The following is a 56174-nucleotide window of genomic DNA, read 5'->3' as shown; positions in this document are numbered from 1 at the left end:
TAGAAATGCCCGGGCCTTCATAAATGCCGCGGCCGTTGGAGGCCTTACCAATGGCGTGAATAGCCTGCTGATAAGAAACCATATAGGCCTGGGCGTCGGCGGCGGTAAGCGCCGCTTCGCCGAGCATATCGTAGGAGTAGCGGAAGCCTTTCTCTTCCAGCTTGCGGGCGTTGGCCAGCGCTTCGGCAATGGTTTCGCCGGTGACGAACTGCTCGCCCATCAGGCGCATCGCCATGTCCACGCCTTTGCGCACCAGCGGTTCACCGCTTTTACCGATAATCCGGTTCAGCGAGCGCGACAGGCTGGTTTCGTTGTGGGTGGAGACCAGCTTGCCGGTAAACAGCAGCCCCCAGGTGGCGGCGTTAACAAATAATGACGGGCTGCGGCCAATATGCGACTGCCAGTTGCCGTTGCTGATTTTATCGCGAATTAAGGCATCGCGGGTTGCCTTGTCAGGAATACGCAGCAGCGCTTCCGCCAGGCACATCAGCGCTACCCCTTCCTGAGAGGAGAGGGAGAACTCTTGCAGCAGGCTTTGTACCATTCCGGCGCGACCGCTGGCGGTTTTCTGATTGCGTAGCTTTTCCGCTAGCTTCCAGGCGAGCTGATGCGCCTGCTCGGCGATCGGCTGCGGCAGGCGTGCCTGCTCCAGCAGCATGGGGACGGCGTCGGTTTCGCTGCGGCGCCAGGCGGCGGTGATCGCGGCGCGGGTGACCGACTGGGGCAGGATCTGCTCGGCGAACTCAAGGAACGGCTGAGGGTTGTCGTCGGCCGGCTGTGGCGTTTCGTCGCTTTCGTTAGCGGCACCGGACAGCAGCGCGGGCAGCTCCGGCAGGAGCTCGTCATTTTCCAGCTTTTCCAGATAATTGAAAATTGCCTGCTTGATTAGCCAGTGAGGGGTACGGTCGATTCGGGTCGCCGCACTCTTAATTCGCTCACGCGTTGCGTCATCCAGCTTAACCCCCATGGTGGTGGTGCCCATGCCATCTACTCCTGTTGCTCGGTTGTCATATTTTTTGCGTAACAGGAATATCACCCATGTTGCAACTTTGTGCAACCGTGTTAAATGTGACGTCTGTTGCAGGCTTAAAAATGAATTAATTGTTAAAGATAAAACTTATGATAAAGGCGCTGAGCAATACGTCATGGTGCGAGTTTTTATGCGCTACTTAACAGTTATTTCGGGTGCAACCTGAAAAAGCGTGAGGGAGTGCAACCTATAGAAAAATGCTATCTCCAGCCTGATGCATTCGATGTAAATGCAGTGTTAAATCGTTTGTGAAAAAATTCCGCTTCCGTCAGGATACGGTCGCTTCAAATGATTGCCCCGTTCCGGCAATGATAAAAAACGGCAAATTGGGATGTTGCCGACGCATATTTCTGGAGAGTTGAATGACTATTAGCACCCCGATGCTGGTGACTTTTCTTGTCTATATTTTTGGCATGATCCTCATTGGCTTTATTGCATGGCGCAACACCAAAAACTTTGATGACTATATTCTTGGCGGCCGCAGTCTTGGGCCATTCGTGACCGCGCTGTCCGCCGGTGCCTCTGATATGAGCGGCTGGCTGCTGATGGGCCTGCCGGGGGCGATTTTTATCGCCGGGATCTCTGAAAGCTGGATCGCTATCGGCCTGACCCTGGGCGCGTGGATCAACTGGAAGCTGGTTGCCGGGCGTCTGCGCGTGCATACCGAAGTCAATAATAATGCCTTAACCCTGCCGGACTATTTCACCGGCCGCTTTGAAGACAAGAGCCGCGTGCTGCGCATTATCTCTGCGCTGGTGATCCTGCTGTTCTTCACCATTTATTGCGCATCCGGAATTGTGGCCGGTGCGCGACTGTTTGAAAGCACCTTCGGCATGAGCTATGAAACCGCGCTGTGGGCGGGGGCGGCGGCGACCATCCTGTATACCTTCATCGGTGGTTTCCTGGCGGTGAGCTGGACCGACACCGTGCAGGCCAGCCTGATGATTTTCGCGCTGATCCTGACGCCGGTTATCGTTATTTTCGCCGTTGGCGGCCTTGGCGATTCGCTGGAAGTGATTAAGCAGAAGAGCATTGAGAACGTCGATATGCTCAAAGGGCTGAACTTTGTTGCCATTGTGTCGCTGATGGGCTGGGGGCTGGGTTACTTCGGCCAGCCGCACATTCTGGCGCGCTTTATGGCCGCGGATTCCCACCACAGCATTGTGCATGCGCGTCGTATCAGCATGACGTGGATGATCCTCTGCCTGGCCGGTGCGGTGGCGGTAGGCTTCTTCGGTATTGCCTACTTCCAGAACAACCCGGCGCTGGCCGGACCGGTTGGCCAGAACGCCGAACGCGTGTTTATCGAGCTGGCGCAGATTCTGTTTAACCCGTGGATTGCCGGTATTCTGCTGTCAGCGATTCTGGCTGCGGTGATGTCGACCCTGAGCTGCCAGCTGCTGGTGTGTTCAAGCGCGATTACCGAAGATCTGTACAAAGCGTTTCTGCGTAAAAACGCCAGTCAGAAAGAGCTGGTGTGGGTAGGGCGCCTGATGGTGCTGGTGGTGGCGCTGGTGGCCATTGCGCTGGCCGCTAACCCCGAAAACCGCGTACTGGGACTGGTGAGCTATGCGTGGGCTGGCTTCGGCGCTGCGTTTGGCCCGGTGGTCCTGTTCTCGGTGATGTGGTCACGTATGACCCGCAACGGCGCGCTGGCCGGGATGATCATCGGTGCCGTTACCGTTATCGTCTGGAAACAGTTCGGCTGGCTGGGGCTGTACGAAATTATTCCTGGCTTTATCTTCGGTAGCGTCGGCATTGTGCTGTTCAGCCTGCTGGATAAGGCGCCGTCGAAGACGATGCAGGCGCGTTTTGCTGAAGCAGACGCCCATTACCACTCTGCGCCGCCGTCACGTTTACAGGAACAGGAACAGCGGTAGGCTGGATAAGGCGTTTACGCCGCCATCCGGCAATATGAGCCGAACAGCCTGATGGCGCTACGCTTATCAGGCCTACGTAAACCCGCGGTTTCGCGGGTTTTTTACGACCATTGCTCTAGCGTGCCAGTGATAATCAACGCAACTATATCGTTGCTATTCTTTTACATCTCGTCATTATTTCCCACATATTTCACTTGTGTTTCTTTTTGGCTTAATGATAATCACTATCACTCACATTTACCTGTCTTTGCATAAGTTGACGGCGTTTCACATTTAAGGGTGTTTGCATGTTTGTTCCTTTTCTCATCATGTTGCGCGAAGGGCTGGAAGCAGCGCTGATTGTCAGCCTGATTGCCAGCTATCTGAAGCGAACCCAGCGCGGTCGCTGGATTGGGGTAATGTGGATTGGCGTTTTCCTGGCCGCCGCGCTGTGCCTGGGCTTGGGGATCTTTATTAACGAGACGACCGGTGAGTTCCCGCAAAAAGAGCAGGAACTGTTTGAAGGGCTGGTGGCGGTCATCGCCGTGGTTATCCTGACCTGGATGGTGTTCTGGATGCGTAAAGTCTCCCGCAACGTCAAACAGCAGCTGGAGCAGGCGGTAGACAATGCCCTGCAAAAGGGGAATAACCACGGCTGGGCGCTGATCATGATGGTCTTTTTCGCCGTGGCGCGCGAAGGGCTGGAGTCGGTCTTCTTCCTGCTGGCGGCTTTCCAGCAGGATCTCGGTATCTGGCCGCCGCTGGGTGCGATGCTCGGCCTGGCCACCGCGGTAGTGCTGGGCTTTCTGCTCTACTGGGGCGGTATTCGCCTGAACCTTGGCGTATTTTTCCGCTGGACGAGCCTGTTTATTCTGCTGGTTGCGGCTGGGCTGGCTGCGGGGGCGATTCGCGCCTTCCACGAAGCGGGCCTGTGGAACGCCTTCCAGGATGTCGCCTTCGATCTCAGCGGCACGCTGACTACGCATTCGCTTTTCGGCACCCTGCTGGAAGGTATCTTTGGCTATCAGGAAGCGCCGAGCATCAGCGAAGTGGCGGTCTATTTCCTGTATTTGATTCCGGCACTGGTGCTGTTCTTCTGGCCGCCGCGTGCAACAACGTCAACATCCCGTATCGCCCCTTGAAAGCGATAACGGTGATGGCATCACACTCTACTTATTGAAAGGGATGGACCATGACCAAGAACTTCCGCCGCAGCGCGTTGCAGACGGGGATTGCCGCGCTCTTCTCGACGGCGTTTATGGCACACGCTGCCGATATTCCGCAGGTTAAAGTGACGGTAAACGACAAACAGTGTGAACCGATGTCGATTACCGTGGACGCGGGTAAAACCCAGTTTATCATTCAGAACCACAGCCAGAAGGCGCTGGAATGGGAGATCCTGAAAGGGGTGATGGTGGTGGAAGAGCGCGAGAATATCGCGCCAGGCTTTACCCAGAAGATGACCGCCAACCTGCAACCGGGTGAGTACGAGATGACCTGCGGCCTGTTGACCAACCCGAAAGGCAAGCTGATCGTGAAGGGCGAAGCGGGCAAAGACGTGGCGAAAGCCGACGCGCTGCGCGATCTGGGCGCGGCGATTACCGCGTATAAAGCCTACGTGACGGCCGAAACCGCCGAACTGGTCAAAGGCACTAAAGCCTTTACCGACGCGGTAAAAGCGGGCGATATCGAAAAAGCGAAATCCCTGTATGCGCCGACGCGTCAGCACTACGAGCGTATTGAACCGATTGCCGAGTTGTTCTCTGACCTCGACGGCAGCATTGACGCGCGTGAAGACGACTACGAGCAAAAAGCGGCCGACCCGAAATTTACCGGCTTCCACCGTCTGGAAAAAGCGCTGTTTGGCGACAACAGCGTTAAGGGCATGGAGCACTACGCGACCCAGCTTAACGGCGACGTGCTGGAGCTGCAAAAACGTATCGACGAGCTGGCTTTCCCGCCGTCAAAAGTGGTGGGCGGTGCAGCTGGCCTGATTGAAGAAGTGGCCGCGAGCAAAATCAGCGGGGAAGAGGACCGCTACAGCCATACCGATCTGTGGGACTTCCAGGCGAATATCGACGGCGCACACAAAATTGTCGACCTGCTGCGTCCGCAGCTGCAAAAAGAGAACGTCGCACTGCTGGCGAAAGTTGACGCCAACTTCAAGAAAGTGGACGGCATTCTCGCGAAATATCGCACGAAAGACGGTTTTGAAACTTATGACAAGTTGACCGATGCGGACCGTAATGCGCTGAAGGGGCCGATCACCACGCTGGCGGAAGATTTGTCTCAACTGCGCGGGATTCTGGGGCTGGATTAAGTAAGATGGCAAAGCAACACGCCGACGACCTGAATGAACCTTCACGTCGCCGTTTATTAAAAGGGATCGGCGCGCTGGGCGGCGCGCTGGCAATTTCAGGCGGTTGCCCGGTGGCGCACGCGGCGAAAGCCAGTGATGCGCCGGTGGCCAATAGCCGGATGGAAACCCAGCCGTTTTACGGCGAGCATCAGGCAGGCGTTTTGACGCCGCAGCAGGCTGCAATGATGCTGGTGGCGTTTGATGTGCTGGCGGCAGACAAATCAGACCTTGAGCGTCTGTTTCGTTTGCTGACGGACCGCATTGCTTTCCTCACCAAAGGTGGCCCGGCGCCGGATACGCCAAACCCGCGACTGCCGCCGATGGATTCGGGCATTCTCGGCGCGTTTATCGCGCCGGATAATCTGACCATCACGGTGTCGGTCGGACACTCGCTGTTTGATAGCCGCTTTGGCCTTGCCGATAAAGCGCCGAAGAAGCTGCAAAAAATGGTTCGTTTCCCGAATGATTCGCTGGATGCGGCGCTGTGCCACGGCGATCTGCTATTGCAGATTTGCGCCAACACGCAGGATACAGTGATCCATGCGCTGCGCGACATTATCAAGCACTCGCCCGATTTGCTGAGCGTGCGCTGGAAGCGGGAAGGGTTTATCTCTGACCATGCCGCGCGCAGTAAAGGCAAAGAGACACCCATCAACCTGCTCGGTTTTAAAGACGGCACCGCCAACCCGGACGGCAGCGATAAACCGCTGATGGACGAGGTGGTGTGGGTAACGGGCGATCAGGGTGAACCCGCGTGGGCGAAGGGCGGTACTTATCAGGCTGTGCGCATTATTCAGTTCCACGTTGAGTCCTGGGATCGTACGCCGCTTAAAGAGCAGCAGACGATTTTCGGGCGTGATAAGCACAGCGGCGCGCCGCTGGGGATGAAGAACGAGCACGATACGCCTGACTACACCCGTGACCCGAACGGTGACGTGATTGCGCTGGACAGCCACATTCGTCTGGCCAACCCGCGCACTAAAGAGACGCAGTCGGGCCTGATGATGCGGCGGGGTTACAGCTACTCGCTGGGGGTGTCTAACTCGGGTCAACTCGATATGGGCCTGCTGTTTGTCTGCTATCAGCATGACCTTGAAAAAGGGTTCCTGACGGTGCAGAAACGCCTGAACGGTGAAGCACTAGAGGAGTACGTGAAGCCGATTGGCGGCGGGTATTTCTTTGTGCTGCCGGGCGTGGCATCGGATAAGCGTTATTTGGGCAGCACGCTGTTGCAGGCTTGAGTGCAGTCCCGGCGGTGCTTTGCTTGGCCGGGCTACATTGTACGGTGCACGCTTGTAGGCCGGATAAGGCGTTCACGCCGCCATCCGGCTGCCTATTTGTCGCCCGGGCGAGCGCAAGCGACCCCGGGATTTCTCCCAAACTTCAGAATATCGCCAAAAATCAGTCCTTTTTTTTCATTTCCCCCCTGATTGATATAAAACTGTCACATAAGTGTCAGATGCTATCTCTGAACGCTATCGTTATGTTTATGTAAAAATTATGTTGCATCTTTTGTTGATTTGGATGTAATAATAAATAAAGCGGTAGTTTCCGTTTCACTATGGAGATCGCGAATGGTAGCGTCCTTGACCGGACTCAACAAACCAACAGCCCGTACCATCCAGCGCGGAGGCCCTCTCTCCGGCAGCGATTTCGTCACCTCAATTTTTCATCCAATGTGCATTCATCTCGTTGTTCCCGACGTATTGTGCGGTGCGCGTAGCCGTGCGTTTTCGTCATTTCGACAGGCAGTTGCTATGGCTTACAAGGAAGCCAAACCTCAGACGTTCGTGCGCATAATCGCGCTGTATTTAGCGCGTGTGATGTAAACCAACAACTCAAGGTGCTATCCATGGGAAGACAGAAAGCAGTGATCAAAGCTCATCGCGAAGCAAAACGTGTGCTGAGGCGGGATTCACGCAGCCACAAACAACGTGAAGACGAATCGGTCACCTCGCTTGTGCAAATGGGTGGAGTGGAAGCGATTGGCATGGCGCGGGACAGCCGCGACCATTCACCCATCGTGGCCCGCAATGACGCTCAGGCACGTTACCTGAATGCTATCGAGAGTAAGCAACTGATTTTCGCCACCGGCGAGGCAGGCTGCGGCAAGACCTGGATTAGCGCGGCCAAAGCGGCCGAGGCGCTGATACATAAGGATGTGAATAAAATCATCGTCACGCGCCCGGTCTTGCAGGCCGATGAAGATCTCGGCTTCCTGCCCGGCGACATCTCAGAGAAATTCGCGCCGTATTTCCGCCCCGTTTACGACGTGCTGGTAAAACGGCTGGGGGCTTCCTTTATGCAATATTGCCTGCGCCCGGAAATTGGTAAGGTAGAGATTGCGCCATTCGCCTATATGCGCGGACGTACATTTGAAAATGCGGTGGTGATTCTTGATGAGGCTCAGAACGTTACCGCAGCGCAAATGAAGATGTTTTTAACCCGCCTCGGGGAGAACGTCACGGTTATCGTCAACGGGGATATCACCCAATGTGACCTGCCGCGCGGCGTTCAGTCCGGTCTTAGTGACGCGCTGGATCGTTTTGAAGAAGATGAAATGATAGGCATTGTCCGCTTTACCAAAGATGACTGCGTGCGTTCGGCGCTGTGCCAGCGCACGCTGAAAGCCTACTATTAATCGCAGTTACGTCTGCAAAGCCCGGGAAACCGGGCTTTGTTGTTTTTGGTTGTTGCAAATCCAACAGTGGCAGCAGCAGCGTGTTGCATTTCACACTCCTTATCGCGCGATAACGGCAATAACGTACTGAAAAATATAAATAATAATGTATGGCACAAAGTTTGCTATCAATGCATATAACCTAAAAAGTTAAAGACGCAATAATTCATTCCATTTAATGATATGTATAAATATCAACCGGATGTTGCGTCTGAACGTGCTGATAACATTCAAGTGAGACCATGCTATGCCCGTAAATCACGCTGTTCCCGACTATACGCAACATGCGCCGAACGCCCATCGTATCGCCAGTGATGAAGAGGCGCTGAGCATCGCCCACGAGATCGCTGCTTTTTTACAGGCCGGCGCCTCCGAGCGAGACCTGAGCGGCGTAGTGCCGTCCGACGTCGTCAATACCTACTCCAACAGCGGGCTATGGGGGATAACCGTACCGCGCCGTTTTGGCGGGGCCGAAGTTTCCGCGGCGACGCTGGCGTCGGTGATTGCCATTATCTCGGCGGCAGATCCGGCGCTGGGGCAAATCCCGCAAAACCACTACTGCCTGCTGGAAGATATTCGTCTGCAGGGCAGCGAAGAACAGCAGCGCTACTTCTTCGATCTCGTGCTGCAGGGCTATCGATTTGCCAATGCGCTGTCGGAAACCGGCGGTAAAACGGTACAGGATATTCAGACCCGGCTGACCCAGACTGACGATGGCCTGCGCATTGACGGACGCAAAGGCTACTGCACGGGTTCACTGTATGCTCACTGGCTTGGCGTACTGGCGTTGGATGAGGATGGGCTGGCACAGCTGGCCTTCGTGCCGCGCAACACGCTGGGCGTGACGGTTGTCAACGACTGGGCCTGCCTGGGCCAGCGCACCACCTCCAGCGGTACGGTGCTGGTGGAGAACCTGCGGGTTGAGCCGTTCAATATCATTCCCTGCTGGAAATCTTACGCGACGCCCACTCTCGCCGGGCCGTTTGCCCAGCTCACGACGGCGGCTATTGATGCGGGGATCGCCCGCGCCGCGTTGAACGATACCGTCAGTTTTGTGAATCAGTTCGCTCGCCCGTGGATCGACGCAGGGGTGGAGCGGGCCGGAGACGATCCGCTGACGGTGTATCAGATTGGCGCGCTGGATAGCCGACTCGCCGCCGCTGAGGCGCTGCTTGAACAGGCGGGTAGAGTGCTCGACCGCTATAAACACACGCTGACCGAAGAGACCGTGGCGCTAGCGTCTATAGCGGTTGCTCGCGCCAAAATATTTACCACCGAAGCCGCGCTGGAGGCCTCGACGCGGCTGTTTGAGCTGGGCGGTACTCGCTCAACCCATCCGCGCTACAACTTCGATCGCCACTGGCGCAACGGGCGGGTTCACACGCTGCACGATCCGGTGCGCTGGAAGTATCACCTGCTGGGTAACTGGGTGTTGAACGGCAAAGCGCCCGCGCGCCACGACTGGAACTGAGGAGGCTCGATGCTCGCTTTTCTGGCCGAAATTGATTGGGGTGACGTGGCGCAGGCGGGGGCAGATACCCTGACGATGCTGGCCTGGGCACTGGGCTTTACCGTACTGATCGGCCTGCCGCTGGGCGTGGTGCTCTACCTCACCGGGCAGCCGCGGCTGTTGCATGCCCCGATGCTGTATCGCGTGCTCTCGCTACTGGTTAACGTACTGCGATCGCTGCCGTTCATCATTTTGCTGATCGTCATGATCCCGTTGACCACGCTGATTACCGGCACCTCGCTGGGCGTGGAAGGTACCATTCCGCCGCTGGTCGCGGGCTGTGCGCCGTTCTTTGCACGATTGGTAGAGACGTCGTTGCGCGAAGTGGACCACGGGCTGGTGGAAGCCAGCTGGGCGATGGGCGGCAGCACCTGGCAGCTAATCTGGTACACGCTGCTGCCGGAGGCGCGATCGGGGCTGATTGCCGCCGTTACCGTCACGGCGATTGTGCTGGTGGATTACACCTCAATGGCCGGCGTTATCGGCGGCGGCGGGCTGGGAGATTTAGCCATACGCTTTGGCTACCAACGTTTTCAGACCGACGTGATGGCGGTGACGGTGGTGCTGCTGATTGCGCTGGTACAGGTTTTACAAATGAGCGGCGACCGCCTGGTGCGCCGTATGAGTCGTCAATAAATCGCTTAACAGGTATCAACAATGAAAAAAACCGTGATTGCCGGGCTGCTGGCGCTGTTCTCTTATTCGGCGATGGCCAATGAAACCCTGTTGGTAGGCGCCACGCCCGTTCCGCATGCTGAAATACTGGCGTTTGTGAAACCGGTGCTGGCGAAGGAAGGGGTAGATCTGAAAATCAAAGTCTTCAACGATTTTATTCAGCCTAATCAGCAGCTGGCGGAGAAAAATCTCGATGCCAACTACTATCAGTATCGCCCGTTCCTCGATGATTATAACAAAAACCGTCATACCAACCTGGTGCCGGTGGTGGGTGTCCACATCGAGCCGTTTGGCGCCTACTCGACGAAATATAAAAATCTGCACGACCTGCCGGACGGCGCAACGATCGCGATTCCTAACGATCCGGTCAATACCGGGCGCTCGCTGGTGCTGCTCAGCGAAGCGGGGCTGATTACGTTGAAAAACCCACAGGACCCGCAGTCGACGGAGAAAGATATCACCGCCAATCCACACCATTTCAAAATTCGCCCGCTGGAAGGGGCGATGCTGGCGCGGGCGCTGAATCAGGTGGATCTGGCGTTTGTCTTTGCTAACTATGCGCTGGAAGCGGGAATTGATACGGATAAAGCGTTGATCGTTGAAAAAGGCAAAAGCCTGTACGTCGAATATCTTGTGGCGCGCCCCGACAACATTAACGATCCCGGCATTCAAAAGCTGGCGAAAGCGCTTAATTCCGACGCGGTGCGCCAGTTTATTTTGACCCGTTATCAGGGAAAGATTGCCCCCGGTTTTTAGGAGACAGCGTATGACACAGCACCAGAATACGCCGCACATCCGCCTGCGCGGCATCAGTAAAGCCTACCCGAACGGCGTTCAGGCGCTGGAAGACATCAGTCTCGATATTCACGCGGGTGAAATATTCGGCATTATCGGGCGCAGCGGTGCGGGGAAATCGACGCTGCTGCGGCTGTTTAACCGCCTGGAGCGCGCCGATCGCGGCGAAATAGGTATTCACGACGTCCCCATTGATGGCGGCGGCAGCGGGCCGCTGCGCGATTTACGCCGCCGGGTGGCGATGATTTTCCAGCACTTCAATCTGCATTCCACCAGGACGGTGGCGGAGAATATTGAACTGCCGCTGCGAATGGCCGGTATTCCGGCCATCGAACGCCGCCGCCGCGTTGAGGAGATGCTTCGGTTGGTGGGGCTGGAGTCACTCCGCGCGAGCTATCCCTCGCAATTGTCCGGTGGGCAAAAACAGCGAACCGGGATTGCCAGGGCGCTGGTCACGCAGCCAGAAATTTTGCTTTGCGATGAGGCGACTTCGGCGCTCGATCCGGAAAATACGCTAGCCGTGCTGAGCCTGCTCAAAGAGATTAATCAGCGTCTGGGGCTGACCATTATTCTGATTACCCACGAGATGGACGTGATTCGTACGCTGTGCGATCGGGTGGCGGTGCTGGAGAAAGGACGGATTATTGAGCACGGTGAAGTCTGGCAGGTGTTTGGCGACCCGCAGCATGAGGTGACGCGCGGAATGCTCGGGACGCTGCATCACGGGCGCGAGGAGAATCGTGAAATCATGGTCGAAGGACAGCAGCTGATCACGCTACATTTTAATGGTGTGAACGGGCGGGAACCTGATTTGCAGCAGATTGCGAAGGCGCTCGGTGGTCACCCGCAGCTGGTGTACAGCAGCTGTGAACCGATTCAGGGGCGGATCGTTGGGCAACTGCGGGTGCGTGTCGATACGCCGCTGACGGCGGAGTCTTTGCAGCGGGTGACTCAGGTCGCGGATAAGGTGGCGGTCAGGTAGACCGAGCGGCCCCCGGCGGCGCTGCGCTTGGCCGGGCTACGTGATTGTGCCGGGTCCGGGGTTCTCACCCCGCCAGGCTGTGCAACAGGCGAAAAAAAAGCCCGTACTTGCGTACGAGCTCTTCTTCGAATATGGCGGTGAGGCGGGGATTGACTCGCTTCGCTCGCCCTGCGGGCAGCCCGTTCGCGGTCTGCCCAACTGGCTGCGCCGCTACTCGGCCCATCCCTGGGCCTCGCCCCTCCGGGGCCAGCGCATGCGCTGTTCAAAATTGCTCCCGGCAATTTTGTGTCGAACCCGGGTCCGGGGTTCTCACCCCGCCTGGCTGTGCAACAGGCGAAAAAAAAGCCCGTACTTGCGTACGAGCTCTTCTTTAAATATGGCGGTGAGGCGGGGATTCGAACCCCGGATACGTTGCCGTATACACACTTTCCAGGCGTGCTCCTTCAGCCACTCGGACACCTCACCATATTGTTTTGCTGCTCACCTTAGGTGGTCAACGGGGCGCTACTATAGGGAGTTGACCTAAAACGGTCAAGCATAATTTCGGCTTTCTTTATCGTTCGGTTAAGCATTGAGCATTCCCCCACCGTAAACGGCGGGGGAGGGGACTGACGCTGTGGATCGAGCCGCTCAATGCGTAATCACGCACTGCGCCTTTGTGTCGCGGGAGCGCCATGTTTTTAACTTCTGTCGTTTTACATTTGACCAAAACGGCCAGCGTTAAAATCGCGAACGGCTTCGGCAATTTCGGTTTGACTGTTCATCACGAAGGGGCCATAGCCCACAATCGGTTCATTAATTGGTTCTCCGGCCAGCACCAGAACCCTGGCATCGCTGCTGGCGTGCAAATGCACCTGCTCGTCCTGATGACTCATGACAACCAGCTGCGCTTCCTGGACGGCACTTTCACCGTTGACCGTTACGCTACCCTCCAGCACCACCAGTGCGGTGCTCCAGCCGTCGGGCTGCTCAAACATGACCTCTTTGTCCTGATTAATCTGGATATCCCAGACGTTAAGCGGCGAGAAGGTGTGGGCCGGGCCCCTGGTGTCGCGGTAGCGCCCGGCGATCGCGCGTAGCGTTCCGCTGTCATCCGGCAGCGCCACGACAGGAATCGATGCGGCTTCTATGCTCTGATATCCCGGCGCGGTCATCTTGTCTTTTGCCGGCAGATTGACCCACAGCTGGATCATTTTCAGCTCGCCGCCACGCTGGGCAAACGCTGCCGAGTGAAATTCCTGATGCAGAATGCCCGAGCCGGCGGTCATCCACTGCACGTCGCCGGGTCCAATAACGCCGCCTTTACCGGTAGAGTCACGATGCTCGACTTCTCCCGCGTAGACGAGAGTGACCGTCTCAAAACCGCGGTGCGGATGCTCACCCACGCCGCGTTTAGCACCGTCAGCGGGGAAGTGTTGCGGCCCGGCGTAATCAAGCAGTAAAAACGGGCTCAGGCTTTCGCCGTGCGACTGATAAGAAAATAACGAACGAACCGGAAAACCGTCGCCCACCCAGTGCGGACGTGGTGCGGTATAAACACCCGTAATTTTTTTCATGGTTTTCTCCTCAGGAGCGAGTCTGGATGTCAATAAGCTTATATTCGAGGGTAAATATCCGGTAGATAGCAAAAGTGACCTACACTGTTGCAAAAATAGAACGATGGAGTGGGTATGCAGGATCTCAATGATTTCGCGTGGTTTGTGCATGTGGTCGATCACGGTGGCTTTGCGGCGGCAGGCAGAGCGCTGGATATTCCCAAGTCAAAACTCAGCCGACGCATTGCCCAGTTGGAAGCGCAGCTCGGCGTGCGGCTGATTCACCGTACCACACGCCAGTTTACGGTCACCGACGTGGGGCAAACCTTTTATCAGCACTGCAAGGCGATGATGATTGAAGCGGAGGCGGCACAGGAGGCGATTGCGGTGTTACAGGCGGAGCCGCGTGGCAGCGTCAGGTTGACATGCCCGGTGACGTTACTGCATGTCCACATCGGCCCGATGCTGGCGCGCTTTATGCGGCGATACCCGGGCGTTCAGCTTCATCTGGAAGCAACCAATCGACGGGTTGACCTGATAGCAGAAGGCGTTGACGTCGCCATCCGCGTGCGGCCAAGGCCATTTGACGACAGTGACTTAGTGATGCGCGTGCTGGCCGATCGCGGGCATTGCCTCGTCGCCAGCCCGTCCCTGGTTGCGGAGCACGGCCTGCCGCGCTCGCCGGACGATCTGAGCCGCTGGCCAGGCTTAAGCATGGCGATGGGCAAACAGGTTCACTCATGGTCGCTTAGCGGACCGAACGGCGCGAAGGTGGACGTACATTTCACCCCGCGGCTGATCGCTAGCGATATGCTGGCGCTGCGTGAAGCCGCCGTCGCGGGAGTGGGCGTGGTACAGCTACCGCTCCTGATGGTGCGGGAACAGCTGGCGAAAGGCGCGCTGGTGCGCGTGCTGGAGGACTGGGAGCCGAAGCGGGAAGTCATTCACGCGGTATACCCCTCGCGTCGCGGTCAACTGCCCGCAGTGCGAGCGCTGGTGGATTTTCTCCGCGAGGAGTATGCGCAGATGATTGAAGAGTGACGTTTCCGGGCAGGTAATCAGGCGAGGTGGAAAGCCAGAGAATAGCCCTGTTCATGCCAGTGCTGTAGCAATTCCTGCTGTCGGCGGGTGGGGGTAACCCCCGTCCAGACGAACAGCTGCTGGCCGGGAAACAGTTCAGGGCGCGGTGATTCCAGCGGCTCGGCGAGCACTGCAATATGCCAGCCCCGTTGAGAAAGCCGCCAGGCCTCAAGCCACAAACGCGTACGATCGTCGGTGTCCCAGCCCATCAGCAGCGCATCTTTGCCGGCTTTGCGGCGTGATTCGGACAGGCAGGAGGTGACAAACTCAATCAGCACGCCGTCGAGCAGGCTGCACATGATGCGGGCAGTGTTTTGGTCGAGGCTGAGACGTTGACGAACGGGAACAAAAACATGGTCGATCAGTGCATCACAGGGATGTTCACGACCTAATGCGCTGATTTTGGCGCGCAGCCGCGCCGGGCGAGCGGAGCGGAGTGCTGCCATCATCTCTTCCTGCAAGGCACTCCAGTCATCGTGCGTCGTGGTCTGACTTTCTTCAAGCAGCGCTTTGACTTTACCCACGGGCACGCCGCTTTTGATCCAGCGCTTTATCTCTTCGATACGCTGAATATCTTCTTCATCAAACTGTCGGTGGCCGCCTTCGCTACGCTGGGGCTTTAATAAGCCGTGGCGTCGCTGCCATGCGCGCAAGGTGACGGGATTGATACCGCATCGTTCGGCAACATCGCCTATGCTGTAAAAGCTCATACAATCCCTCATGCTATAACCAAACGTCCTGTATAAAAATAACGAATTCACCGCCATCTGTACAATTTATAATTTATTGTACAGTGCCGTTTGTACAGGTGTCATCGTGGATGATTACCTGCCGAGAAGAAGTAAGCGTAGAGGTGATTAAGATGGTAATTTATTGATTTTTAATGACAAAAAAGAATGGTGCGCGCCTTCGGCCGGAACCTCAGGCGAAATAATTAATTACAGTTCGGTTTTTTTCTCTGGCCAGGTGATGGCCGGGATCCCATAGTGGCACGGCGCCGCAAATAAATGCCCCTGGAATTCGGTAATCCCAGCAGATTCAAGCCACATCCACTCTTCCGCCTTTTCGACGCCTACCGCAGACACGGCAATTTCAAGTGACGAACAACATTTGATGATGGCCTGAATAATGGCCTGACGTGGGCCACTTTTGTGAACATCCTGAATAAGGTCGCGGTTGATTTTAATTCTGTCGGGCTGGAACTGCGCCAGCAGCTGCAAGCCCGCGAATCCCGCGCCAAAATGATCGATAGCGACGCTTATCCCAGAACCCTTCAGCGTACGCACGGCCTGAGTGAAAGCATCAAATTGCGAAATGGCTTCACTTTCAGTGAATTCGACGATGATTTGCTCGGGAATGAGGCCATTGTCGGCAATCGCCTGCAGCAAAATGTTGACCGCATCCGGCACGTTAACCAGCGTCATCGGCAGCAGGTTAATCGACAGCGTCAGATCGCCAATACCGAGCGCAACGGCAAGCGCGAAGGCCGTTTTCTTACTGTGCAGGTCAGCCAGATAAAGGTCGTCGCCGTTGAGTGAGTCAAAGAAAACCGCGGGAGAACCGCCGGAGGGCGCACGGACCAGCGCTTCAAGCGAGACAACCTCCTGAGCAAGCGGGTCAATAATGGGCTGAAATGCAAAGCCGCATTGCGCTTCGCAGCGGATGACGGAAGCGTCGAGGATGTGGTCGCGTTCAGTGGTGATAAACGCCCAGCTATCGGCGGGCGGGATCTCGAAATAATTTTCCTTTTCTACCGACTCGACAAACGTGCGAAAGAATTGCAACGCACGATCGTTATAGGTGAGCTGGTAGCGGGAAGTGCCTTTATTAAGAATGAGTTGCAGTACTTCTGTCCTGTCGTGTTCACGGAGATCGAAAAGCTCCATACCGACTTTGCCAAAGCGACGTGAAGGACCGTAATCGCAAAGTAGCTCGACGATGTTGTAGTGGCGGCGATCCTGGCAAATTGCGCGGTAGATGGGTTTTACCGTTTCTTCCGGACCCTCGAGGAGCTGAAAGAAATGCGTACCGTTGAACAGTAGGATGCCCGTGACGTCGGCATGACCATTTTTAAGATTCGCAGCGGCGACCATACTTTCGAGCGCTTTCACCGGCACGTCATCACAGAGATGGCTGCGGTAGATGATGGTAGTAAGCATGATTTTCCGGCGTAGGAGAGAAGGACCTTAACCCTAACAGATAGCAGCGTAATTAACACATTAAATTAACAAAAGTTTTACCACTCATGATTATCACGCTTACGTTATGCCAGAAGGAGAGGGGGGTAGCGTTTTTTCTCTTTCAAAATTAGTACAATGACAATGGTTAAAAAATGAAAATTAGCACAGTAAGTAATTGAAAGTATTGCATTAGCATTTTTAGCTAAATTTTAAAACATATGTTTGTACAGATATTGTGTACAATTTTTATGACTTTGAGTGACGAAGCGTTTACTTTTTTACTGATTCGTACAGGAGCATCTCATGCAGCAGAATGGTTACATTTTTGATACGGCTGGTGCCATCGCACAGTATTTCAATAAGGCCAGCCTGCCTACACAGCAGGAGACACTAGGAGAGATTGTGGTCGAAATTTTGCACGATGGGCGAAACCTTAATCGTAAATCATTGTGCACGAAATTACTGAGTCGCCTTGAACAGGCGTCCTGCGCTGAGGAAAAAGGTCATTACAATGCGTTAATCGGTTTACTTTTCGAACGCTGAGCGCAGGTCACGCCAGAGGCGAGCAGCAGCATGCTGCGACTTCGTTTCTGGCTCAAGGGGTATAAGAGAGCGGTAATGTACAAAAATGACATTGAGAAACTCACGGATGAACTTATCGGGCAGGCAGTGCTGTTATTGCTTAAACGCAACGTTCCAGTGAACTCAATGGCGCTGCTCACTCAGCTTCGTGCGATGCAGGCGACTGAAACTGAACGGTCCCGACGTGATGTTTTCCCGTCGCTGATTGCCCGCATTGAAGCGGCGACGGGTAAGCAAACCAAATTAACGCAGGGCGAGCATAGGGAAAATGCCCGATGGAGATCGCGCGACGGCTCGAGACAACGAAAAAGGAAAGTTCACTAAAACCTTTACTTATCAACAGTGGTGAAAAGAATGAACACAGCAATGATTCAACAACCCGATATTTACAGCGCTTTATCCGATCATTCTCTGTCCGATTATTTTCGTCATGCTGGCGATGTGCTTGCTGAGGAAGCGGCTGTATTAGGTTCAGCCATCCGACATATTCTGATGAACGGTGAGCATATTAATAATAAGAATATTATTTTATCACTTGTACAACGGCTGGAGGTCACCGCTGACGTGGTACAGGCAGATGTTATAAGAAAGACGCTGGAGATTGTGGTTGGTCATACCATGGATGATATTTGATCGCGATGTCAGCGGGTTAATTCATCCGTACTCTAACCCAATACGCTATGGCGGTCGGTAGACGCTGACCAGCCTGGTAATTGCCGTTTGATTTTCAGTGGAAAATGAACAATGTGCTGCGACGACTATGTACGGACGGGGCATGCCGACCTTTGGCTTTCCGACAACTATCTCCGCTGTGGCCTGGAGAATATTCTGACAAAGGTGTCCTTTGGCGATAACGCAATCCGCTATGTATTTTTAACTGAACATGAATATGCCGAAGTTATTAATCATAATTATAACCTGAGAAAAAGCAGGATAATTCTGCTGACCGATGGTTCGCGTTTTGAATTTCTCGATGACCTGTCGGTGTATCAGTTTCCGATGAAATCAAGCGTTGAAGAACTGCATGAATTTATTCTGTCGGTTGTGAATCAAAAAGGGCGACGGGCTGCCCGTAAAAACAGGGTGTTGCTGACGCCACGGGAACGACGGCTGATTGATTTAATTAAGCAGGGTAAACGCATGGCGGATATGGGCGATCACCTGGATCTGCATATCAAAACGATCTATCAGACGCGCCGGGCGCTGATAAAAAAGATGGGATGCAGCGGCGCGGTGGATCTGCTGAAAAAACTGCGCAGCGAAGTCTTTAACAACTGGCTGATGGAGAGCCATTAGTCATTCAGGGACGGACTTCTCACCCCACCATGCCATGCAACAGGCGAAAAAAAGCCCGTACTTGCGTACGAGCTCTTCTTTAAATATGGCGGTGAGGCGGGGATTGACTCGCTTCGCTCGCCCTGCGGGCAGCCCGTTCACTGTGTTCACGGTCTGTCCAACTGGCTGCGCCGCTACTCGGCCCATCCCTGGGCCTCGCCCCTCCGGGGCCAGCGCATGCGCTGTTCAAAATTGCTCCCGGCAATTTTGTGTCGAACCCGGGTCCGGGGTTCTCACCCCGCCTGGCTGTGCAACAGGCGAAAAAAAAGCCCGTACTTGCGTACGAGCTCTTCTTTAAATATGGCGGTGAGGCGGGGATTCGAACCCCGGATACGTTGCCGTATACACACTTTCCAGGCGTGCTCCTTCAGCCACTCGGACACCTCACCATATTGTCTTCCCAGCGTCGCTGGGACGAGCGCTAATGTAGGGAAAAGGCTCTCCAGCGTCAATAAACTTTTTCGAAAAATCGCGCGTTTAGACAAACTTCAATCAAATTGCTTCTTAAACATTCATAAATCGTCTTTTTTGCGATCGCCGCCGCATTTCCCGGGACAGCCTGGCGAAATTTGTTATTCTGTAAAATCACAAAAATAATCAAAAACCGCGTCCGATCGCACAAATACGGGCGCCCTGAGCTGGAGTCACTATGGAGATCATCTTTTATCACCCGACGTTTGATACCCCTTATTGGATTGCCGAACTGAGCAAAAAGCTGCCCGGTGCCAATATTCGTGCCTGGGTGCGCGGGGACAATGCGCCGGCTGACTATGCGCTGGTGTGGCATCCGCCGGTTGAGATGTTACAGGGCAGAACGCTGAAGGCGGTTTTTGCGCTGGGGGCGGGCGTTGACTCGATTCTCAGCAAGCTAAAGGCACATCCGGAGATGTTGCCATTGTCGATCCCCCTGTTCCGCCTTGAAGATACCGGCATGGGTATTCAGATGCAGGAATATGCGGTCAGCCAGGTGTTGCACTGGTTCCGTCGTTTTGATGATTATCAGGCGCAGCAGCGAGAATCTCTCTGGCAGCCGCTGGAGGACTATACCCACGATGCATTCACCGTTGGCATTATGGGCGCGGGGGTTCTTGGCTCAAAGGTCGCGGAAAGCCTGCTGGCGTGGGGTTTCCCGGTACGGGTCTGGAGCCGCAGCCGCAAAGCGTGGCCGCAGGTCACCAGTTTTGCCGGCGAAGGCGAACTGAGTGCGTTCCTCAGCGGTACCCGCGTCCTGATCAACCTGCTGCCGAATACCGCGGAAACCGCTGGCATTATTAAGGCACCGCTGCTTGCGCAGCTTCAGGACAATAGCTACGTGCTTAATCTGGCGCGCGGCGTTCACGTGGTTGAAGACGATCTGTTGGCGGCGCTGGACAGCGGTAAACTCAAAGCGGCGATGCTTGACGTGTTCAGCCGTGAACCGTTGCCGGCTGAAAGTCCGCTGTGGCGTCATCCGCGCGTCACCATGACGCCGCACGTGGCGGCCGTCACCCGTCCGCAGGAAGCCATCGCCTATATTGCCCGCACCATCACGCAGCTGGAGCGCGGTGAAACGCCAGGCGGGCAGGTCGACCGAGTTCGCGGCTATTGAGCCAGGCGTTATAAACGCACGCCATTCCTGCTATCCTTGGTTTATCACGAGAGAGGAGAAAGTGATGTATCCTGTTGACTTACATATGCATACTGTTGCGAGCACGCACGCTTACAGTACCTTGCATGACTATATTGCCGAGGCGAAACGTAAAGGGATTCAGCTCTTCGCCATCACCGATCATGGCCCGGACATGGCCGATGCGCCCCACTATTGGCACTTCGTGAATATGCGTATCTGGCCGCGCGTTGTCGATGGTGTGGGTATCCTGCGCGGTATTGAATCCAATATTAAAAATATTGCGGGTGAGATTGATTGCACCGGGCCGATGCTGACGTCGCTGGACTTTATTATCGCCGGGTTCCATGAGCCGGTTTTCGCGCCGCAGGACAAAGAGACCCATACTCAGGCGATGATCGCGGCGATGGCGAGCGGTAATGTGCATATGATTTCACACCCGGGAAACCCTAAATTCCCGGTGGATATTCCCGCCATCGCGGCGGCGGCGGCGAAATATCATGTGGCGCTGGAAATCAACAACTCATCGTTTGTCAGCTCGCGCGTCGGCAGTGAACATAACTGTCGGGCTATTGCCGCAGCGGTTCGTGATGCGGGGGGCTGGCTGGCCCTGGGCTCGGACTCGCACACCGCGTTCACGCTTGGTGAGTTTACCGAATGCCAGAAGATCCTTGATGCGGTTGATTTCCCGCAGGATCGGATCCTGAACGTCACGCCGCGACGTTTTCTGAATTTCCTTGAGTCGCGCGGGATGCCGCCGATTCCTGAATTTGCTGAATTTTAACGACTAACTGGAATAATTGAATGAACGAGTTTTCTATCCTCTGCCGCGCGCTGGGTTCTCTGTACTACCGTCAGCCGCAGGATCCGCTGCTGGTGCCGCTGTTTACCCTGATTCGGGAAGGCAAGCTGGCGGCAAGCTGGCCGCTGGAGCAGGATGAACTGCTGGCTCGTCTGCAAAAAAGCTGCGATATCCAGCAGATTGCTGCCGACTATAACGCGCTGTTTGTGGGTGAAGAGTGCCGCGTGCCGCCGGTGCGCAGCGCCTGGGTAGAAGGGGCGAGCGAAGCGGAAGTGCGTGCGTTCCTCAGCGGTCAAGGTATGCCGCTGGGGGAGAGCCCGGCGGATCAGATGGGGACGCTGCTGCTGGCGGCTTCATGGCTGGAAGACAACGTTGAAGATGATAATGAGGCGCTGGAAACCCTGTTTGCCGACTATCTGTTACCGTGGTTTGAAACGTTCCTCGGGAAGGTCGAAGCTCATGCCACGACCGCCTTCTGGCGTACGATGGCACCGCTGACCCGCGAAGCGATTGCGGCCATGTGGGATGAGCTGCAGGAAGAAGCTAAAGAGTGATTTAAGTCACGCTTTTGATGAAAATGAAATGTATATGATGAGCATAATGTGCTCGTGATCTCATCATAACGGCGGGCATCTGCTAAGATGCTCGCCATGAACGTTATCTTAGCTATCGCAATCACAACAGGCATTCTCTCCGGTATCTGGGGATGGGTGGCCGTGTCTCTCGGACTCTTGAGCTGGGCCGGTTTTCTTGGCTGTACGGCCTATTTCGCCTGTCCGCAGGGCGGGCTGAAAGGGCTGGCTATTTCCACCTGCACGACCATGAGCGGGGTTGTCTGGGCGCTGGTGATTATCTACGGCAGCGCATTAGCGCCGCATCTGGAGATTGTCGGCTACATGATGACTGGCGTCGTGGCATTTCTGATGTGCATTCAGTCTAAGCAGCTGCTGTTGTCATTTGTCCCCGGCACGTTTATTGGCGCTTGCGCTACGTTCGCAGGACAGGGCGACTGGCGCGCGGTTGTGCCGTCGCTGCTGGTGGGGTTGTTGTTTGGCTATGCCATGAAAAACAGCGGCCTATGGCTGGCGAATCGTAAGGCGGAACGTAAGCAAACGGAAGAATCGGCGCTATAACGGTTCAGACATGACGAAGACAAAACGGCGGCGGGGGAATACCCTGGCCGCCGTTTTTTTGTCACGCGATCTTAATGTTTGAAGTTATCGTTAGCCCAGGAAACGGCCTGTGTGCGGTTTTTGACGGCTATTTTCTTAAATAAATGATAGAGATGCGTTTTAACGGTACTCTCACTAATAAAGAGCGCACGGGCGATCTCAAGATTGGAGGCACCGATCCGCAGCTTGTTCAGGATCTCTTTCTCGCGATAGGTGAGAATAGTACTTTCCGAATTATCATAGCGATAGTTACCGGAATGCATAATAAGATAGCTTGCTAATTTACGTGAAAAGTAGCATTCGCCTTCCATCACCTTTTGCAGCCCTTTGACCAGAAAGTGTTCTTCATCATGTTCATAGAATATGCCGCTGATGTGCGGCCATGCCTCGATGTCGGGATAGGAGTACTCTTCTGGCGTGTTGAACAGCAATAATTTTGCACCGTTGTTCAATTTGCACAGCGCTTCCTGCCAGGCCTTCATTAACCGTCTATCGGTATCCATCATATCGAAAAGGATAATGCCCGGGTCTAAATTATCAATGTTAACTAGATGAATATTAACAATTTTAATTTCCATCCTGAGTAACTTTTTCAAATTCTGCGACAGGGCACAAGACTGTAATGAAGGCCTTGTGACTAAGGAGAGAGTCTGGTTTGTCGAGGTAAGCTCTTTTGCCATGATGAGTCCCCAATATAAATTATGCAGCAGGCAAATATTATCAAATCATCTATTTAAGCACTGCTGAAATGTGGTTGCTGTATGGATGAAGTGTTTCAAATAAGAGAATTAAAACTAAAGTTTCTTAATTTAAAATTTAGACGCTGATAAACCTAAATCAAGAAATAATCATGAAACATAATGTAAAAATAAATTACAAAATGTAAATAAGGCCGATTTATTAAGTTTTTAACCTGCATTCTTAATGATCATACATATTGCGCCTTTATATTTTATTTTGTTATTATTCAATATGATATCGGCTGATTTATTTTAAGTAATATGATCGCATCAGACAATTTGTGTGATGATTGCGTGTGACCTTAAGCACTTTTCAAACTTTTGTTGAATCGTCTTCTTTATAACGTGTTGTTTTCCGTGTGCGTTATTCGGTTAGCCTCTCTGGGGATTTATTAATACTAAAGGTTGACTTTTTGAAAATAAATCAACCTTTGTTATGAGATCGCCACGCCAAACTGGTATGCATACTCATCCATATAGCATCGAGTCACTCAGTATTATCGGTGTGGTAAACATAATGCAGCTTTCCTTCGATATTTCTAACATGGCGGGGTGGTTTGTTTTCAAAAGTATGATGAGCTAACCGAATACAGATAAATGGGATGCGGTCTGCACTACGGGTTTTATTTAAATTCGTGGCGAGGATTATTATACCATCAAATACTGTGCGTAATCTTTTTTCAGATTGTGCCGGGCAGCTATCAACTTATTTTTGGCCATTATTTTCTTCTTTCGACATTGTCTGCGATAACGGATTGAAAGAAAGACCATTATCTGCAGATTGGCTTTTATCTATATCGTCAGAATGCTAGGTCATTTATCAATGGGTGTCGTGATTATCACCAGTTCTATTTTGTTTATATTGCAAAATAATCGATTGTTACGGCAATAGCATACAGCAACTTATAACGTGTGAAAGGGTTCATCATGAAAATGAAGCAACTCGCCATCATTATGGCGCTCACCGTTTTATACCCTGCGACGACTATATATGCCGTAGCTGCAGGTGAGAATGGTAATAACGACAACCGCGGTCAAAATTCAAATAACCGGGGGAATGGCAACGACAACGGAAATGGCGGAAACGGTCAGGATAACGGTCAGGGCGGAGGCGGCAATAGCGGCAGCGACCATGGAGGCGGCGGCAACGGAGGCGGCGGCAACGGCGGTGGTGGCGACCATGGAGGCGGTGGCAACGGAGGCGGCGGTAACGGCGGTGGTGGCGACCATGGAGGCGGCGGCAACGGCGGCGGTGGTAACGGCGGTGGCGGCAATGGAGGCGGCGGCAACGGCGGCGGTGGCAACGGAGGCGGCGGCAACGGCGGTGGTGGCAATGGAGGCGGCGGTAACGGCGGCGGCGGCAATGGAGGCGGCGGCAACGGAGGCGGTGGCAACGGAGGCGGTGGCAACGGAGGCGGCGGTAACGGCGGCGGCGGCAATGGAGGCGGCGGCAATGGAGGCGGTGGCAACGGAGGCGGTGGCAACGGAGGCGGTGGCAACGGAGGCGGCGGCAATGGAGGCGGCGGTAACGGCGGTGGTGGCGACCATGGCGGCGGCAACGGCGGTGGTGGCAACGGAGGCGGTGGTAACGGCGGTGGCGGCAACGGAGGCGGTGGTAACGGCGGTGGCGGCAATGGAGGCGGTGGTAACGGCGGTGGCGGCAATGGAGGCGGCGATAACGGCGGTGGTGGCCAAGGCAGCGGCGGTGGCGATCACGGCGGTATGGGTGGTGGCCAGGGCGGCAGCGACGGTGGCGATCACGGTGGTATGGGTGGCGGCCAGGGCGGCAGCGGCGGCGATCACGGCGGTATGGGTGGTGGCCAGGGCGGCAGCGGCGGCGATCACGGCGGTATGGGTGGTGGCCAGGGCGGCAGCGACGGTGGCGATCACGGTGGTATGGGTGGTGGCCAGGGCGGCAGCGGCGGCGATCACGGCGGTATGGGTGGTGGTCAGGGTGGCAGCGGCGGCGATCACGGTGGTATGGGTGGTGGCCAGGGCGGCAGCGGCGGTGATCACGGCGGTATGGGTGGTGGCCAGGGCGGCAGCGGCGGCGATCACGGCGGTATGGGTGGTGGCCAGGGCGGCAGCGGCGGCGATCACGGCGGTATGGGTGGTGGCCAGGGCGGCAGCGGCGGCGATCACGGCGGTATGGGTGGTGGCCAGGGCGGCAGCGGTGGCGATCACGGCGGTATGGGCGGTAATGGCGGCGGTCAGGGTCATAACCCGTTCGGTGGTCATGATAACCACGGTGGCAACGGCGGCGGCAACCAGGGCGGTGGTGATAACCACGGCGGTATGGGCGGCGGTCAGGGTCATAACCCGTTTGGCGGCCATGGTAATCACGGTGGCAACGGCGGCGGCGGCAACCAGGGCGGTGGTGATAACCACGGCGGTATGGGCGGCGGTCAGGGTCATAACCCGTTTGGCGGCCATGGTAATCACGGTGGCAACGGCGGCGGTGGCAACCAGGGCGGCGGTGATAATCACGGCGGTATGGGCGGCGGCCAGGGTCATAACCCGTTTGGCGGTCATGGTAATCACGGTGGCAATGGCGGCGGTGGTAACCAGGGCGGTGGTGATAATCACGGCGGTATGGGCGGCGGCCAGGGTCATAACCCGTTTGGCGGTCATGGTAACCACGGCGGTAATGGCGGCGGTGATGATAATCATGGCGGCGGTCACCACGGCGGTAACGGCGGCGGCGATGATAATCATGGCGGCGGTCACCACGGCGGTAACGGCGGCGGCGATGATAATCATGGCGGCGGTCACCACGGCGGAAACGGCGGCGGCGATGGTAACCATGGCGGTGGTCACCACGGCGGAAACGGCGGCGGCGATGACAACCATGGCGGTGGTCACCACGGTGGTAACGGCGGCGGCGGCAACAACGGCGGCGGTAACAACGGCGGTGGCAACAATGGCGGCGGTAATAACGGTGGCGGTAATAACGGTGGCAGCAATGGTGGTAGTAACGTCGGCGGGGTTCAAACAACCAGCGGAATTACGGGCACCACGGTGACGACGACCGGAAGACAATCAAGCGGTAACAACGGCGACAGGTCGCGCTCCGGCTTGTGCAACCAACCGGGTGCTATTGGCTGTAACTTCCGCTAATTGAGCGATAACGCTTTATCGTTAACAAAGCATCAAGACAGATCGTTAGTAAAAGGCCGTAACCCAAGCGTTACGGCCTTTTTTTGTCGTTTGCACGGCAGGCATAAAGTATATGGTTCAGTTGCCGATAATGAGTCTAACTATATAAATTTTCTATATAAAAAGAGATTGCAATTGGCAGGCTTGGTTACTATTGTAAACATAATGTTTACAAAATGTACTAACTAACCATTTCTGCTTCGGGACAGATCCTGCTCAGGGACGATCTCAGATAAACGGGGAGTTACCATGCAAACATTTACGCGCATTTTCATTCCGATCGTTTCACTGCTGTCTGTTTTTACAACCGGAGCGCTGGCGGCAAACAGCGGTGTTATCCATTTCCGTGGGCAGATTGTCGAATCCCCCTGTGATTATCAAACCCTACCGGGCAAAGTGGGGGTCAGCTGTTATCAAGATGGAAAAACTCAGCACCAGTCGGTTCCCATCCATACGCTGCTGGACGGGCGGCAGTTCGTGAATGAAAAAAGCACCGCCAACCTGCGCTGGATTGATAAGGATAAAAAAACAGCAGTCCTCACCGTGGAATACAAATAGCCGAAACGAAATGACGAGTCGCGTTGTCTATGGTAGATAATCGATTTGTCTGAGTGAGAGGATAGTAAGCATGGCCGAACGAATTCAGGTGCTGCAGGGGGATATCACCACCCTGGAGGTGGATGTTATCGTCAATGCAGCCAACCCTTCGTTAATGGGCGGTGGCGGCGTTGATGGTGCGATTCATCGCGCTGCCGGGCCGTCGTTACAGGAAGCCTGCGCGGTTGTGCGTCAGCAGCAGGGGACCTGTCCGACGGGGCATGCGGTGATTACGCATGCGGGAAACCTGAAAGCAAAAGCCGTGATTCACACGGTCGGGCCGGTGTGGCAGGGGGGCGGTGAGCAGGAAGCATCGTTGTTACAGCAGGCGTATTATAACAGCCTTCAGCTGGCGCTGGATAATGGCTATCACACGCTCGCCTTTCCGGCGATCTCAACGGGCGCTTATGGCTACCCGCTGAAGGCGGCAACGGAAATCGCCGTCAGCACGGTGGCGGCATTTTTGACCCGCCGTAGCCTACCGGAGACGGTCTATTTCGTGTGCTTTGATGACGCGACCACCCGGTTGTATCGGGAGGTACTTGGCCAGACGAGAATCCCCGTTCTGGCCAACGATGCGAACACTTAGTGGCTGGCAGCCTGGGTTTTCGTCACCTTTTGCTGCGGTTTACCGGAAAACAGGAAACGCAGCAACGGGATACGCAGGTGAATTTCATAGAGCACCAGCGCACAGCCGACCACAAAGACCAGCCCCGTCAGGAAGCCGAGTGAGTTTGAGCTGATGCTCGGCATAATCCATGCGCCATAGAACAGCGTTAGCGGATGGTGTACTAAATAGATAAATAAGGAAGCATTCACGAAATAGGTCACGCGGGCAGACTGGAAATTGAGCATGCGGTGACCGAACGAGAACACGACGTTCACCATCCACAGCCCCAGCACCATCGTAATCAGGTATTCCGTTTCATACATCCATGCGTCGCCAGAACCATAGTGCTGGTTCAGGCGGTAGGCGATAAAGCCGAGCAGCGCCGCGACGATGCACCACGGTGACGGGGTGGTGAACAGGGTTTTGAGCTTTGGATGAATAAAGGCCAGCGCGCCCAGGATAAAGAACGGCACGTAAAATAGCGTCTGCATCACTACAAAGTTGAACAGCCCATCGCTCAGAATCGGCGGATAGACGATGAAAATGGTGCGACGGATGGCGGCGTAGAGCAGGCCAAGCAGCAGAAACATGACCGTCAGTTTGCCCATCGTCATGTTATCGAACAGATCCGCGCGACGGCGCGTCTGGCGACGGCGCATAAAGCGGAAGGCCATAATCCCGAGCGTGGTGAGCACCACCAGCACAAGCAGGAACCACAGGTGTGACACCAGCTCCCAGGCCAGCGTATTATATTTTTGGTAAAACGTCAGCGTATGCCACGTTTCCGTCTTACCCTTAACGTATTGCAGCATCAAAAATTGCGGCAGCGTGAGCAGCGGAATGGCGGTTAGCATCGGGATACCGACCCGTTCCACGCGAACTTTCCACCATTTTTTCAGCGGGTAACGCAGAAAAAGCATGTAGGAAAAGTAGCCGGAAATGACAAAGAACACCTGCATGCGAAACGCGTGCACAAAATCGTTAAACAGCGTCAGCCACCATGACGGCGTCGGGCTGTTCATATGCCAGGTGTGGGTCGAATACAAAAGTGAGATGTGAAAGGGGATCCCCAGCAGCATCAGCCAGGCCCGGATCGAGTCGAGAAAATATTCACGCTGTGCGGGTTTGTTATTCATAGGGTTAGGTACGATTCTCAGACTAATCGCCTTACAGCGTAAGGTGATAAAGTTTACATTCGTTGGCAACCCTACACGAACTCTGGTTACCTGTCTCCAGGATAAGCACGCAAAGTGCAAAGCGCAGTTAACAGTTGCTTACTCGATAAGCCACCGCGCTCAACAATACGGGGATTATGTTGTCGGATAGCTTGAATTTCCAGTAAAATGGATCGGATCGATTTAAGCACACAAAGGGGGAAGTGCTTAGTTATATGAAACAGAAACCACAGATGATGAAACTGCGTTGGTTAGGCGCAGCCGTAATGTTGTCCCTGTGTACTTCATCTGCATGGGCATTCAGTATTGATGACGTTGCAAAGCAGGCTAAAACGCTGGCGGGCAAGAGCTACGAAGCGCCAAAAAGCAACCTGCCTTCCGTCTTCCGCGACATGAAATACGCGGACTACCAGCAAATCCAGTTTAATCACGATAAGGCATACTGGAGCAAAGTTAAGACCCCGTTTAAGCTCGAATTCTACCATCAGGGTATGTATTTCGACACGCCGGTGACGATTAATGAAGTCACGGCAACCTCCGTGCGCAAAATTAAGTACAGCCCGGACTACTTCACGTTCGGCGATGTTCAGCATGACAAAGATACCGTGAAGGATCTTGGCTTCGCGGGCTTCAAAGTGCTGTACCCGATCAACAGCAAAGACAAAAACGACGAAATCGTCAGCATGCTGGGCGCTAGCTACTTCCGCGTGCTGGGTCAGGGCCAGGTTTATGGTCTGTCCGCTCGCGGTCTGGCGATTGATACCGCCCTGCCGTCCGGCGAAGAGTTCCCGCGTTTTCGCGAATACTGGATCGAGCGTCCGAAAGCGACCGACAAGCGCCTGACGATTTATGCGCTGCTGGATTCCCCGCGCGCGACCGGTGCTTACCGCTTCGTGGTGATGCCGGGCCGCGATACCGTGGTTGACGTACAGACCAAAATTTATCTGCGCGATAAAGTCGGTAAACTGGGCGTCGCGCCGCTGACCAGCATGTTCCTGTTCGGGCCGAACCAGCCTTCGACCACAACCAACTATCGCCCGGCGCTGCATGACTCTAACGGTCTGTCTATTCATGCCGGTAACGATGAGTGGATCTGGCGTCCGCTGAACAACCCGAAACATCTGGCCGTCAGCAGCTATGCGACCGAAAACCCGCAGGGCTTTGGCCTGTTACAGCGTGGCCGCCAGTTCTCTCGTTTCGAAGATCTTGATGACCGCTACGATCTGCGCCCAAGCGCCTGGATCACCCCGAAAGGCGATTGGGGCAAAGGCACCGTTGAGCTGGTAGAGATTCCGACCAACGACGAAACCAACGATAACATCGTTGCATACTGGACGCCGGACAAGCTGCCGGAAGCCGGTAAAGAGATGAACTATAAGTACACCATCACCTTCACCCGTGACGAAGACAAACTGCACGATGCGGACAGCGCATACGTGATGCAGACGCGTCGCTCCACCGGTGATGTGAAGCAGTCGAACCTGATCCGTCAGCCGGACGGTACGCAGGCGTTTATCATCGACTTTACCGGCGCGGATATGCGCAAAATGCCGCAGGACACGCCGGTAACGGCGCAGGCCAGCATCGGTGATAACGGTGAAATCGTTGAAAACAGCGTTCGCTACAATCCGGTGACCAAAGGCTGGCGTCTGACGCTGCGCGTGAAGGTGAAAGATCCGAAGAAAACCACTGAAATGCGCGCTGCGCTGGTCAACGCTGACCAGACGCTGAGTGAAACCTGGAGCTATCAGCTGCCTGCAAATGAATAAGACAACGAAGTATATCGACGCACTGTCGCTTACGGATGCAGAAAAAGCGGCGCTCCCGGACACGACGTTGCGCGCCGTGCACGAAGCGCTGGATGACGAGCATCAGGCTTTTCCACGCGATGACGACACGCCGCTGGCGTCCGTGAAGGCGCGTCTGGAAGAGGGCTGGCCGGACTCCCTGGGCGGCGAGCAGCTTATCAAAGACGACGAAGGGCGCACGCAGCTGCAGGCGATGCCGAAAGCAACGCGCTCTTCTATGTTCCCGGACCCGTGGCGGACCAACCCGGTCGGCCGCTTTTGGGATCGTCTACGTGGTCGCGATGTCACCCCGCGCTACCTGTCTCGTCTGACCAAAGAAGAGCAGGAGCATGAGGCGAAATGGCGTACGGTGGGTTCGTTACGCCGTTACACCCTGTTGATCCTGACGCTGGCGCAGACCGTCGTCGCCACCTGGTATATGAAGACCATCCTGCCGTATCAGGGCTGGGCGCTGATTAACCCGGCCGATATGGTCGGGCAAAATCTGTGGGTCTCCTTTATGCAGCTGCTGCCATATCTGCTGCAAACCGGGATTCTGATCCTTTTCGCCGTGCTGTTCTGCTGGGTCTCCGCCGGTTTCTGGACCGCGCTGATGGGCTTCTTACAGCTGCTGATAGGTCGCGATAAGTACAGTATTTCTGCGTCAACCGTTGGCGATGAGCCGCTAAATCCAGAGCACCGGACGGCGCTGATCATGCCTATCTGTAATGAAGACGTCTCTCGCGTCTTCGCCGGCCTGCGTGCGACCTGGGAGTCGGTGAAAGCCACGGGCCAGCAGAAGCACTTCGACGTGTATATCCTCAGCGACAGCTACAATCCGGATATCTGCGTTGCGGAGCAAAAGGCCTGGATGGAGCTGATTGCCGAAGTGCAAGGGGAAGGGCAGATCTTCTATCGCCGCCGCCGCCGTCGCGTGAAGCGTAAAAGCGGTAACATCGATGATTTCTGTCGTCGTTGGGGTAACCAGTACAGCTATATGGTCGTGCTGGACGCTGACTCGGTGATGTCCGGCGACTGCCTGACTAACCTGGTGCGCCTGATGGAAGCGAATCCGAACGCGGGGATCATCCAGTCTTCGCCGCGCGCTTCCGGTATGGACACCCTGTACGCGCGCTGCCAGCAGTTTGCTACCCGCGTCTACGGGCCGTTGTTTACCGCCGGTCTGCACTTCTGGCAGCTCGGTGAATCGCACTATTGGGGGCACAACGCCATCATCCGCGTGAAGCCGTTTATCGAGCACTGCGCGCTGGCGCCGCTGCCGGGCGACGGTAACTTTGCCGGGTCGATTCTGTCGCATGACTTTGTTGAAGCCGCGCTGATGCGTCGCGCAGGGTGGGGCGTATGGATCGCCTACGACCTGCCGGGCTCCTATGAAGAACTGCCGCCGAACCTGCTGGACGAACTGAAGCGTGACCGCCGCTGGTGTCAGGGTAACCTGATGAACTTCCGCCTGTTCCTGGTGAAAGGGATGCACCCGGTTCACCGTGCGGTGTTCCTGACCGGCGTGATGTCCTACCTGTCTGCGCCGCTGTGGTTTATGTTCCTGGCCCTGTCGACCGCACTGCAGGTGGTTCACGCCCTGACCGAGCCGCAGTACTTCCTGCAGCCGCGTCAGCTGTTCCCGGTATGGCCACAGTGGCGTCCTGAGCTGGCGATTGCGCTGTTTGCATCGACCATGGTGCTGCTGTTCCTGCCGAAACTGCTGAGTATCATCCTCGTATGGTGCAAAGGGTCGAAAGAGTACGGCGGTTTTGTGCGCGTGACGATCTCTCTGCTGCTTGAAGTCCTGTTCTCTGTGCTGCTGGCGCCGGTACGTATGCTGTTCCACACCGTGTTTGTGGTCAGCGCGTTCCTCGGCTGGGAAGTGGTCTGGAACTCGCCGCAGCGTGACGATGACTCTACGCCGTGGAGCGAAGCCTTTATGCGTCATGGTTCTCAGCTGCTGCTGGGGCTGGTATGGGCGGTCGGGATGGCGTGGCTGGATCTGCGCTTCCTGTTCTGGCTGGCGCCGATTGTGTTCTCGCTGATCCTCTCGCCATTCGTGTCGGTGATTTCCAGCCGTTCCACTATGGGGCTGCGCACCAAGCGCTGGAAGCTGTTCCTGATTCCGGAAGAGTACAGCACGCCGAAAGTGCTGGCCGATACCGAAGCCTATCTGGAACAGAACCGTGCGCGCGTGCTGGACGATGGCTTTATGCACGCGGTGTTTAACCCGTCGTTTAACGCCCTGGCCACGGCGATGGCCACCGCGCGTCACCGCGCGAGCCACGTGCTGGAGATCGCTCGCGATCGCCACGTCGAGCAGGCGCTGAACGAAACGCCGGACAAGCTGAACCGCGATCGTCGCCTGGTACTGCTGAGCGACCCGGTCACGCTGTCGCGAATGCACTATCGTGTTTGGGCCGCACCGGAGAAATACTCCTCATGGGTGGCCGAGTACGATAAGCTGACGCTGAACCCGCTGGCGCTGAAAGCCAAATAGCGCGGCGCTTCTCTGGCGTCGGTGTTGTGCCTCGTCCGGGCTGCCGGTTAGTAGCCCGGGCAAGTGTGGCACCGCCAGAGAGGGCTCTGAGCCATTGTTTGCCGCAAAAAATACCGGCCATCAAGCCGGTATTTTTTTGTCTGTTTAATGAGGAGAATGACGTGATAAGAATCATACTGGTTGCCGCCATGGCGATCGTGCTCAGCGGATGCGGTAGTATTATCAGTCGAACGATCCCCGGGCAGGGCCACGGAAACCAGTACTATCCGGGCGTGAAGTGGGACCTGCGCGACTCTGCCTGGCGCTATGTCACCATCATCGACCTGCCGTTTTCACTGGTGTTTGACACGCTGCTGCTCCCTATTGACGCCAGCCATGGCCCCTACGAGTAGCTAGCGTTCATCCCATTCATCCGCGGCGGTCTGCCCCTCTTCCGTATCGAGAGAGGGCTCCAGCTGGTATTCGCCTTCGTCCCACTCGTGCAGCGTGTTTTCCTCCAGCCACTCCTGACGCAGTTCTATCTCATCAAAATCGCCGTCAAACACGCTCTGCGCGGCTTCACCGCTGAGCATAGGCAGACACTCGCCTTCACCGTCTTCATCGGCGAAGAACTCGGCCTGCCACATGATGTCACCGTCTTGTAAAACGTACTTTTGCATATTGAACTGCTGTACGTCCGCTTCACTCTCCTCAAGACCAGGGTTATCGGCGAGAAAAGTTTCGCGTGCCGCATCAATAGCTTCTTCGAGCGTGGCGTATAAAGTCATCTCAACTCCCTGCAATTTGACGTGGTATTCAGGGAAATAATAGCTGAAGTTTTCGGTTGTACACGCCCTGCGCGATGTTTTCATACTCAGCGCAGGGCAGGGATGACTAGGGGCGGGAGGGCTCGGGGCTACGGCGCAGGCTAAAACCGGTATAAATAGCGTTAAACAGGACCACCGTGGCGGTGACGCAGAATACGGCGCGGAAACCGTAGTTGGCCGACACCGCGGCGCCGATTAGCGGCCCGGTGACGTTACCGATATCGCGGAACGACTGGTTATAGCTGAATATGCGCCCGGCGATCTGATTACTGGAGTTATAGACCAGCAGCGTTTGTACGGCCGGCAGCAGCGCGCCGTCAGCGGCACCGAGCAGAAAACGCAGAATGCCAAGCTGCAGCGGGTTTTGTACAAATGACATGGGAATCAGCAGCAGCACGGAAACGATCAGCGCGGCAATCAGAATTTTTTCAGGCCCAATACGGTCGCCCAGCTTGCCTAACCGCGGCGCGCAGATCAACGCCGCCACGCCGGGTACCGAGGCTATCATGCCGCTGACAAAGGCAATATCACTGATGTTACCCGCTAAATCGCGGACGTAGAGCGTCAGAATGGGGGCAATCGAGCCGGTTGCCACCTGAATAATCAGCGTGGTGACGAACAGGCTGAGCACCAGTTCGCGGTTTTTCAGCGAACCAAACACCTCTTTGACGTGCAGCATCTCTTTTTTGGACACCGGCGTGAACTGTTCGCGGATGAAAAACAGCGTCAGCACAAAGCAGATAAACAGCACGGTAGCGGTCATAAAGAACACCGGACGCAGACCATAGTTATCGGCCAGAAAGCCGCCGGCCAGCGGCCCGAGCAGCGCACCGCTGACGGCGCCGGTAGACAGCGTGCCCAGCGCCCAACCGCTCTTATGGCGTGGAATTTGCGTGGCGATCAGCGCATTGGCGTTGGGAATAAAGCCGCCAAGCAGGCCGAGCAGCGCGCGCAGAATCAGAAACTGCCAGATATTCTGCGCCATCCCCATCAGCAGCATGACGATAGCCATGCCTAGCGCCGAGCGCAGCAGCATGATTTTACGCCCCTTGCGGTCGGCTAATCCGCCCCACAGCGGCGAGGCGATAGCGGAAAACAGGAACGTGATGCTGAATACCAGGCCAGACCACATGTTCAGCGCGCCATGTCCGGTCACGCCAAGCTGTTCAACGTAAAGCGGGAGGAAGGGCATGACGAGGCTGAAGGCGGCGCCGGTTAAAAAACAGCCTAGCCAGACGACAGCGAGGTTACGCTTCCAGTTAATGGGGGCATCTGAGGGTTGCATAAGGTTCCGCAGGAAAAAGGGTGTATTTGTAAGCCTGCTAATTATGCGCCTGTGTTCATATCACCGCAACGCGAAGGGCTTTTAAAGCTAAAACGCGCGCGGTCGGGGACCGCGCACGGGGGATCAGTAGCGAGAAGGAACGCCTTCCGGGCGGGTTTTAAAGCGTCGGTGCAGCCACATATATTGCTCGGGGGCCATCATGATGCATTTCTCAACGACGGTGTTCATCCACGCCGCGGTAGTTTCAGCATCATCGAGCGGCGGATTACACTCCGGTTCAAGGATGATCAGCTCATAGCCTTTACCGTCCGGCTTACGACGCGGTACGAACGGTACCACGCAGGCCTTTGACATTTTGGCCAGCATCCAGGTGCCGGAGGTCGTCGCGGCGTCTTTAACCGCAAACAGCGGTACAAACACGCTGGCGCGCGGGCCGTAGTCGTGATCCGGCGCGTACCAGATAATCTCGCCGTTTTTCAGCGCTCTGATCATGCCCTTCAGATCCTTACGATCGATCATACTTTTATTCGAGCGCATGCGGCCCCAGGTCTGCAGCCAGTCAAGAACCGGATTGTCGTTTGGCCGATAGACGCCGATCCCCGGGTTATGGATACCGAACATACGGGCACCCATTTCGAGGGTCAGGAAATGGATACCGATCAGCAGAACGCCGCGCCCTGAATCCTGCACGCTGCGAATGTGTTCGAGGCCGCTGGCGTCCATCCAGCGATTGATGCGTTTAGTCGGCCAGAACCAGGCGATGCCGGTTTCCATCACGCCCATGCCCACGGACTCAAAATTCTTTACCACCATTCGGTGACGCTCGGCCGCGCTCATTTCCGGGAAACAGAGCTCAAGGTTGCGATAGGCAATTTTCGCGCGGCGCTTCATCAAGCGCATGGTCAGATGCCCCATGGCGTTGCCGAGGCGATAGATGACCGGATACGGCAGTTGAACAACCAGCCAGAGCAGGCCAATACCCAGCCAGGAGGGCCAGTAGCGGGGGTGCAGCAGCGCAGCGGTGAACTTAGGTAACTGGGTCATGTGTTTCCTGTTTTTACGAGCAACGGGTTCTATTGTCGCACTATTTTTCCCTCAACCAAAATGCGGGGGGCGCAAGTGGCGCTATTTTAGGCATAGTTTTTACGCGCCAGGATTAATAGTGATGAAAATGTAGCGCAAAATGTGGGGATGTAAATTAACGATGATTGCTATATCATGCGCCCCGATCATAACTCTCCATTCTATTTTGCAGGATAAGAACACCATGCCAGTGTTGCATAACCGCATTTCGAATGAGACGCTGAAAGCGCAAATGCTGGCTGAAACCGAGCCGCGCACCACCATCTCATTCTATAAATATTTCACCATCGTCGATCCAAAAGCGACCCGCGATGCCCTCTACATTGCGCTGACCGAACTGAAGGTCTTTGGTCGCATCTATCTCGCCCATGAAGGGATTAACGCCCAGATAAGCGTGCCGGCAAGTCAGGTCGAAAGCCTGCGTGAGCGTCTGTACCGCTTCGATCCGGCGCTGAAGGACCTGCGTCTGAACATCGCGCTGGATGATGACGGCAAATCCTTCTGGGTGCTGCGTATGAAGGTGCGCGATCGTATCGTGGCCGACGGCATTGACGATCCGACCTTTGACGCCAGCGACGTTGGCGATTATCTGAAGGCGGCGGAAGTGAACGCCATGCTTGACGATCCGGATGCGGTGTTTATCGATATGCGTAATCACTACGAATATGAGGTAGGCCATTTCGAACAGGCGCTGGAGATCCCGGCGGACACCTTCCGCGAACAGCTGCCGAAAGCCGTTGAGATGATGCAGGAACATAAAGATAAAAAGATCGTGATGTACTGTACCGGCGGTATTCGTTGTGAAAAAGCCAGCGCATGGATGAAACACAACGGCTTTAAGCAGGTGTGGCATATTGAAGGCGGAATCATTGAATACGCCCGCCGCGCTCGCGAGCAGGGGCTGCCGGTGCGCTTTATTGGCAAGAATTTTGTCTTTGATGAGCGGATGGGCGAGCGTATTTCCGATGAGGTCATCGCGCATTGCCACCAGTGCGGAACGCCGTGCGACAGCCACACCAACTGTCTTAATGACGGCTGCCATCTGCTGTTTATCCAGTGCCCGGCCTGTGCCGAGAAGTTCGAAGGCTGCTGCAGTGAAGTGTGTCAGGAAGAACACAAGCTGCCGGAAGAGGAACAGCGTCAGCGCCGCGCCGGCCGTGAAAACGGCAATAAGATCTTTAATAAATCGCGCGGCCGTCTGAATACCCGTCTGGGGATCCCCGACCCCCAGGCGCATAATGACTAGCTGAAATAGAGCCAGAGAAGGTCGGCGATGGCCAACAGCATCGATAGCGTCAGATAGAGCATCAGATGCTCGCGAATATTGTTGACCAGAAAGTAGAACAGACGGCGCATAGTCATTCCTGCTAAACGGCCCCGCATCGTCGGGGCCGTTGCTATTTTAGCGGTTAAAGCGGGTGAGGGCGAAGGGACTTAAGTCGAATGCCGGGGCTTGCTGCTGCGCAAACTGCGCGGCAATTTCGCCCAGCACGGTGGCAAACTTAAATCCGTGACCGCTGAGACCGCCGATAAACAGCACATCGGGCTGGCCCGGCAGGGTATCAATAATAAAATCTTCGTCTGGCGAATTGTCATAGGTGCAGGCTGCTCCGTGCAGACAGCCGCCGATACCCGGCAGAATCTGACGCAGGAAGCTAAATGCCTCCGAGCCGTCGGTGGCTACTGCGCCAAACGCTTTACGTTCTTGCGGCTGGTGAATCTGCTGGCCACCGTTGTGCTTACCTATCTTCAGTTCGTTGTCGACGGCCGGAAAACCGTAGAACTGATCGCCGTTCGGCAGCTCGCCGGTGAAGGCCGGGAAGTTATTTTTTTGGCTGTAGCGGCCGTCGGCCTGAAACCAGGCAAAAACCTTACGTACCGGCTGAATCGGCAGCTCAGGGTAAAACTGCTTTACCCAGGTCCCGGCGGTCAGCAGCAGTTTTTTACCTCGCCAGCTACCTTCGGCGGTGTCAATCGTCACGCCGTCAGCATCGCTGTGAATCGCGGTGACCGGGCAGTTAAACAGCTGGGCGCAGCCAGCCTCTTTGGCCATGGCAATCAGCGTTTTGACCGCCAGCTCGCTTTTCAGTACGCCAGAACCCGGCTCGAAAATAGCCCGGTAATGGGCGGGTACGGTAATCTCCGGCCAGCGGGCCATCAGCGCGTCGGCATCAAGCTGCTCTACCTCGAGGTTAAACTGTGCGGCGCTGTGGGCCACGGTGCGCAAAAATTCGGAATCAGCAGGGCCAAGATTGACCACGCCGCTGCGCTCGAACAACGGCTCGCCGCTGACGGCGGCCAGTTCGTCCCACAGCGCCTGGGCACGCAGCACCAGCGGAACATACTTCTCGCCTTCGCCGTAGGCATGACGCATCAGGCGGGTGTCGCCGTGGTGGCTGCCTTCATGATGAGGCGGCATATGGGCGTCGGTCATCAGAACGTTCAGGCCCGCTTTACGGGCGTAATATCCAGCCGCGGCACCAACGGAGCCGCTGCCCAGAATAATGAGATCGTATTGCATAGTCTTTCCTGACGCGATAATAAGGCCGAAATCTGTGTTTTGTAGAGTAATTAAGCCACAGTTGTTATACAAGCGTGAAAACAAGAAAGGCACCCTAAGGTGCCTGTTTGCCCGAAATCGGCGGAAAGTATCGGCGTTAGTGCCTGCGATACTCGTTGACCTGGTAATCGCCAGATTCAATTTTGGCAATCCCGGCTTCCAGTATGGAAATAAACTGACGTGCGACGTCCGTGGTTAGCCACAAGGTCTGGCCAACTTCTGCCTCTTTGCTGCTCGATTGATTGGGGTCTTGGTAGTGCAGGCGCAACATCAGCGCATCATAGCTGTCTACGGTGCTGATGTCCCATCCGACGAGGGGATGGGTCTGGATGACTTCATTATTCTTTTCCATCATAACCCCTTATTTACGTGTTAAAAGGCAACAACTCTCGAGGTTTAATGCAATTTTTTGTGAAGCTTTATCAGTATACAACACTTCAATAAATACTCGAGAATCGAAATCAAAAGCAACATAAATTCCTGAGTTAGCGGCCTGTTTGCGCAATAAACGACCATGTCGGCCATTGTTTTGCCGCTAATGTAAAAAGTGGGGATGGATCACAAAAAAACAAGCGGGAAGATAAAAAAAGCCGGGGCGACCCGGCAAAGACACAATGAGGGAAAAACTAATCGGTGATGAACCAGTCGTCGGCGCTTTCCCAGGTTTCCTGGAGGATTTCGCTGATGCGGTCTTTGTCTTCTTTAATGCCGCCGATCACGGAAAGGTTATTGTTGGCCGCATAGCGCACGCTGACGGCGCCATCACGGTCCGGAAATTGAGAGTTGATACGGCGGGAAAGTTCGTTGGCCAGCGCGTCTAAGGCGCCTGCCGGCAACGCGGTGGTTTTTGCAATAGTGACTTCAATGCGCATAATTGCCCCCTGTGTAATATACTGTATATTTATGGGTCTTCCCTTGTTGTGGTGGCTGAAGGCATGATAATGGTGTATTTAATCGCCAGAGGTCACCGCCATGGACGAAAAGTCCCTCTACGCTCATATTCTCAACCTGTCCGATCCGTGGCAGGTAAAGTCCCTTTCTCTCGATGAAAATGCCGGTTCTGTTACTGTCACTATTGAGATCGCTGAAAACACCCGGCTAGCCTGTCCGACCTGCGGTAAATCCTGTTCTGTTCACGATCACCGTCATCGTAAATGGCGCCATCTTGATACCTGCCAGTTCACCACTATTGTTGAAGCCGATGTTCCACGAATTATGTGTCCGGAGCATGGCTGCCTGACGTTGCCTGTTCCGTGGGCTGGCCCCGGAAGCCGGTATACGTTGCTATTCGAATCGTTCGTTCTCTCATGGCTGAAAATCAGCACCGTTGATGCTGTCAGGAAGCAACTTAAGCTCAGTTGGAATGCGGTTGACGGCATTATGACCCGGGCAGTTAAGCGAGGTCTTGCCCGGATAAAAAAGCCATTATCCGCCCGTCATATGAATGTGGATGAGGTCGCCTTTAAAAAAGGACATCGTTACATAACGGTGATCTCCGATCGCGATGGTCGGGCGCTGGCCTTAACGGATGATCGCGGCACAGAGAGTCTTGCCGGCTATCTTCGCACGCTCACTGATGGGCAGTTGCTGGCTATCAAAACGCTCTCAATGGACATGAACGCGGGCTATATAAGAGCAGCGCGTATCCACTTACCCAGTGCGGTTGAGAAAATCGCCTTTGACCGCTTCCATGTGGCGAAGCAACTGGGCGAGGTAGTTGATAAAACCCGTCAGAATGAACATCCGCACCTCCCTGTTGAAAGCCGACACCAGGCAAAAGGAACCCGCTTCCTGTGGCAGTACAGCGATAAGTGGATGACCGAATCCCGGCAGGAAAAGCTGATGTGGCTGCGTGCACAGATGAAGCTGACGAGCCAGTGCTGGGCGCTGAAAGAGCTGGCAAAGGATATCTGGAACAGGCCATGGAGCGAGGAAAGACGGAGTGACTGGCAGAGATGGTTGGCGCTGGCGGCTAACAGTGACGTTCCCATGATGAAAAATGCCGCGAAAACGATAGGAAAAAGGCTGTACGGGATCCTGAATGCGATGCGACACAGTGTCTCAAACGGAAATGCGGAGGCACTTAACAGCAAGATCAGGCTGCTGAGGATAAAAGCCAGGGGATACCGAAACCGGGAGCGCTTTAAACTGGGGGTGATGTTCCACTACGGAAAGCTGAATATGGCGTTCTGAGCCTTCCCACCATGATCGGGGAAGACCCATATTTATACAGTCATTCGCGAATATTTACAACAGGGGGCGTGATTTTATTTTTTTACCGTCCAGCGCAGCGTTTCCCCGGCGAGGAACGGCACCAGGGTGTCATCGCTCAGGGCGATGCTTTCGGCGACCTGGCTTTCTTCGCGCACCAGTTCGACGTAGCCGTCGTTCACCGGCAGGCCGTAGAAACGCGGGCCGTTGAGGGAGCAGAAGCCCTCAAAGTGCGATAAGGCATTCATCTCTTCAAACACCGTCGCGTAGCTGCCCAACGCGGTCGGCGCATTAAAGCAGCCGGCGCAGCCGCAGCTGGCTTCTTTACGATGGCGAGCGTGGGGCGCGGAGTCGGTGCCGAGGAACGCGCGTTCAAAGCCGCTAGCGACCAGCTCACGCAGCGCCTGCTGGTGAATATTACGCTTGAGAATCGGCAGGCAGTACAGATGCGGGCGCACGCCGCCGACCAGCATATGGTTACGGTTAAACATCAGATGCTGCGGTGTGATAGTGGCGGCAAGCAGATCGTTACCGTCGCGCACGTACTCGGCGGCATCTTTGGTGGTGATATGCTCAAACACCACTTTCAGGCCCTGCAGGCGCTGGCGCAGCGGCTCCATGACGGTGTCGATAAAGCGCGCTTCACGGTCGAAGATATCGATGTCCGCGTGGGTGACTTCACCGTGCACCAGCAGCGGCATACCCAATTTTTCCATGCGCTCAAGCACCGGCATAATCGCATCGGTGCTGGTGACGCCGTGGCTGGAGTTGGTGGTGGCATTGGCCGGGTACAGCTTGGCGGCGGTGAATACGCCTTCGTTAAAGCCGCGCTCCAGCTCATTCGGATCGAGAGTATCGGTCAGATAGCAGGTCATCAGCGGCGTGAAATCGTGCCCGGCGGGAACGGCGTCGAGAATACGCTGGCGGTAAGCGATCGCGGCGTCGACGGTGGTAATCGGCGGAACCAGGTTCGGCATGATAATTGCGCGGCCATACAGCTCACTGGTATACGGTACAACCGTTTTCAGCATCTCGCCGTCGCGAAGATGGATGTGCCAGTCGTCTGGGCGGCGAATTTTCAGAACTTGCGGTAGTGCGGTCATGTAAGGCTCCGGCTGGTGGGATATCAGTCATTTTTGCCGGGCACTAAGGATAAGCGGAAACGTTTTCCTTTGCATCCTTTTCTGTAAAAAATAACGCGGGGTGGGTGATGCCCGATACGCGATCGGGCATACGTGGCACGAGGCTTAATTGGTGAACGGGATGATAATTTCGCCCGGCTTGACTTCAATGCCCTTGGCGTATTTCTTCGCCAGCGCTTCGCCTCTGCTGGCGTCTTCTTTCAGCACATAGGCCGGCTGCTGGTTAAAGTAGGTACGCAGGGACTGGTTGAGATACGGGATTAACGTCTGTACGACTGACTGCATTTTCTCTGGCGTCACTTTGGCATCCACCACTTCCATTTCCTGCAGGTAAATGGCTCCCTGCTCCTGGTTAAACACCGGCAGCGCCTTCAGCGTCAGCGCGATGTTGGCTTTCTGGCTGCCAAACAACGAATTCAGGTCCAGCTTCGCATCGCCGCTGAGGGTCACTTTATTGGGCTCTGCGCGGCCAATCGCACTGGTCAGATTGTTAAGGACGATATGGGCGTCGGCGACGCCGGGGACCCCGATATCTTTGGAGAAGTTATTCCGTTTTTGCAACGCCTGGTTAATCTCCTGCTCGCTGACGGAATACTGCGTCAGCTGATTGCAGCCGACGACCAGACCGCTGACGATCAGGGCGGCAATGACAAACAATTTTTTCATGGGGTTCCTCAACGTAAAGCGTTGTATGCATCCTGACATAAAGCAGCATACGCTGTCAGTAGGTCTCTGACAGCGGAAAATACTGAAAGTGCCGCCGACGGACAAAATGGCTGAGGCCGTGGGCCGCGAAACGGCGCGAAAGCGGTCGCGTGCGCCGATCAATAACGCCACGAGACGGGGCACCGATGACAAAAAAATCGCCGCTGCATTTTATCACATTTCTCAATTGCTTAGCCGCAGAGGCCCGGCCAGGAGAAACATCTTCATTTTCCGCGCTATCTCACCTTTTCACGTATTGCCAGCGGTAACCCTTTTTTATCACAATGCAAAAAGACAGCGTGTTGTTTTCATTGGCTGCCGTCAGGCAGGTATAGTGAAATGACCAGGGTATAGATTGGGTACAGGAGTAGTGAGATGTTTGGCTATCGCAGTAATGTGCCGAAAGTGAGGTTAACGACGGACCGGCTGGTTGTTCGGCTGATCCATGACCGAGACGCATGGCGTCTGGCGGACTATTACGCCGAAAATCGGCAGTTTTTAAAACCCTGGGAGCCCATTCGCGATGACAGCCACTGCTACCCCTCCGGGTGGCAGGCGCGCCTGTCGATGATTAATGAATTCCATAAGCAGGGCACGGCCTTTTATTTTGCGCTGCTCGACCCGGAAGAGAAGGAAATTATCGGCGTAGCCAATTTCTCCAACGTGGTGCGCGGTTCATTTCACGCCTGCTATCTCGGTTACTCGATTGGCCAGAAATGGCAGGGGCAGGGCATGATGTACGAAGCGCTCACCAGCGCCATTCGCTATATGCAGCGCACGCAGCATATTCACCGCATTATGGCGAACTATATGCCGCATAATCAGCGCAGCGGGAATCTGCTGGCGCGCCTTGGCTTCGAAAAAGAAGGTTATGCGAAGGACTACTTATTGATTGACGGCGAATGGCGCGATCACGTGCTGACCGCGTTAACTACCCCACAATGGACGCCTGGCCGCTAAGGAAAAACGATGAAATACCAATTAACACCTCTTGAAGCTCGAGTGATCGGCTGTCTGCTGGAAAAGCAGGTCACCACGCCGGAGCAGTATCCGCTGTCGATTAACGCCGTGGCGACGGCCTGTAACCAGAAAACCAACCGCGAGCCGGTGATGACGCTCAGCGAAGCCGAGGTGCAGGAGCAGCTCGATACCCTGGTGAAGCGCCATTATTTACGCACGGTGAGCGGCTTCGGCAATCGTGTGACCAAATACGAGCAGCGTTTTTGTAACTCTGAGTTCGGCGATCTGAAGCTCTCCTCCGCGGAAGTGGCGCTGGTCACTACGCTGCTGCTGCGCGGGGCTCAAACCCCTGGCGAGCTGCGCGGTCGCGCCCAGCGGATGCACGAATTTGCCGATATGGCGGAAGTCGAAAGCACCCTTGAACGGCTGGCAAATCGCGAGGACGGCCCGTTTGTGGTGCGCCTGCCGCGCGAGCCGGGTAAACGTGAAAGCCGCTACATGCATCTGTTCAGCGGCGAGGTCGACCTCCAGGCTGCGGCGGTTCAGAGCGACGCGTCGGCGGTCGATGACGATCTGCGCGCGCGCGTTGAGGCGCTGGAAGGTGAGGTCGCCGAACTGAAACAGCGCCTGGATTCACTGCTGGCGCATTTAGGGGAGTAATCAGCATGGCGAAGATTCGCATTGGCGTCGTTGGGCTGGGCGGAATCGCCCAGAAGGCGTGGCTGCCGGTCGTCAGCGCGGCGACCGACTGGACGCTGCAGGCGGCGTGGTCGCCGGGCAAAGAGAAAGCGCTGAAGGTGTGCGAAGCCTACCGAATGCCGTATGCCGACTCGCTGGCGTCGTTGGCGGCCCAGTGCGACGCGGTCTTTGTGCATAGCTCTACCGCCTCGCACTACGCGGTGGTGAGCGAGCTGCTCAATGCCGGCGTTCACGTCTGCGTGGATAAGCCGCTGGCCGATAAGCTCGACGACGCCGAACGCCTGGTGGCGCTGGCGGCACGTAAAAATCTGATCCTGATGGTGGGCTTTAACCGTCGCTTCTCGCCGCTGTATCGAGAGCTGAAAAAGCGCGCGGGAGAGATGTCTTCGCTGCGCATGGATAAACACCGTAGCGACAGCGTCGGGCCGCACGATCTGCGCTTTACCCTGCTTGATGATTACCTGCACGTGGTCGACACCGCGCTATGGCTGGCGGGGGGCAGAGCGAAGCTCGGCGGCGGCGTTCTGCACACCACCGACGAAGGCTGTCTGTTCTATGCTGAGCATCACTTCAGCCAGCCGGGTCTGCAAATCACCACCAGCATGCACCGCCGCGCGGGCAGCCAGCGTGAGTCAGTGCTGGCGGTCGCGGACGGTGGTCTGTACGACGTGACCGACATGCGCGAATGGCGCGAGGAACGCGGCGCGGGGGTGGTGACCCGGCCGATTCCCGGCTGGCAAACCGCGCTTGAGCAGCGCGGTTTTGTGGGTTGCGCGCGACACTTTATCGAGTGCGTGCAAAATCAGACCGTTCCGGAAACGGCGGGAGAGCAGGCCATCCTGGCGCAGCGTATCGTTGAAGGGCTGTGGCGTGAGGCGATCCGCGAGTAGGACGTGCCGTAGGCCGGATAAGCGCAGCGCTATCCGGCACCCTATGGCACATGACCGGAGCAATCCACTGTAACAACTGGCAGTAGCAATTCATCCCGAACCCGGTAGACTAACGCCACTTTTTTAGCGCTCATCCATCGGGCGCTCGTTCCGGTTTGTGGAATCACAAGTTAATGAACCTATTAAAATCGCTGGCAGCCGTCAGCTCGATGACAATGTTTTCGCGCGTGCTGGGTTTTGCGCGCGACGCGATTGTGGCCAGGGTGTTTGGTGCCGGTATGGCAACCGACGCCTTTTTCGTGGCGTTTAAGCTGCCGAACCTGCTGCGCCGTATCTTTGCCGAAGGCGCTTTTTCCCAGGCATTCGTGCCGATTCTTGCCGAATACAAAAGCAAACAGGGCGAAGAGGCCACGCGGGTCTTTGTCGCCTATGTCTCCGGGCTGCTGACGCTGGCGCTGGCGATCGTCACCGTGCTCGGGATGCTGGCGGCGCCGTGGGTGATCACCATTACCGCACCGGGCTTTGCCGATACCGCCGATAAGTTTGCGCTGACCACGCAGCTGCTGCGCATTACCTTCCCGTATATCCTGCTGATCTCGCTGGCTTCGCTGGTGGGGGCCATTCTGAACACCTGGAACCGTTTCTCGGTGCCGGCCTTTGCGCCGACGTTCCTCAATATCAGCATGATAGGCTTTGCGCTGTTTGCCGCGCCGCACTTCCATCCGCCGGTGCTGGCGCTGGCGTGGGCGGTAACGGTCGGCGGCGTGCTGCAGCTGGCCTATCAGCTGCCGCACCTGAAAAAAATTGGCATGCTGGTGCTGCCGCGTATCAGCTTTAAAGATGCTGGCGCGGTGCGGGTGGTGAAACAGATGGGGCCGGCGATCCTCGGCGTCTCGGTCAGCCAGATCTCACTCATCATCAATACCATCTTTGCTTCGTTCCTCGTCTCGGGCTCCGTGTCGTGGATGTACTACGCCGATCGCCTGATGGAGTTCCCCTCCGGCGTGCTGGGCGTGGCGCTGGGCACCATTCTGCTGCCGTCGCTGTCGAAAAGTTTCGCCAGCGGCAACCACGATGAATATTGCCGCCTGATGGACTGGGGGCTGCGTTTATGCTTCCTGCTGGCGCTGCCGAGCGCCGTTGCGTTGGGTATTCTGGCTAAACCGCTCACCGTAGCGCTGTTCCAGTATGGCAAGTTTACCGCCTTTGACGCGGCCATGACTCAGCGCGCGCTGGTCGCCTACTCGGTTGGCCTGATGGGGCTGATTGTGGTGAAGGTGCTGGCGCCGGGCTTTTACTCGCGTCAGGACATTAAAACGCCGGTTAAAATTGCCATCGTGACGCTGATCATGACCCAGGTGATGAACCTGGCGTTTATCGGCCCGCTTAAACACGCCGGGCTGTCGCTGTCGATTGGTCTGGCTGCCTGTCTGAACGCTGCGCTGCTGTACTGGCAGCTGCGTAAGCAGAAAATCTTCACGCCGCAGCCGGGCTGGGGCGCGTTCTTAGTGCGTCTGGTGGTGTCGGTGCTGGTCATGGCGGCCGCGCTGCTCGGCATGATGTACGTGATGCCGGAGTGGTCGCTGGGCACCATGCCATATCGTCTGCTGCGCCTGCTGGGCGTGGTGGTGGTCGGCGTGGTGGCCTATTTTGCGACGCTGGCGATTCTGGGCTTCAAGATTAAAGAGTTTGCGCGCCGGACGGCGTAATGAAGGGGCACTTCGCGGGGTCGTTTTTGACCCCGCACGCTGTCAGACAGAGAATTTCTTCGCGCTGCGGGCGATAGGGTTGCCCGCCGCCTGACCATCCTTTCCGTACAGCCCCGTTTCCTGATACGGCTTCAGTACCGCAATCGCCTGCTGGTTGCGGACAATCTGCCCTTCCAGAAGCCAGCCGTTATGCTGGTTTAAGCGACGCAGCTGCTGCGTGGTCTCGGTAATATGGTGCCAGCGGCCGCTGATGTCTTCAGCATCGTCGCTGCGCTGGGCGTCTTGTTCGACGCGACGCTGTTTTTCCAGGTAGTCCAGCGTGGCCAGCAGAGAGCTTTTCTCTTCCGTAATGCTGGCAAGCTGCAGGCCGTTAACGTTACCCGCAGAGAGCTGCTGTTGCTCAGCATCCATCACCGTTTTCAACGAATGAAGGATGCTGGTCATTTGGTCCAGAATGGCTGACAAACTGCTCATGTGATTATTTACTCTGCAGATAATCTTGCGTGTCCTGGATTAACGCGTCGGCAATTTTACCGGTGTCCATCTTTAACTCGCCGTTACGAATGGCGGTTTTCAGTTCCTCAACGCGCGCCATATTGATATCACCGCTGCTTGAACGGGTCAGTGCGGTCTGTGCATTGCTCAGGGTGACGCTGGCGCTGGTGGCCGTTTCGGTTTTTTCCGCGCGCACTTTCTGTGAATGGGTTTCCGGAGTTTCGCGATGCTGTACCGCCGTTACCGCTTTCAAAGATGATGTACGATCGATGCTCATGATGTATTCCTCATTGGAGGCTTTTGTATGGCGCAGGCGCCGACTCTCATTAATTGTTAATTATCTATCGGCAAGCGACACATATTCTTTAAGAAGTTTATAGATTAATCAGAATATTCCCATCAGCGCCGACCTGCCCGCTGACCACCTGGCCAGAGGGCATTCGCACCCGCGCGTTCTGGGCAACGGCGGCGTTATTTAACGCCTGGCCTTCACTATTAATACTAAAGCCTTCACCCTGCGCAACCACCATGACTTTTTGCCCGGCTTTCACCCGCCATGACTGGCGCACCATCGACAGCTGAAGCGGCTGGCCTATCGCCACGTCGCGCAGGCTGATGGCATCTTCTGCCTGCGACAGCGTGAGCATCGTACGCGGCGGTAGCTGGTCGAGTCGCCCACGCATCAACGCCACGCTCTGTGCTTCGATGGGGGCTCCGCGCACGATGGGGGCGGCGGCGACCACGTAGTTACCCATCGCTTGTACGTTGACCTGTAAAAACTGTTTCGCGTTTCCGCACTGGGCCTGCACCGTCAAATTTCCCCACAGCCGCGAGTTGCCCGGCGTGCTGAACGTGGGCGCTTCGCAGGCAAGCGGCTGGCGTTGCGTATTGCGCAGACTCACGCTGACTTCATCGCTAAAACCGGCAAGCCGCTGGCTAAAAAACGCAGTCAGCTGCGTCTGAATATCGGCCGCCTGAACCAGCGGGCTAAAGGCCAGTATCGCAGCGGTGAGTGGGGCAATGAGCTGACGCATTGAACGCTCCAGTGGGTGGCGAATGGACGTATTTTACCCATCTTGCGATGACATCAACGCAACAAATAGCGACGCATTTTGCGTTTATTCCGGCGATGACGCGCGCGTAATGAGAATTAAGCTGTCGGCTGAAACTTTGTCATTAGCGGAGGAGACATGCTCGATAAACTCGACGCCGCATTACGTTTTCAGCAAGAGGCATTAAACCTGCGCGCCGAACGGCAGGAAATTCTGGCTGCCAATATCGCGAACGCCGATACCCCAGGGTTTCAGGCGCGCGATATTGATTTTTCCAGCGAACTTAAAAAAGTGATGGCGCGCGGACGTCCGGAAAACAGCGACGTGGCGCTGACCCTGACCTCTGAACGGCATATTCCAGCCCAGGCGATCTCTACGCCCAACGCCGATCTGTTGTATCGCATTCCTGACCAGCCCGCGTTGGACGGCAACACCGTCGATATGGACCGGGAACGCACGCAGTTCGCCGATAACAGCCTCCAGTACCAGACCGGGCTTTCGGTTCTGGGCGGACAAATCAAGGGCATGATGAGTGTCCTGCAGGGGAACTAATCCATGGCATTACTCAATATCTTCGACGTTGCCGGCTCCGCGCTAACCGCGCAGTCCAAACGTCTTAACGTGGCCGCCAGTAACCTGGCGAACGCCGACAGCGTAGCCGGGCCGGACGGCCAGCCGTATCGTGCCAAACAGGTGGTGTTCCAGGTGGATGCCCCGATGGGGGCAGCGACCGGCGGTGTGAAGGTGGCCGACGTGGTGGAAAGCCAGGATCCGGACAAGCTGGTTTATCAACCGGGTAATCCGCTGGCGGACGCTAAAGGCTATGTACGTATGCCGAACGTGGATGTCGTGGGAGAGATGGTTAACACCATGTCGGCGTCACGCAGCTATCAGGCGAACGTCGAGGTTCTCAATACCGTGAAGAGCATGATGCTCAAAACGCTGACGCTTGGGCAATAACGGAGGTCACCGATGTCTGTCGTAGCCAATATTAACGATACCACCAGCAGCAGCGCGACTTCGTCATCGTCGTCGCTCAGCAGTTCCGGCACCAACAGTTCGTCCGATCTGCAAAGCAGCTTTCTGACGCTGCTGGTCGCTCAGCTGAAAAACCAGGATCCAACCAATCCGCTGCAAAACAACGAACTCACCTCACAGCTGGCGCAGATCAGCACCCTGAGCGGCATTGAGAAGCTCAACACTACGCTGGGGTCTATCTCCGGACAGATCAACAGCGGCCAGTCGCTGCAGGCCAGCGCGCTGGTCGGCCACGGGGTGATGATTCCGGGCAGCACCATTCTGGCAGGCAAAAACAGCAGCGATGAGACCAGCGTGGACACCACGCCGTTTGGTATTGAGCTGACGCAGGCCGCTGAGAAGGTGACGGCCACTATCGTCGACGGTACCGGTAAGGTCGTCCGCACGCTGAACTTAGGGGCGCAGACCGCGGGCGTACATACCTATACCTGGGACGGCAAGATGGACGACGGTACCGCAGCGCCGGACGGCGCCTACAACATCAACTTTGCCGCCAGCCAGGGCACCACGCAACTGGTGGTTCAGCCGCTGCAGTTCGCACTGGTGCAGGGCGTCACGCTCGGCAGCGATGGCAACAAACTGGATTTGGGAACGTACGGCACCACCACGCTGGATCAGGTTCGCCAGATTATTTAAGCCTTTAACTATTTCAGGAGAGACGTTATGGCCTTTTCACAAGCGGTCAGCGGTTTAAACGCGGCTGCCACCAACCTCGATGTTATCGGCAACAACATCGCCAACTCCGCCACCTATGGCTTTAAATCGGGGACCGCCTCGTTTGCCGATATGTTCGCCGGCTCCAAAGTCGGGCTGGGGGTCAAAGTGGCGGGAATTACCCAGGACTTTACCGACGGTACGACAACCAACACCGGCCGCGCGCTGGACGTGGCAATCAGCCAGAACGGCTTCTTCCGCCTGGTGGATGCTAATGGTTCCGTCTACTACAGCCGTAACGGTCAGTTTAAGCTCGATGAAAACCGCAATCTGGTCAATACCCAGGGCCTGAGCGTGACCGGTTACCCGGCTACCGGTTCACCTGCGACGATCCAGCAGGGGGCTAACCCGGTTGCGCTGACGATTCCGAATACGCTGATGTCGGCAAAAGCGACGTCGACGGCAGCGATGCAGATGAACCTGAACTCCACCGACAGCGCTATTACCAAGACCTTTAACGCCAGCGATCCGGATACCTACAACAAAAAGGGTACCGTGACGGTTTATGACACCCTCGGTAACGCCCATGACATGAACGTTTATTACGTGAAGAACACGGATAACAAGTGGGATGTCTGGACGCTGGACTCTAGCGTCAGCGGCGCAACCCCGGTGAAAGCGGCGCAGATGGAGTTTTCCTCTAGCGGCACGCTGCTTGGCGTCACGAACTATAAAGCGGATGCCACCGCAACGGACGGTTGGGCTCTGGATACGACAACAGGCGCGAATGCGGCTCCGCAGATCAATATTACGCTCGCAGGGTTAAATGGCTCCGCCACCAACACCACGTTCAGCCTGAGCTTCCTCAACTCGATGCAGCAGAACACCGGTTCGAACGATATCGTCGCCACCACTCAGAACGGCTTCGCTCCGGGCAACCTGGTGAGCTACCAGATCAACGAAGACGGCACGGTGGTGGGTAACTACTCCAACCAGCAAAGCCAGCTGCTGGGGCAGATCGTGCTGGCGAACTTCGCCAACAACGAAGGCCTGAAGTCGGAAGGCGACAACGTCTGGTCGGCAACTCAGTCTTCCGGCGTCGCGCTGCTGGGCACCGCCGGTACCGGTAACTTCGGCTCGCTGACCAACGGTGCGCTGGAAGCATCCAACGTTGACCTCAGCAAAGAGCTGGTGAACATGATCGTCGCGCAGCGTAACTATCAGTCGAACGCGCAGACTATCAAGACCCAGGATCAGATCCTCAACACGCTGGTTAACCTGCGTTAATCGCTTAACAGGGTAACGTTATGGATCACGCCATATACACGGCCATGGGTGCCGCCAGCCAGACCATGCAGCAGCAGGCGGTCACGGCGAGCAACCTGGCCAACACCTCGACGCCGGGCTTTCGCGCCCAGCTGACGGCGATGCGCGCGGTGCCGGTGGTCGGCCCGATTGTGGAAACCCGTACGCTGGTTGCCGCCACCACGCCGGGGGCGGATATGACGCCCGGGCAGCTCGACTACACCGCGCGTCCGCTGGACGTCGCGGTGCAGCAGGACGGCTGGCTGGCGGTACGCGCGGCCGACGGCACGGAAGGGTATACCCGCAACGGTAATATCCAGGTCAGCGCCACCGGACAACTGACTATCCAGGGCAACCCGGTCATCGGCGAAGCCGGGCCGCTGAACGTGCCGGAAGGCTCGCAGGTGACCATTGCCGCCGATGGCACCATCTCCGCGCTAACCCCGGGGGACCCGCCGAATACGGTGTCGCCGGTGGGCAAACTGAAGATGGTCAAAGCTAACCCGACCGAAGTCGCCCGCGGCGATGACGGGCTGTTCCACCTGACGCCGACGGCCATTGCCGCGCGCGGGCAGGCACTGCAGGCCGACCCGACGCTGCCCTGCAGTCCGGCGTGCTGGAGGGGAGCAACGTGAAACCTGTGGCGGCGATGGCGGATATGATCGCCAGTTCGCGCCGTTTTGAAATGCAGATGAAGGTTATCAGCAGCGTGGATGAAAACACGCAGAAAGCTAACCAGCTGCTGTCCATGAGCTAAGGAAAATTATGATCAGTTCATTGTGGATCGCCAAAACCGGTCTCGACGCGCAGCAAACCAATATGGACGTTATCGCCAACAACCTGGCGAACGTCAGTACTAATGGTTTTAAGCGCCAGCGCGCGGTGTTTGAAGACTTGCTCTATCAAACCGTGCGCCAGCCGGGTGCGCAATCATCCGAGCAAACGACGCTGCCTTCCGGCCTGCAGATCGGTACCGGGGTACGCCCCGTCGCCACCGAGCGCCTGCACAGCCAGGGCAACCTGTCGCAAACCAATAACAGCAAAGACGTGGCGATCAAAGGCGAAGGGTTCTTCCAGATCCTGCTGCCGGACGGCTCGTCGGCGTATACCCGCGATGGCTCGTTCCAGGTTGACCAGAACGGCCAACTGGTGACCTCCAGCGGCTATCAGGTGCAGCCGGCGATCACCATTCCGGCGAACGCCATCAGCATCACCATTGGCCGCGACGGGATCGTCAGTGTGACCCAGCAGGGGCAGGCGAATCCGGTGCAGGTGGGGCAGTTGAACCTGTCGACCTTCATGAACGAAACCGGTCTCGAAAGCATCGGGGAAAACCTGTACATCGAAACCCAGGCGTCGGGCGCACCGAACGACACCACGCCGGGCTTGAACGGCGCGGGGCTGCTGTATCAGGGCTATGTTGAAACCTCGAACGTCAACGTGGCGGAAGAGCTGGTCAACATGATTCAGGTGCAGCGTGCGTACGAAATCAACAGTAAAGCGGTATCGACGACTGACCAGATGCTGCAAAAACTGACGCAGCTGTAACGGTAAGCAGGGCGACTACATTGCCGGATGGCGACGCTCACGTTGCTTATCCGGCCTACGGACTTCCATCGTTTGTTGGCCGGATAAGGCGAAGCCGCCATCCGGCACTCCGTCGCCAGGCTGAGCGACGCGAGGCCGAGATGTTCCCGAGATTCAGAAGAAGAAAACAATGCAAAAATCCGCAGCGTTTCGTTATCCGCTTTTAACCGTCATCGCCATGAGCGTGGCGGGATGTGCATGGATCCCCTCTAAGCCGCTGGTCGAAGGGGCGACGACCGCACAACCGATCCCCGGCCCGGTGCCGGTGGTGAACGGTTCTATTTTCCAGACCGCTCAGCCGATTAACTACGGCTACCAGCCGCTGTTTGAAGACCGTCGTCCGCGCAATATTGGCGATACGCTGACCATTCAGCTGCAGGAAAACGTCAGCGCAAGCAAGAGCTCGTCAGCGAATGCCAGCCGCGATGGCAAAACTAGCTTTGGCATTGATACGGTGCCGCGCTATCTGCAAGGGCTGTTTGGCAATGCGCGCGCCGACGTGGACTCCTCCGGCAGCAACTCGTTTAACGGTAAGGGCGGCGCGAATGCCAGCAATACATTTAGCGGCACGCTGACCGTGACCGTCGACCAGGTGCTGGTCAACGGCAACCTGCATGTGGTGGGTGAGAAACAAATCGCCATCAACCAGGGGACCGAATTTATCCGCTTCTCCGGCGTGGTTAACCCGCGCACGATCAGCGGTAGTAACACCGTTCCGTCGACGCAGGTGGCGGATGCGCGCATCGAATACGTCGGCAACGGCTATATCAACGAAGCGCAGAATATGGGCTGGCTGCAGCGTTTCTTCCTTAACTTATCGCCGATGTAACGAGGTGAACCATGTTTAAAACTCTGCTTACTCTGGCGCTGGTGCTGGTCACCGGCCTGGCGCACGCCGAGCGCATCCGCGATCTGACCAGCGTCCAGGGCGTCAGGGAAAACTCGCTGATAGGCTACGGTCTGGTCGTGGGCCTGGACGGCACGGGCGATCAGACGACCCAGACACCGTTCACCACCCAGAGCCTGAATAACATGCTGTCGCAGCTGGGGATCACCGTCCCAGCGGGCACGAATATGCAGCTGAAAAACGTGGCGGCGGTGATGGTAACCGCACAGCTACCGGCCTTTGGTCGTCAGGGGCAGACCATCGATGTGGTGGTCTCTTCCATGGGCAACGCCAAAAGCCTGCGCGGCGGCACGCTGCTGATGACCCCGATGAAGGGCGTCGACAGTCAGGTGTATGCGCTGGCTCAAGGCAACATTCTGGTCGGCGGCGCGGGCGCGTCGGCGGGCGGCAGCAGCGTTCAGGTGAACCAGCTTAACGGCGGGCGTATCACCGGCGGCGCGACCATTGAACGCGAGCTGCCGAGCCAGTTCGGCGCGGGCAACACCATCAATCTGCAGCTCAATGATGATGACTTCACCATGGCGCAGCAGATTGCCGACACCATTAACCGCCGCAGCAGCCTGGGTAACGCCACCGCGCTGGACGCGCGTACCGTCCAGGTGCGCGCGCCGGTCGGTGGCAGCGGTCAGGTGCGGTTACTGGCCGATATCCAGAACCTGGAAGTGGGGATGCCGCCGCAGGACGCGAAGATCATTATCAACTCGCGTACCGGTTCGGTGGTGATGAACCGCGAAGTGACGCTGGATACCTGTGCCGTGGCGCAGGGCAATCTCTCCGTGTCGGTTAACCGTTCCGCGCAGGTCAGCCAGCCGGATACGCCGTTCGCCGGTGGTCAGACGGTGGTTACACCGCAAACCCAGATAGACCTGCGCCAGAGCGGCGGTTCGTTGCAGAGCGTGCGCGCTAGCGCCAATCTTAACAACGTAGTGCGCGCGCTGAACGCACTGGGCGCTTCGCCAATGGAGCTGATGTCGATTATTCAGGCCATGCAGAGCGCGGGCTGCCTGCGCGCCAAGGTGGAGATTGTCTGATGCTGACCGACAGCAAATTACTGTCTAGCGCCGCGTGGGATGCGCAGTCGCTGAACGAGCTGAAAACCAAAGCCGGGCAAGACCCGCAGGCCAACCTGCGTCCGGTGGCGCGTCAGGTGGAGGGGATGTTCGTGCAGATGATGTTGAAAAGTATGCGCGAAGCCCTGCCCAAAGACGGGCTGTTCAGCAGCGATCAGACCCGGCTCTATACCAGTATGTATGACCAGCAAATCGCCCAGCAGATGACCGCCGGGAAGGGCCTTGGCCTGGCCGATGAGATGGTCAAACAGCTGTCGGCGCAGCAGCAGGAACCGGCTGACTCCGTCGGCCAGGTTCCGATGAAGTTTGATATGCAAACGGTCACCAGCTACCAGAACGCCGCGCTGACGCAGATGGTGCGTAAAGCGCTGCCGAAGGCGCCGGACAACAGCGATACGCCGCTGTCCGGCGACAGTAAAGACTTCCTCGCACAGCTGTCGCTGCCCGCGCGGCTGGCGAGCGAGCAGAGCGGTATTCCGCATCACCTGATTCTGGCGCAGGCGGCGCTGGAATCTGGCTGGGGCCAGCGGCAGATTCGCCGCGAGAACGGTGAACCAAGCTTTAACCTGTTTGGCGTGAAAGCGTCCGGCGACTGGAAGGGCAAGGTTACCGAGATCACCACCACAGAATTTGAAAACGGCGAGGCGAAAAAGGTGAAGGCGAAGTTCCGCGTTTACGGCTCGTATCTGGAAGCGCTGTCTGACTATGTCAGCCTGCTGACCCGCAACCCGCGCTATGCGGCGGTGACCTCGGCGGCGACGGCAGAGCAGGGCGCGCAGGCGCTACAGAACGCCGGATATGCGACCGATCCGCAGTACGCGCGTAAGCTGACCAGCATGATTCAGCAGTTGAAATCAATGAGCGATAAGGTCAGCAGCGCCTACCGAAATGATATTGAAAATCTGTTCTGATTCATCTCAAGTTTGCCGTCCGCCAACCGATAAGTAATACCATGGTCTTAAGAAGGAGCGTTCATGTCCAGTTTAATTAACAGCGCGATGAGCGGGCTCAGCGCCGCGCAGTCGGCGCTGAATACCACCAGTAACAACATCGCAAGCTATAACGTCGCCGGCTACACGCGTCAGACAACGGTGCTGGCCTCTGCCAACAGTACGCTGGGTGCCGGCGGTTGGGTGGGCAACGGTGTGTACGTCTCTGGCGTGCAGCGTGAATATAATGCCTTCATTACCAACCAGCTGCGCTCGGCGCAGAGCCAGAGCAGCGGTTTAACCACCCGCTATGAGCAGGTGTCGAAAATTGACAATA

The 56174-nt window shown here is 56.2% G+C and carries 58 protein-coding genes, 2 tRNA genes and 1 pseudogene (2 of these 61 cut by a window edge); 40 read left to right on the top strand and 21 right to left on the bottom strand.

Annotated features, from left to right (window positions below; translation table 11 throughout):
• A protein-coding gene (putA, locus tag H7R76_RS14880) for a trifunctional transcriptional regulator/proline dehydrogenase/L-glutamate gamma-semialdehyde dehydrogenase (protein WP_182965648.1) crosses the window boundary here: on the bottom strand, positions 1–982 show its beginning. Its footprint begins 2981 nt before the window's first position; 982 of the gene's 3963 nt are visible here — the first part of the coding sequence; the start codon lies at positions 980–982; its stop codon lies off the left edge, out of view.
• Positions 983–1392: 410 nt separating this feature from the next.
• On the opposite strand from putA, the gene putP reads away from it, so the two are divergent.
• The 9 genes from putP (at position 1393) to H7R76_RS14835 (ending at position 11890) form a co-directional block, all read left to right on the top strand.
• Complete coding sequence (putP, locus tag H7R76_RS14875) at positions 1393–2910, top strand: sodium/proline symporter PutP (RefSeq protein ID WP_106926204.1); 1518 nt, start codon at positions 1393–1395, stop codon at positions 2908–2910.
• Positions 2911–3197: 287 nt separating this feature from the next.
• Complete coding sequence (gene efeU, locus H7R76_RS14870; protein WP_106926206.1) at positions 3198–4031, top strand: iron uptake transporter permease EfeU; 834 nt, start codon at positions 3198–3200, stop codon at positions 4029–4031.
• A gap of 50 nt (positions 4032–4081) precedes the next feature.
• Entirely contained in the window at positions 4082–5209 is a 1128-nt protein-coding gene (gene efeO, locus H7R76_RS14865; protein ID WP_182965646.1) for an iron uptake system protein EfeO, read from the top strand.
• Positions 5210–5214: 5 nt separating this feature from the next.
• A complete protein-coding gene (gene efeB / locus H7R76_RS14860) occupies positions 5215–6489 on the top strand; it encodes an iron uptake transporter deferrochelatase/peroxidase subunit (RefSeq protein WP_106926210.1) in 1275 nt (424 codons plus the stop codon).
• Positions 6490–7100: 611 nt separating this feature from the next.
• Complete coding sequence (phoH, locus tag H7R76_RS14855) at positions 7101–7889, top strand: phosphate starvation-inducible protein PhoH (protein ID WP_181357984.1); 789 nt, start codon at positions 7101–7103, stop codon at positions 7887–7889.
• A gap of 286 nt (positions 7890–8175) precedes the next feature.
• Positions 8176–9399: an SfnB family sulfur acquisition oxidoreductase gene (locus tag H7R76_RS14850; protein WP_182965644.1), complete on the top strand. Its 1224-nt coding sequence runs from the start codon at positions 8176–8178 to the stop codon at positions 9397–9399.
• A 9-nt stretch (positions 9400–9408) separates the two neighbouring features.
• On the top strand, positions 9409–10074 hold the full coding sequence (locus H7R76_RS14845) for a methionine ABC transporter permease (protein WP_182965642.1): 666 nt from the start codon (positions 9409–9411) through the stop codon (positions 10072–10074).
• 21 nt (positions 10075–10095) lie between these two features.
• The gene (locus H7R76_RS14840; RefSeq protein ID WP_106926220.1) at positions 10096–10869 is read left to right on the top strand and encodes a MetQ/NlpA family ABC transporter substrate-binding protein; all 774 of its coding nucleotides are present in this window, start codon (positions 10096–10098) and stop codon (positions 10867–10869) included.
• Between the two features lie 10 nt (positions 10870–10879).
• Positions 10880–11890, top strand: coding sequence for a methionine ABC transporter ATP-binding protein (locus H7R76_RS14835; RefSeq protein ID WP_106926222.1), 1011 nt, complete (start codon positions 10880–10882; stop codon positions 11888–11890).
• 377 nt (positions 11891–12267) lie between these two features.
• Here H7R76_RS14835 and H7R76_RS14830 read toward each other — a convergent pair.
• Positions 12268–12355 (bottom strand) — tRNA-Ser (locus H7R76_RS14830).
• A gap of 230 nt (positions 12356–12585) precedes the next feature.
• Positions 12586–13446: a pirin family protein gene (locus H7R76_RS14825; RefSeq protein ID WP_182965640.1), complete on the bottom strand. Its 861-nt coding sequence runs from the start codon at positions 13444–13446 to the stop codon at positions 12586–12588.
• A 114-nt stretch (positions 13447–13560) separates the two neighbouring features.
• Here H7R76_RS14825 and H7R76_RS14820 point away from each other — a divergent pair, with 114 nt between their 5' ends.
• Positions 13561–14466, top strand: coding sequence for a LysR family transcriptional regulator (locus H7R76_RS14820; protein ID WP_182929115.1), 906 nt, complete (start codon positions 13561–13563; stop codon positions 14464–14466).
• 17 nt (positions 14467–14483) lie between these two features.
• Here H7R76_RS14820 and H7R76_RS14815 read toward each other — a convergent pair whose 3' ends face one another.
• The gene (locus H7R76_RS14815) at positions 14484–15215 is read right to left on the bottom strand and encodes a MerR family transcriptional regulator (protein ID WP_182965638.1); all 732 of its coding nucleotides are present in this window, start codon (positions 15213–15215) and stop codon (positions 14484–14486) included.
• 228 nt (positions 15216–15443) lie between these two features.
• On the bottom strand, positions 15444–16664 hold the full coding sequence (locus tag H7R76_RS14810) for a diguanylate phosphodiesterase (protein ID WP_106926230.1): 1221 nt from the start codon (positions 16662–16664) through the stop codon (positions 15444–15446).
• Positions 16665–16988: 324 nt separating this feature from the next.
• On the opposite strand from H7R76_RS14810, the gene ycgZ reads away from it, so the two are divergent.
• The 4 genes from ycgZ (at position 16989) to H7R76_RS14790 (ending at position 18563) form a co-directional block, all read left to right on the top strand.
• On the top strand, positions 16989–17228 hold the full coding sequence (ycgZ, locus tag H7R76_RS14805) for a regulatory protein YcgZ (RefSeq protein WP_106926232.1): 240 nt from the start codon (positions 16989–16991) through the stop codon (positions 17226–17228).
• A gap of 75 nt (positions 17229–17303) precedes the next feature.
• A complete protein-coding gene (locus H7R76_RS14800; protein WP_182928293.1) occupies positions 17304–17591 on the top strand; it encodes a hypothetical protein in 288 nt (95 codons plus the stop codon).
• Positions 17592–17633: 42 nt separating this feature from the next.
• Entirely contained in the window at positions 17634–17900 is a 267-nt protein-coding gene (locus H7R76_RS14795) for a biofilm development regulator YmgB/AriR family protein (RefSeq protein ID WP_106926236.1), read from the top strand.
• A gap of 111 nt (positions 17901–18011) precedes the next feature.
• Complete coding sequence (locus H7R76_RS14790) at positions 18012–18563, top strand: helix-turn-helix transcriptional regulator (RefSeq protein WP_106926238.1); 552 nt, start codon at positions 18012–18014, stop codon at positions 18561–18563.
• 340 nt (positions 18564–18903) lie between these two features.
• Here the strand turns inward: H7R76_RS14790 and H7R76_RS14785 are convergent.
• Positions 18904–18991: transfer RNA gene (locus H7R76_RS14785), tRNA-Ser, on the bottom strand.
• A gap of 260 nt (positions 18992–19251) precedes the next feature.
• Here H7R76_RS14785 and ghrA point away from each other — a divergent pair.
• From ghrA to H7R76_RS14765, 4 genes are all read left to right on the top strand, one after another.
• Entirely contained in the window at positions 19252–20190 is a 939-nt protein-coding gene (gene ghrA / locus H7R76_RS14780) for a glyoxylate/hydroxypyruvate reductase GhrA (RefSeq protein ID WP_182965636.1), read from the top strand.
• A gap of 64 nt (positions 20191–20254) precedes the next feature.
• A complete protein-coding gene (locus H7R76_RS14775) occupies positions 20255–20992 on the top strand; it encodes a phosphatase (RefSeq protein ID WP_182965634.1) in 738 nt (245 codons plus the stop codon).
• A gap of 20 nt (positions 20993–21012) precedes the next feature.
• Positions 21013–21564, top strand: a complete 552-nt coding sequence (locus H7R76_RS14770; protein WP_182965632.1) for a TorD/DmsD family molecular chaperone — start codon at positions 21013–21015, stop codon at positions 21562–21564.
• Positions 21565–21660: 96 nt separating this feature from the next.
• Positions 21661–22143, top strand: a complete 483-nt coding sequence (locus H7R76_RS14765) for a DUF1097 domain-containing protein (RefSeq protein WP_182929111.1) — start codon at positions 21661–21663, stop codon at positions 22141–22143.
• A 71-nt stretch (positions 22144–22214) separates the two neighbouring features.
• Here H7R76_RS14765 and csgD read toward each other — a convergent pair whose 3' ends face one another.
• Together csgD and H7R76_RS14755 are read right to left on the bottom strand one after the other, a co-directional pair.
• On the bottom strand, positions 22215–22862 hold the full coding sequence (csgD, locus tag H7R76_RS14760; RefSeq protein WP_106926250.1) for a biofilm master transcriptional regulator CsgD: 648 nt from the start codon (positions 22860–22862) through the stop codon (positions 22215–22217).
• A 1101-nt stretch (positions 22863–23963) separates the two neighbouring features.
• Positions 23964–25913, bottom strand: coding sequence for a hypothetical protein (locus tag H7R76_RS14755; RefSeq protein WP_182965630.1), 1950 nt, complete (start codon positions 25911–25913; stop codon positions 23964–23966).
• Positions 25914–26327: 414 nt separating this feature from the next.
• Here H7R76_RS14755 and H7R76_RS14750 point away from each other — a divergent pair, with 414 nt between their 5' ends.
• Together H7R76_RS14750 and ymdB are read left to right on the top strand one after the other, a co-directional pair.
• Positions 26328–26636, top strand: a complete 309-nt coding sequence (locus H7R76_RS14750; protein WP_182965628.1) for a YmdA family protein — start codon at positions 26328–26330, stop codon at positions 26634–26636.
• A gap of 70 nt (positions 26637–26706) precedes the next feature.
• Positions 26707–27264, top strand: coding sequence for an O-acetyl-ADP-ribose deacetylase (gene ymdB / locus H7R76_RS14745; protein WP_106926254.1), 558 nt, complete (start codon positions 26707–26709; stop codon positions 27262–27264).
• Here ymdB and mdoC read toward each other — a convergent pair.
• Positions 27261–28421: a glucans biosynthesis protein MdoC gene (gene mdoC, locus H7R76_RS14740; RefSeq protein WP_106926256.1), complete on the bottom strand. Its 1161-nt coding sequence runs from the start codon at positions 28419–28421 to the stop codon at positions 27261–27263. The two genes, ymdB and mdoC, sit on opposite strands and share 4 nt — an antisense overlap.
• Positions 28422–28675: 254 nt before the next feature.
• On the opposite strand from mdoC, the gene mdoG reads away from it, so the two are divergent.
• The 3 genes from mdoG to H7R76_RS14725 all read left to right on the top strand — a co-directional run bounded on the left by mdoG (position 28676) and on the right by H7R76_RS14725 (position 33142).
• Complete coding sequence (gene mdoG / locus H7R76_RS14735) at positions 28676–30229, top strand: glucans biosynthesis protein MdoG (protein ID WP_106926258.1); 1554 nt, start codon at positions 28676–28678, stop codon at positions 30227–30229.
• Positions 30222–32750, top strand: coding sequence for a glucans biosynthesis glucosyltransferase MdoH (gene mdoH / locus H7R76_RS14730; RefSeq protein ID WP_106926260.1), 2529 nt, complete (start codon positions 30222–30224; stop codon positions 32748–32750). The genes mdoG and mdoH overlap by 8 nt, the downstream gene beginning before the upstream one ends.
• Positions 32751–32914: 164 nt before the next feature.
• Positions 32915–33142, top strand: a complete 228-nt coding sequence (locus H7R76_RS14725; RefSeq protein ID WP_106926607.1) for a YceK/YidQ family lipoprotein — start codon at positions 32915–32917, stop codon at positions 33140–33142.
• Here the strand turns inward: H7R76_RS14725 and H7R76_RS14720 are convergent, their stop codons facing one another.
• The 3 genes from H7R76_RS14720 to H7R76_RS14710 form a co-directional block, all read right to left on the bottom strand.
• Positions 33143–33517, bottom strand: a complete 375-nt coding sequence (locus H7R76_RS14720) for a MysB family protein (protein WP_106926262.1) — start codon at positions 33515–33517, stop codon at positions 33143–33145. It lies immediately after the preceding gene.
• Positions 33518–33623: 106 nt separating this feature from the next.
• Entirely contained in the window at positions 33624–34841 is a 1218-nt protein-coding gene (gene mdtG, locus H7R76_RS14715) for a multidrug efflux MFS transporter MdtG (protein ID WP_106926264.1), read from the bottom strand.
• Positions 34842–34964: 123 nt separating this feature from the next.
• Complete coding sequence (locus tag H7R76_RS14710; protein ID WP_182965626.1) at positions 34965–35885, bottom strand: Kdo(2)-lipid IV(A) acyltransferase; 921 nt, start codon at positions 35883–35885, stop codon at positions 34965–34967.
• Between the two features lie 223 nt (positions 35886–36108).
• Here H7R76_RS14710 and trhO point away from each other — a divergent pair, with 223 nt between their 5' ends.
• Positions 36109–37170, top strand: coding sequence for an oxygen-dependent tRNA uridine(34) hydroxylase TrhO (trhO, locus tag H7R76_RS14705; RefSeq protein WP_182965624.1), 1062 nt, complete (start codon positions 36109–36111; stop codon positions 37168–37170).
• Here the strand turns inward: trhO and H7R76_RS14700 are convergent.
• From H7R76_RS14700 to dinI, 4 genes are all read right to left on the bottom strand, one after another.
• On the bottom strand, positions 37167–37280 hold the full coding sequence (locus H7R76_RS14700) for a YceO family protein (RefSeq protein ID WP_106926270.1): 114 nt from the start codon (positions 37278–37280) through the stop codon (positions 37167–37169). The genes trhO and H7R76_RS14700 overlap by 4 nt on opposite strands.
• 46 nt (positions 37281–37326) lie before the next feature.
• Entirely contained in the window at positions 37327–38445 is a 1119-nt protein-coding gene (gene solA / locus H7R76_RS14695; protein ID WP_182965622.1) for an N-methyl-L-tryptophan oxidase, read from the bottom strand.
• 136 nt (positions 38446–38581) lie between these two features.
• Entirely contained in the window at positions 38582–38836 is a 255-nt protein-coding gene (gene bssS, locus H7R76_RS14690) for a biofilm formation regulator BssS (protein WP_182929104.1), read from the bottom strand.
• A gap of 274 nt (positions 38837–39110) precedes the next feature.
• The gene (gene dinI, locus H7R76_RS14685; protein ID WP_106926276.1) at positions 39111–39356 is read right to left on the bottom strand and encodes a DNA damage-inducible protein I; all 246 of its coding nucleotides are present in this window, start codon (positions 39354–39356) and stop codon (positions 39111–39113) included.
• A gap of 100 nt (positions 39357–39456) precedes the next feature.
• On the opposite strand from dinI, the gene H7R76_RS14680 reads away from it, so the two are divergent.
• Positions 39457–40677: an ISL3-like element ISKox3 family transposase gene (locus H7R76_RS14680; protein WP_000343760.1), complete on the top strand. Its 1221-nt coding sequence runs from the start codon at positions 39457–39459 to the stop codon at positions 40675–40677.
• Positions 40678–40751: 74 nt separating this feature from the next.
• Here H7R76_RS14680 and pyrC read toward each other — a convergent pair whose 3' ends face one another.
• Entirely contained in the window at positions 40752–41798 is a 1047-nt protein-coding gene (gene pyrC / locus H7R76_RS14675) for a dihydroorotase (protein WP_182929103.1), read from the bottom strand.
• A 144-nt stretch (positions 41799–41942) separates the two neighbouring features.
• Positions 41943–42503 carry a lipoprotein gene (locus H7R76_RS14670; RefSeq protein WP_106926280.1) on the bottom strand — a complete coding sequence of 187 codons (561 nt, stop codon included), beginning with the start codon at positions 42501–42503 and terminating at the stop codon, positions 41943–41945.
• 106 nt (positions 42504–42609) lie between these two features.
• On the opposite strand from H7R76_RS14670, the gene H7R76_RS14665 reads away from it, so the two are divergent.
• The 5 genes from H7R76_RS14665 (at position 42610) to murJ (ending at position 46800) form a co-directional block, all read left to right on the top strand.
• On the top strand, positions 42610–42885 hold the full coding sequence (locus H7R76_RS14665) for a hypothetical protein (RefSeq protein WP_182965620.1): 276 nt from the start codon (positions 42610–42612) through the stop codon (positions 42883–42885).
• A 32-nt stretch (positions 42886–42917) separates the two neighbouring features.
• Positions 42918–43502: a ribosomal protein S5-alanine N-acetyltransferase gene (gene rimJ, locus H7R76_RS14660; RefSeq protein WP_106926282.1), complete on the top strand. Its 585-nt coding sequence runs from the start codon at positions 42918–42920 to the stop codon at positions 43500–43502.
• A 9-nt stretch (positions 43503–43511) separates the two neighbouring features.
• Positions 43512–44162 carry a YceH family protein gene (locus tag H7R76_RS14655; protein ID WP_182965618.1) on the top strand — a complete coding sequence of 217 codons (651 nt, stop codon included), beginning with the start codon at positions 43512–43514 and terminating at the stop codon, positions 44160–44162.
• Between the two features lie 5 nt (positions 44163–44167).
• A complete protein-coding gene (locus tag H7R76_RS14650; protein WP_182965616.1) occupies positions 44168–45091 on the top strand; it encodes a Gfo/Idh/MocA family protein in 924 nt (307 codons plus the stop codon).
• A 173-nt stretch (positions 45092–45264) separates the two neighbouring features.
• Positions 45265–46800, top strand: a complete 1536-nt coding sequence (murJ, locus tag H7R76_RS14645) for a murein biosynthesis integral membrane protein MurJ (protein WP_106926288.1) — start codon at positions 45265–45267, stop codon at positions 46798–46800.
• Between the two features lie 42 nt (positions 46801–46842).
• On the opposite strand, the gene flgN is transcribed toward murJ, so the two are convergent.
• The 3 genes from flgN to flgA all read right to left on the bottom strand — a co-directional run bounded on the left by flgN (position 46843) and on the right by flgA (position 48329).
• Positions 46843–47274 carry a flagella biosynthesis chaperone FlgN gene (flgN, locus tag H7R76_RS14640; protein WP_182965614.1) on the bottom strand — a complete coding sequence of 144 codons (432 nt, stop codon included), beginning with the start codon at positions 47272–47274 and terminating at the stop codon, positions 46843–46845.
• A gap of 4 nt (positions 47275–47278) precedes the next feature.
• Positions 47279–47572 (bottom strand): flagellar biosynthesis anti-sigma factor FlgM, encoded by a 294-nt coding sequence (gene flgM, locus H7R76_RS14635; protein WP_106926292.1) that lies wholly within the window; start codon positions 47570–47572, stop codon positions 47279–47281.
• Positions 47573–47669: 97 nt separating this feature from the next.
• Complete coding sequence (gene flgA, locus H7R76_RS14630) at positions 47670–48329, bottom strand: flagellar basal body P-ring formation chaperone FlgA (protein ID WP_106926294.1); 660 nt, start codon at positions 48327–48329, stop codon at positions 47670–47672.
• A 156-nt stretch (positions 48330–48485) separates the two neighbouring features.
• On the opposite strand from flgA, the gene flgB reads away from it, so the two are divergent.
• The 10 genes and pseudogenes from flgB to flgK form a co-directional block, all read left to right on the top strand.
• On the top strand, positions 48486–48899 hold the full coding sequence (gene flgB, locus H7R76_RS14625) for a flagellar basal body rod protein FlgB (protein ID WP_182965612.1): 414 nt from the start codon (positions 48486–48488) through the stop codon (positions 48897–48899).
• Positions 48900–48902: 3 nt separating this feature from the next.
• The gene (gene flgC, locus H7R76_RS14620) at positions 48903–49307 is read left to right on the top strand and encodes a flagellar basal body rod protein FlgC (RefSeq protein WP_064549094.1); all 405 of its coding nucleotides are present in this window, start codon (positions 48903–48905) and stop codon (positions 49305–49307) included.
• Between the two features lie 12 nt (positions 49308–49319).
• Positions 49320–50021, top strand: a complete 702-nt coding sequence (gene flgD, locus H7R76_RS14615) for a flagellar hook assembly protein FlgD (RefSeq protein ID WP_106926298.1) — start codon at positions 49320–49322, stop codon at positions 50019–50021.
• Positions 50022–50048: 27 nt separating this feature from the next.
• Positions 50049–51326, top strand: a complete 1278-nt coding sequence (gene flgE / locus H7R76_RS14610) for a flagellar hook protein FlgE (protein ID WP_182965610.1) — start codon at positions 50049–50051, stop codon at positions 51324–51326.
• A gap of 20 nt (positions 51327–51346) precedes the next feature.
• Positions 51347–52101, top strand: a pseudogene (locus H7R76_RS14605) (flagellar basal body rod protein FlgF).
• Positions 52102–52109: 8 nt separating this feature from the next.
• Positions 52110–52892, top strand: coding sequence for a flagellar basal-body rod protein FlgG (gene flgG / locus H7R76_RS14600; protein ID WP_182929101.1), 783 nt, complete (start codon positions 52110–52112; stop codon positions 52890–52892).
• A gap of 169 nt (positions 52893–53061) precedes the next feature.
• Positions 53062–53760, top strand: a complete 699-nt coding sequence (gene flgH / locus H7R76_RS14595; protein ID WP_106926307.1) for a flagellar basal body L-ring protein FlgH — start codon at positions 53062–53064, stop codon at positions 53758–53760.
• An 11-nt stretch (positions 53761–53771) separates the two neighbouring features.
• Positions 53772–54869, top strand: coding sequence for a flagellar basal body P-ring protein FlgI (locus H7R76_RS14590; protein ID WP_106926309.1), 1098 nt, complete (start codon positions 53772–53774; stop codon positions 54867–54869).
• Complete coding sequence (flgJ, locus tag H7R76_RS14585) at positions 54869–55819, top strand: flagellar assembly peptidoglycan hydrolase FlgJ (RefSeq protein WP_106926311.1); 951 nt, start codon at positions 54869–54871, stop codon at positions 55817–55819. The genes H7R76_RS14590 and flgJ overlap by 1 nt, the downstream gene beginning before the upstream one ends.
• Before the next feature lie 63 nt (positions 55820–55882).
• Positions 55883–56174: the start of a flagellar hook-associated protein FlgK gene (gene flgK, locus H7R76_RS14580; RefSeq protein ID WP_106926313.1), read on the top strand. The gene runs 1376 nt beyond the window's last position; only the first 292 of its 1668 coding nucleotides appear in the window; its start codon is at positions 55883–55885; its stop codon lies beyond the right edge, outside the window.

Origin of the sequence: Klebsiella sp. WP8-S18-ESBL-06 (assembly GCF_014169755.1) — a bacterium.
Lineage (GTDB): Bacteria > Pseudomonadota > Gammaproteobacteria > Enterobacterales > Enterobacteriaceae > Kluyvera > Kluyvera ascorbata_B.
Note: the sequence above shows the minus strand (reverse complement) of the source record. Positions and strands in the feature narration are given on the sequence as shown.

Coding starts and splice junctions, on each gene's coding strand:
- putP (WP_106926204.1), top strand. CDS start 1,393: ATGACTATTAGCACCCCGATGCTGGTGACTTTTCTTGTCTATATTTTT.
- efeU (WP_106926206.1), top strand. CDS start 3,198: ATGTTTGTTCCTTTTCTCATCATGTTGCGCGAAGGGCTGGAAGCAGCG.
- efeO (WP_182965646.1), top strand. CDS start 4,082: ATGACCAAGAACTTCCGCCGCAGCGCGTTGCAGACGGGGATTGCCGCG.
- efeB (WP_106926210.1), top strand. CDS start 5,215: ATGGCAAAGCAACACGCCGACGACCTGAATGAACCTTCACGTCGCCGT.
- phoH (WP_181357984.1), top strand. CDS start 7,101: ATGGGAAGACAGAAAGCAGTGATCAAAGCTCATCGCGAAGCAAAACGT.
- H7R76_RS14850 (WP_182965644.1), top strand. CDS start 8,176: ATGCCCGTAAATCACGCTGTTCCCGACTATACGCAACATGCGCCGAAC.
- H7R76_RS14845 (WP_182965642.1), top strand. CDS start 9,409: ATGCTCGCTTTTCTGGCCGAAATTGATTGGGGTGACGTGGCGCAGGCG.
- H7R76_RS14840 (WP_106926220.1), top strand. CDS start 10,096: ATGAAAAAAACCGTGATTGCCGGGCTGCTGGCGCTGTTCTCTTATTCG.
- H7R76_RS14835 (WP_106926222.1), top strand. CDS start 10,880: ATGACACAGCACCAGAATACGCCGCACATCCGCCTGCGCGGCATCAGT.
- H7R76_RS14825 (WP_182965640.1), bottom strand. CDS start 13,446: ATGAAAAAAATTACGGGTGTTTATACCGCACCACGTCCGCACTGGGTG.
- H7R76_RS14820 (WP_182929115.1), top strand. CDS start 13,561: ATGCAGGATCTCAATGATTTCGCGTGGTTTGTGCATGTGGTCGATCAC.
- H7R76_RS14815 (WP_182965638.1), bottom strand. CDS start 15,215: ATGAGCTTTTACAGCATAGGCGATGTTGCCGAACGATGCGGTATCAAT.
- H7R76_RS14810 (WP_106926230.1), bottom strand. CDS start 16,664: ATGCTTACTACCATCATCTACCGCAGCCATCTCTGTGATGACGTGCCG.
- ycgZ (WP_106926232.1), top strand. CDS start 16,989: ATGCAGCAGAATGGTTACATTTTTGATACGGCTGGTGCCATCGCACAG.
- H7R76_RS14800 (WP_182928293.1), top strand. CDS start 17,304: ATGTACAAAAATGACATTGAGAAACTCACGGATGAACTTATCGGGCAG.
- H7R76_RS14795 (WP_106926236.1), top strand. CDS start 17,634: ATGATTCAACAACCCGATATTTACAGCGCTTTATCCGATCATTCTCTG.
- H7R76_RS14790 (WP_106926238.1), top strand. CDS start 18,012: ATGTGCTGCGACGACTATGTACGGACGGGGCATGCCGACCTTTGGCTT.
- ghrA (WP_182965636.1), top strand. CDS start 19,252: ATGGAGATCATCTTTTATCACCCGACGTTTGATACCCCTTATTGGATT.
- H7R76_RS14775 (WP_182965634.1), top strand. CDS start 20,255: ATGTATCCTGTTGACTTACATATGCATACTGTTGCGAGCACGCACGCT.
- H7R76_RS14770 (WP_182965632.1), top strand. CDS start 21,013: ATGAACGAGTTTTCTATCCTCTGCCGCGCGCTGGGTTCTCTGTACTAC.
- H7R76_RS14765 (WP_182929111.1), top strand. CDS start 21,661: ATGAACGTTATCTTAGCTATCGCAATCACAACAGGCATTCTCTCCGGT.
- csgD (WP_106926250.1), bottom strand. CDS start 22,862: ATGGCAAAAGAGCTTACCTCGACAAACCAGACTCTCTCCTTAGTCACA.
- H7R76_RS14750 (WP_182965628.1), top strand. CDS start 26,328: ATGCAAACATTTACGCGCATTTTCATTCCGATCGTTTCACTGCTGTCT.
- ymdB (WP_106926254.1), top strand. CDS start 26,707: ATGGCCGAACGAATTCAGGTGCTGCAGGGGGATATCACCACCCTGGAG.
- mdoC (WP_106926256.1), bottom strand. CDS start 28,421: ATGAATAACAAACCCGCACAGCGTGAATATTTTCTCGACTCGATCCGG.
- mdoG (WP_106926258.1), top strand. CDS start 28,676: ATGAAACAGAAACCACAGATGATGAAACTGCGTTGGTTAGGCGCAGCC.
- mdoH (WP_106926260.1), top strand. CDS start 30,222: ATGAATAAGACAACGAAGTATATCGACGCACTGTCGCTTACGGATGCA.
- H7R76_RS14720 (WP_106926262.1), bottom strand. CDS start 33,517: ATGACTTTATACGCCACGCTCGAAGAAGCTATTGATGCGGCACGCGAA.
- mdtG (WP_106926264.1), bottom strand. CDS start 34,841: ATGCAACCCTCAGATGCCCCCATTAACTGGAAGCGTAACCTCGCTGTC.
- H7R76_RS14710 (WP_182965626.1), bottom strand. CDS start 35,885: ATGACCCAGTTACCTAAGTTCACCGCTGCGCTGCTGCACCCCCGCTAC.
- trhO (WP_182965624.1), top strand. CDS start 36,109: ATGCCAGTGTTGCATAACCGCATTTCGAATGAGACGCTGAAAGCGCAA.
- H7R76_RS14700 (WP_106926270.1), bottom strand. CDS start 37,280: ATGCGCCGTCTGTTCTACTTTCTGGTCAACAATATTCGCGAGCATCTG.
- solA (WP_182965622.1), bottom strand. CDS start 38,445: ATGCAATACGATCTCATTATTCTGGGCAGCGGCTCCGTTGGTGCCGCG.
- bssS (WP_182929104.1), bottom strand. CDS start 38,836: ATGGAAAAGAATAATGAAGTCATCCAGACCCATCCCCTCGTCGGATGG.
- dinI (WP_106926276.1), bottom strand. CDS start 39,356: ATGCGCATTGAAGTCACTATTGCAAAAACCACCGCGTTGCCGGCAGGC.
- H7R76_RS14680 (WP_000343760.1), top strand. CDS start 39,457: ATGGACGAAAAGTCCCTCTACGCTCATATTCTCAACCTGTCCGATCCG.
- pyrC (WP_182929103.1), bottom strand. CDS start 41,798: ATGACCGCACTACCGCAAGTTCTGAAAATTCGCCGCCCAGACGACTGG.
- H7R76_RS14670 (WP_106926280.1), bottom strand. CDS start 42,503: ATGAAAAAATTGTTTGTCATTGCCGCCCTGATCGTCAGCGGTCTGGTC.
- H7R76_RS14665 (WP_182965620.1), top strand. CDS start 42,610: ATGGCTGAGGCCGTGGGCCGCGAAACGGCGCGAAAGCGGTCGCGTGCG.
- rimJ (WP_106926282.1), top strand. CDS start 42,918: ATGTTTGGCTATCGCAGTAATGTGCCGAAAGTGAGGTTAACGACGGAC.
- H7R76_RS14655 (WP_182965618.1), top strand. CDS start 43,512: ATGAAATACCAATTAACACCTCTTGAAGCTCGAGTGATCGGCTGTCTG.
- H7R76_RS14650 (WP_182965616.1), top strand. CDS start 44,168: ATGGCGAAGATTCGCATTGGCGTCGTTGGGCTGGGCGGAATCGCCCAG.
- murJ (WP_106926288.1), top strand. CDS start 45,265: ATGAACCTATTAAAATCGCTGGCAGCCGTCAGCTCGATGACAATGTTT.
- flgN (WP_182965614.1), bottom strand. CDS start 47,274: ATGAGCAGTTTGTCAGCCATTCTGGACCAAATGACCAGCATCCTTCAT.
- flgM (WP_106926292.1), bottom strand. CDS start 47,572: ATGAGCATCGATCGTACATCATCTTTGAAAGCGGTAACGGCGGTACAG.
- flgA (WP_106926294.1), bottom strand. CDS start 48,329: ATGCGTCAGCTCATTGCCCCACTCACCGCTGCGATACTGGCCTTTAGC.
- flgB (WP_182965612.1), top strand. CDS start 48,486: ATGCTCGATAAACTCGACGCCGCATTACGTTTTCAGCAAGAGGCATTA.
- flgC (WP_064549094.1), top strand. CDS start 48,903: ATGGCATTACTCAATATCTTCGACGTTGCCGGCTCCGCGCTAACCGCG.
- flgD (WP_106926298.1), top strand. CDS start 49,320: ATGTCTGTCGTAGCCAATATTAACGATACCACCAGCAGCAGCGCGACT.
- flgE (WP_182965610.1), top strand. CDS start 50,049: ATGGCCTTTTCACAAGCGGTCAGCGGTTTAAACGCGGCTGCCACCAAC.
- flgG (WP_182929101.1), top strand. CDS start 52,110: ATGATCAGTTCATTGTGGATCGCCAAAACCGGTCTCGACGCGCAGCAA.
- flgH (WP_106926307.1), top strand. CDS start 53,062: ATGCAAAAATCCGCAGCGTTTCGTTATCCGCTTTTAACCGTCATCGCC.
- H7R76_RS14590 (WP_106926309.1), top strand. CDS start 53,772: ATGTTTAAAACTCTGCTTACTCTGGCGCTGGTGCTGGTCACCGGCCTG.
- flgJ (WP_106926311.1), top strand. CDS start 54,869: ATGCTGACCGACAGCAAATTACTGTCTAGCGCCGCGTGGGATGCGCAG.